Here is a 56,279-nt window from a genome sequence, read left to right as displayed (position 1 = left end):
TGAAAACGATCAGGAACAGCAATGTCGTCATCGCCGGCGCCCACACCGTCTGCAGCTGGACCTTGAAGAACCGGCGCACCTCCTTGATATAGAGGGTACGAAGCCCCTCCCAGTTCACGTTGCGAATGACGGGAACGCCGGGGGCGGATTGCACCGCCGACTGGATTTCACCGATTGGGGGCTGGCTGCTCATGGGGGTTGCGGGTAATCGCTGCCGCTGTCGCCCGCAACCCGGTTGACGAAGACTATACCGGCCGACCCGAAGACTGAGGAACGAACATGTCCTGGACCGACGAGCGTATCGAGACGCTCAAGACGATGTGGGAAGCCGGCCAGACCGCCAGCCAGATCGCCGAAGCGCTGGGTGGCGTCAGCCGCAACGCCGTGATCGGCAAGGCGCACCGCCTTGAGCTTCAGGCGCGCCCGTCGCCGGTGAAGCCGAACGATCCCGACGCGAAGAACGCAGAAGCGAAGGTCTCGGAGGCGAAGGCGGCCGAGGCCAGGCCGGCCGAGTCGCCCGTCGTCGACACGCCGCCCGCAGCCGCTGCCGAACCCGTCGCCGCAGCGCCGGCTCCCGCGCCTGAACCCGCACCGGTCGCCGCTACACCCGAGCCCGCACCGCGTGCCGCGCCCGTCGCTGCCGAGGCGGATGAGGACACTGACGAGGACGAGGATGAGGACGATGACGCGGTCGAACCCGCCGCCGCACCGGTCCGCGCACCGCAGCCGATCCTGCGCTCGATCGGACCCGGCGGCTTTCTCCGCCAGGCGCCCGGCGAACAGCAGCCGCCAAGCACGCCTGCTCCGCCGCGGCGTCTCGTCCCCGCCAAGCCTTCGCCTGAAATGGCGGGCAAGACGAGCCTGCTGGAGCTCAACGACCGCATCTGCAAATGGCCGCTCGGCCATCCCGGCGAGCCCGATTTTCACTTTTGTGGTGACAAGGTGAACCCGGGCTTCCCGTACTGCGTCGCGCATTGCGGTCACGCCTATCAGGCACAGCTGCCCCGCCGCGATCGCCGCCCGACGCCGCCACTCCCCTTCGGCGGCCCGCGCGCGCGCTGAGATTGGGGGGGGCGGTCTCGCCTCTCTCGCGCTCGGATATTATGGGAGCCGTGGAGCCAATCCCCAGCACCACCCCGGCGGAGGCCGGGGCCCAGTCGGGAAGGCTGTAGTAAAGGCGGGCAACACGTAGTTACCTCCGTCCCCCAACTGGGCCCCGGCCTTCGCCGGGGTGGATTTTGGGGTATCCACTGACCAGAACGTTGGGCCGCTTCTTGCTGAGAGGCGGCCTTTTTCTTGGATTTGCCAGGCGCTGGACTCAAGATCTGCGCGTCCCGCCGTCCAGCACCCCAGCACCACCCCGGCGAAGGCCGGGGCCCAGTTGGGAAGGCCGTAGTAACGGCGGGCAACGCGTGGTTGCCTCCGCCCCCCAACTGGGACGCGGCCTTCGCCGGGGTGGTGCCTTGGGGAAACCACATCAACGAAAAAGGGCCGCCTCCCGTGTGGGGAAGCGGCCCTTTATTCTCACCCGCGCCGCGGCGAAGCCGCGTCGTCGGACGTCGCTGGTGCGACGCCGGCCGAGCTTGGGGGTATGACGCCGTCTGGCGTCATACCCCCTGCGCTTAGAACCGGAACGCCGCCGTCGCGCGTAGGCTGTGCCAGCGGAACTTGTCGTCGCTGCGACGGAAGTCCGTGCCGGTCGTGTTCGGCGCCAGCACGAACGGGTTCGTCGCCGGCTGCGTGCCCTGCGTCACGCGTACGCGGAAGTCGTCGTCCTGATACTGGTGGAACATATATTCCATGCCGACCGAGATGTTCGGCGTGACCTTCTGCTCGATACCGCCGCCGCCGAGGATGCCGAACTGCTGGCGCTTGCCGCTCTGCTGATAGGCGTTGCCGGTGTTGGTGCTGTAGAAATCCCGGTCGATCTTGGCATAGCCCGCACCGAACGTGCCGTAGAACAGCGTGGTGTTGACGGCATAGCCTGCACGGCCGCGGATCGAGGCTTCCCAGTCGACGCTGCGCGTCATCACGTAGCTGGCGGGCGTCGTCGAGAAGGCGGTGACGCTGTCGGTGATCTCGCTCTTGCCGAATTCGCCGACCACACCGACGACGATGTTGCCGCGCTGCGTGTCCATGCCGACGCGGCCATAATAAGCGGCGCCGTCCTTGTCCTTGCGGCAGCCGCGGCCACCGGTCAGCGTCGTCGCGGTCGTCGCGCCGTTGCAGAACCCGCTGCTGAACGCGTTGGCGCCGGCTGCCGTCGTCACCGCATCCCCGAACCGCCCGTCAAGGTTGCGGTCGAACAGGATCGACGATCCTGCATCGTTTGGCTGCACGTCATAACCGCCCGCTGCGCCGACATAGAGACCGTTGAACGGTGTGTCCTCGGTGGTCTCCTGCGCGAATGCCGGCGATGCCGTGAGACCTAGAATGACCGCGCCAGCGAGGCCGGCATAGAGGGATGTGCGCATGTAAGCTCCGGATATGATTGATCTAAGACAGCCAAGAAACGGGGCGTCCCGCCAATATATCCGCGAACATGACAGAAAGTTCATGTTGTGGCTTTTCCGCAACAGCGGTTGCGCGCTTGCAAGGATGGGTGGCTAAGCCATATACCACGTCATGCCAGAAGACCTGCCCGAAGGCCTGTTCACAACCCCGTCAAAGACCGCCCCCACCTATGATGCCTCCTCGATCGAGGTGCTCGAGGGGCTCGAACCCGTCCGCCGCCGCCCGGGCATGTATGTCGGCGGTACCGACGAGCGTGCGCTGCACCACCTTGCCGCCGAAGTGCTCGACAATGCGATGGACGAGGCGGTCGCGGGTCACGCGACGCGGATCGAGGTCACGCTCGAGCCCGGCAACCGCCTGACGATCGTCGACAATGGCCGCGGCATCCCCGTCGATCCGCATCCCAAATTCCCCGACAAGTCTGCGCTCGAGGTGATCCTTTCGACGCTGCATTCGGGCGGCAAGTTCGCGGGCAAGGCCTATGCGACCTCGGGCGGTCTGCACGGCGTCGGCATCAGCGTCGTCAACGCGCTGTCGTCCGACACCGTCGTCGAGGTCGCGCGCGACCGCCAGCTCTATCGCCAGCGCTTCGCCAAGGGGCAGACGCTCGGCCCGATCGAGCGGCTCGGGACCACCCCCAACCGCCGCGGCACCAGCGTCGCCTTCACGCCCGACACCGAGATCTTCGGCAACGAGCTGCACTTCAAGCCGCAGCGGCTGCACAAGCTCGTCCGGTCCAAGGCCTATCTGTTCGCGGGCGTCGAGATTCGCTGGCACTGCGCGCCCGAACTGATCAGCGACGATACGCCCGCGCAGGCGGTGTTCCAGTTCCCCGGCGGGCTCGCCGACCATCTGCGCGACCAGGTCGCGGGCCGCGAATGCGCGACCGCCGACTTCTTCTCCGGCTCGCAGGATTTTCCGAGCGCGCAGGGCGAGACGCAGGGGCGCGTCGAATGGGCGATCGCCTGGCCGCTGTGGAGCGACGGCTCGTACAGCTGGTATTGCAACACCATCCCGACCCCCGATGGCGGCACGCACGAACAGGGCCTGCGGCAGGCGCTGGTCCGCGGCCTGCGCGCGTTCGGCGATCTGGTCGGCAACAAGAAGACCAAGGATATCAGCGCGGACGACGTGATGATCGGCAGCGAGCTGATGTTGTCGGTGTTCATCCGCGAACCGCAATTCCAGAGCCAGACCAAGGATCGCCTGACCAGCCCCGAGGCCGCGGGCCTCGTCGAGAAGGCGGTGCGCGACCATTTCGACCATTTCCTCAGCCACAATATGGACCGCGGCAAGGCGCTGCTGAACTATGTGCTCGAGCGGATGGACGAGCGCCTGCGCCGCAAGCAGGAACGCGACGTCAAGCGCAAGACCGCGACGTCCGCCCGCAAATTGCGGCTGCCCGGCAAGCTGACCGACTGTTCCGCCAACTCGCCCGAAGGCACCGAGCTGTTCATCGTCGAGGGCGATTCCGCTGGCGGCTCGGCCAAGCAGGCGCGCGATCGCAAGACGCAGGCGATCCTGCCGATCCGCGGCAAGATCCTGAACGTCGCGTCCGCGACCAGTGCGAAGATCTTCGCGAACCAGGAGATCGCCGACCTGACGCTGGCGCTCGGCTGCGGCACGCGGAAGGACTGCGTGGCAGACAATCTGCGCTACGAACGGGTCGTCATCATGACCGACGCCGACGTCGACGGCGCGCATATCGCGACGCTGCTGATGACGTTCTTCTTTCAGGAGATGCCCGACATCGTCCGCCGCGGGCACCTCTATCTCGCGCAGCCGCCGCTCTACCGCCTGACCGTCGGTACCAAGAGCGTCTATGCGCGCGACGACGCACACCGCGCCGAACTCGAACGCACGGTGTTCAAGGGCAAGAAGGTCGATGTCGGCCGCTTCAAGGGCCTTGGCGAGATGAACCCGGGCCAGCTCCGCGAGACGACGATGGACCCCGCGACGCGCGGCATGCTGCGCATCACCCTGCCGCAGGAATATGAGGACCGGGCAGGGGTGAAGGACCTGGTCGACCGCCTGATGGGCAACAACCCCGCGCACCGCTTTGCCTTCATTCAGGAAAATGCCGGCCGGCTTGACGAGGAAGCGATCGACGCTTGACCATTGGGGCAAGCGGGGGCCGTTCGATAGCCGCCCCCGCTTGCTTCCGGAATTACTGCCTGTGCGCGACCATCGTCGAGGTCTTCCCGTGTTTCAGGTCGTTGACCGCGGTGGTCATCGTCGTGCCGTCGGGCGAGAGCGACATGCTATACGTACCGATCGGCGTATCGCCCTCGTAATCGGTTTCGAACAAAGTCGTCGGTCCGGTTTGTTTCAAAGCGACCTTCGTCCAGCCCGGATCCCCGGTCACCGTTGCCGGCGGACCGTCGATCGTCGCGGCATAGGATATGCCGGTCGGCGTCGAGAAGGCCATGGTCTTCCCGTCCTGTGCGAAGGTGAAGACGAGACCCGTGTCGGATACCTGCGTTTCCGTGGTTTCGCGCCACGCACCCGATAACGCATGGGCACCCGCCGGGGCGGGTGCGACGCGCACATTGACCGTCGTTCCCGTCACCTCCACGCCACTCGGTGCGGTCCGGTCGACAAAGGCGGAGGACGAACTCTGCCCGTCCGCGGCCAGCGTCACCGTCGCCTCGGCGACTGTCTTTCCGCTCTTCCGGAACGCCCGCTTGACCGTCGTCGCATCCACCACCGCGACCGATGCCTCGTCATAATAGGGATTGCCGACGATCGGGTGAAACGCGCCATCGGCGGGGAATTTCAGCGCGGGATTGCACGTCGTGCAGCTGAAGGTGCCCGCCTGCAGGAGGATGATCGAGGGCTTCTCTGCAGGCTTGCTTGCCTTCACGTCTCCTTTCCAGGTGCCGTCGAACACGCCCTTGGCAAGCGCGGGGGTGGTGGCAAGAGCCATGGCCAGCATCACTGCCAGGCCGGTCGCATAGCGTTTCATACGTCAACCTCCTCTCGATGGGGACGCGACTGGGCTTGCGCCGGCGCGTTTGCGACGTCGGATGGAGCCGAGGGGAAGATTGCGCGTGCTGCCGGGGCGCCGCAAGCGGAGTCCGCGCCTTGGTACGGATCAGACAGGGCTGCGTCGGACGTCCGCGGTGTTGACGCCCATCCCCCGTCACCGGTATTAGGCGCCTCCGGGGCGGTCCATCACGGGCCGCCCTTCTCGTTTCGAAGAGGAAGCGCCTGTGACCATCACCCCGCTCATGCCCGTCTACCCGCGGTGTGGCGTGCGTCCGGTCCGAGGCGAGGGCGCCTATCTGTTCGGTGAGGACGGCCAGCAATATCTCGACTTCGCCAGCGGTATCGCGGTCAACGCGCTTGGCCATGGCCACCCCCATCTGACCAAGGCGATCGCCGATCAGGCCGCGACGCTGATGCACGTGTCGAACCTGTACGGGTCACCACAGGGCGAGCATCTCGCGCAGCGGCTCGTCGACAATACGTTCGCCGACACCGTGTTCTTCACCAATTCGGGTGCAGAAGCGGTCGAGTGCGCGATCAAGACCGTGCGCCGCTATCATTTCGCGAACGGCAATCCCGAGCGTCACACGCTGATCACGTTCGACACCGCGTTCCACGGCCGCACGCTCGGGACGATCTCGGCGACCAATCAGGCCAAGATGCGCGACGGGTTTGAGCCGCTGTTGCCCGGATTCGCCTATGCCAAGTTCAACGATCTCGAGGGTGCGCTCGCGCTGATCGACGACAACACCGCAGGGTTCCTGGTCGAGCCGATCCAGGGCGAGGGCGGTATCCGCCAGGCGAGCCCCGAATTCCTCCAGGGCCTGCGCAAGGCGTGCGACGAGCACGGCCTGCTGCTGGTGCTCGACGAGGTCCAGTGCGGCTATGGTCGGACCGGCAAGCTGTTCGCGCACGAGCTTTACGGCATCACCCCCGACATCATGTCGGTCGCCAAGGGGATCGGCGGCGGCTTCCCGCTCGGCGCGTGCCTTGCGACCGAGGAGGCGGCCAAGGGCATGGTCGCGGGCACGCACGGCTCGACCTATGGCGGCAACCCGCTCGGGATGGCGGCGGGCGAGGCGGTGCTCGACGTAATCCTCGAGGACGGGTTCCTCGAGCATGTCGCCACGATGGGCGATCGGTTGCGGCAGGGCCTCGAACAGATGATCCCCAACCATGATCACCTGTTCGACAGCGTGCGTGGCACCGGGCTGATGCTCGGGCTGAAGCTGAAAAGCGACAGCCGTGCGTTCGTCGCGTTCGCGCGCGATCATCACAACCTGCTGCTGGTGGCCGCGGGGGAGAACGTCATCCGCATCCTGCCGCCGCTGGTGATCGACGAGAGCCATATCGCCGAATGCATCGACAAGCTGTCGACCGCCGCGCGCGTTTATGTGCCGGCCGCCGACGATTGAGCGCCTTTGCGCGGTCACTAAACCCCGTTCGTCCTGAGTAGCCACTGAGCGAAGTCGAAGTGGCGTATCGAAGGACTGGCCCGCTTGGGGCACTGTCCTTCGATATGGGTCTTCGGCTTCGCTCAGCCCCTACTCAGGACGAACGGAACTTCTTACGGGGTCGTTACCATGAACAACCGCCATTTCCTGAATCTCACCGACGCCGGCCCCGACGGCGTCGCCGCGATGCTTGCCGACGCGCTCGATCGCAAGGCCGCGCGCGCCGGCTTCCCCAAGGGCCGCACGGATGATGACGCCCCGCTTGCCGGCCACACGCTGGCGATGGTGTTCGAAAAAAACTCGACGCGTACACGGTTCAGCTTCGACATGGCGATCCGCCAGCTCGGCGGGACATCGATCGTCGCCGATGCCGGCAGCATGCAGCTCGGGCGCGGCGAATCGATCGCCGACACCGCGCGCGTGCTGTCGGGCTATGTCGACGCGATCATGATCCGCACCGACGATCATGCCAAGGTCGAGGAGATGGCGCATCATGCCAGCGTCCCCGTCATCAACGGGCTGACCGACGCGTCGCATCCGTGCCAGATCATGGCCGACCTGCTGACGATCATCGAGAGCGGCAAGGCGCTGCCCGGGCTCAAGGTCGCGTGGCTGGGCGATGGCAACAACGTGCTTGCCTCGATCGTCGAGGCCGCCGGGCTGATGCAATTCGACGTCGTCGCCGCCTGCCCGCAGGGGTTCCAGCCCGAGGAGGAGGCGATCGTCCGCGCCTCTGGCCGCGCGCGCGTCGTCGCCGATCCGCGCGAGGCGGTCGACGGTGCGGACATCATCGTCACCGACACCTGGATCTCGATGGGGCAGGCCAATGCCGAGAGCAAGCTGAAGGCCCTTGCCCCCTATCAGGTCGACGCCGCGCTGATGGCGCTCGCGCGGCCCGATGCGAAGTTCCTCCACTGCCTCCCTGCGCATCGCGGCGAGGAGGTCACGCCCGAGGTGATCGACGGCCCGCAGTCGCTGATCTGGCAGGAGGCCGAAAACCGCCTCCACGCGCAGAAATCGGTGCTGCGCTGGTGCTTCGGGCAGATCGGCTGAAGCGCCCGGTTGGTTGATCGGGCGCAGGTCAGCCCCCATTTCCGTCATTCCCGCGGAGGCGGGAATCCATAAACTCCGAGCTGGTGATCAGACCACCAGCGTATGTCGCTCTGCATCCCCGCCTGCGCGGGGATGACGCCGCGACGGGGGATGCCGAAGGAACGATGGTGAACGACCCCAACATGACCGATCTCGACCGCGCGCTGGCGTTTGCGATCCCCGCGCGCAGCGCTCGTGGCCGAATCGTCCGGCTCGGCACCGCGCTCGACGAGGTGCTCGCCGCGCACGCCTATCCGCCTGCGATCGAGAAGCTGCTCGCCGAGGCGCTGACGCTCGCCGCGCTCATCGGCTCGACGCTGAAGGACGCGAGCGGCCAGCTGACGATGCAGACCCGGACCGACAATGGCGTCGTCCAGTTGCTGGTCTGTGATTATCGCGGCGGCGAGGTGCGCGGCTATATCGAATATGACGCGGACAAGCTTGCCCAGGCGCCCGCCGAGCCGACGCTGTTCGCCCTGTTCGGCCAAGGCTATCTCGCGATCACCTTCGACATGGCGAGCAGCAACGAGCGGTATCAGGGCATCGTCCCGCTCGACGGCGATACGCTGTCTGAGGCCGCGCAGAGCTATTTCACCCAGTCCGAGCAGATCCCGACGATGGTCCGCACCGGCATGGCGAAGGGCCCCGACGGGCGCTGCGTCGCGGGCGGCCTGTTCCTCCAGCATCTGCCCGAGGGCGAGGACGGACGCGAGCGGCTGCATACCAAGCTCGACCATCCCGAATGGGAGCATGTCGCGACGCTCGGCAACACGATGGGCGCGGACGAGCTGACCGATGCGGCGCTCCCGCTCGAGACTTTGGTGTGGCGGTTGTTCAACGAGGACAGCGACGTCCGCATCCTCGCCGATATTCCCATCACGCGTGGCTGCCGGTGCGATCCCGACTATATCCGGGGCGTGATCGCGAAATTCCCGATCGACGAACGCCGCGACATGGCGGACGAGAGTGGCTTCATCCAGGTCGACTGCGCATTCTGTGCAAAGAAATTCCCGGTTCCGGTCGAGGAATGACGCGTTTCTCAGGCGCGTGACGGCGGGAAATTGCGCGGCGTTAATGCGCTGTTTACCGCGCCGGGCTATACCTCCCACGTGCTTTAGAGATTTCAGCACGTTTCTCCCTTGAGGCTGCTTTAAGCGCCAACCTTTCAGGGCCGCCTTCGGGCGGCCCTTTCTTTTTGCCGCGGTCTGGCCTAGCGCGTCGCGCATCATGACATCATCAGCTCCCTTAGCGGTCGCCCTCGTCTCGGGCGGCCTCGACTCGATGGTTTCCGCCGCCATGCTGCGGGAATCCGGCCGGCGCCTGCTCGCGCTGTCATTCGACTATAACCAGCGTCACCGCGTCGAGCTCGACGCCGCGCGCCGCGTCGCCACCGCGCTTGGCGCCGAACGCCACATCGTCCTGCCGATGGACCTGTCCGCGTTCGGCGGCTCGGCGCTCACCGCGGATATCGACGTGCCCAAGGACGGTGTCGGCACCGATGATGCGGGTGGCATCCCCGTCACCTATGTCCCCGCGCGGAACACGATCTTCCTCAGCCTCGCGCTCGGCTGGGCCGAGGCGGCGGGCGCACGCGACATCTATATCGGCGTCAACGCGCTCGATTATTCGGGCTATCCCGATTGCCGCCCCGAATTCATCGCCGCGTTCGAGGGGCTGGCCGAACTCGCGACCAAGGCGGGGGTCGAGGGCGATCCGTTCCGCATCCAGGCGCCGCTCCAGCACATGACCAAGGCGGATATCGTCCGTGAGGGCACGCGGCTCGGGCTCGACCTCGGGCTCAGCTGGTCGTGCTACGATCCGACGCCCGACGGCAAGCATTGCGGCGAGTGTGATAGCTGCCGGCTCCGGTCGCGCGGCTTCGACGAGGCGGGGATCGCGGATCCCACCGTCTATGCGGTCAAGCCGGTCTGACATGAGTTACGCGGTCAAGGAAATGTTCCTGACGCTGCAGGGCGAGGGCGTGAATGCCGGCCGCCGGGCGGTGTTCGTGCGCTTTGCCGGGTGCAATCTGTGGTCGGGACGCGAACAGGACCGCGCGACCGCGGTCTGCCGGTTCTGCGACACCGATTTCGTCGGCACCGACGGGCTGGGCGGCGGCAAGTTCGCCGATGCGCGAGCGCTGGCGGATGCGGTGGCGGGGTTTTGGGGCACGGGCACGCAGGACCGGTTCGTCGTGCTGACCGGGGGCGAGCCGATGCTCCAGACCGACGATGAGATCGTCGATGCGCTTCACGCGGCAGGCTTCCGGATCGCGATCGAGAGCAACGGCACGCTGCCGGTCCATCCCGGCATCGATTGGGTGTGCATCAGTCCCAAGGCGGGCAGTGTCGTCGTCCAGCGTCACGGCGACGAGCTGAAGCTGGTCTGGCCGCAGCCTGGTACCGACATCGCCGATATCGAGACATGGGATTTCGCGAACCTGCTGCTCCAGCCGCTCGACGACCCGCAGGCGGATGCCAATCGCGATGCCTGTGTCGCGCTGGTGATGGAGCGTCCGCAATGGCGTCTGTCGCTGCAGACGCACAAGATGCTGGGGCTGCGCTAGGCCGCCTTCCCGCTCCGGCAGGTAAAGCCCCCGGCTCAAGGGCCGGGGGGTAATCGTTCAGCGGTTGGCGATGCCGACGCCCGCCGCGGGGGGCCAGTCGAGCGCGCCGCACTTCTTCGCGACCCATTCGGCCTTCTTGTTCCAGCAGATCGGGTCAAGCCGCGGCATCTTCACCCGGTCGCGGCCGATATAGCGCGGGAAACGCTGTTCGCCCCAGGGGATCAGGCTTCTGCGCAGCTCGCGCGTGCGCTGCAGCGTCAGATCGCCGAACTGGCCGCGCGGCGTGAACAGCGCGTCACGGCCGATCGACGCGGTCGTCTGGCAAAAGCCGTATTGCGCGGCGACGGTCGCGAAGTTCGAATAGGTGCGCGTGCCGAACTGGTCGAGCGCAGCCTGGCCGGCCTTGGCGCCCTTGGCCTTGTTGACGCGGAGGAAGTATTTGCCGAGCGTGTCGAAGGCGCCCTGCAGTTCGGTGCCGTGATCCGCGAGAATCGCGTTGTAGTTCGACACCGTCAGCAGCGTCGGTTCGAACTGGCACTGGAGCGCCGCGACGTTCAGCGCCGCGCGCATGTGCCAGACCATCGCCGCGCGCTTCTCCGCGCTGGTGGCGTCGGGCATCGCCTGGCCGAGATCGGCCTCGTCCCCGGTCACCGCCGGCGCGGAGAAATCGCGTGATTGCAGAAAAAACTGGGCCGAGGCGGGCTGAGCCAACGCCATCGAGCCGCTCGCCGCGCAGAGCGCCAGCGCAGTACGCACCATCTTCATTCCCAACTCCCCGGGCATTCCATCCCGAGATTTCTAAAGCGTTTCTTGCCAACTCCCAACTGTTTTGAGGGGCCCAGCAGCCGATCGCGGCTTCGGGTACGGTCCGGGCCGCAGATTTCCGTCGCAGCCGAAACGAGATCGCGCACTGCGGGCAATAAACACGGCTAGCGGTGGCATCGCATATCCCGCCGCCCCGTCATCGACAGGGCCCCAACGACAAGGGGCCGCCCGGTTTCCCGGACGGCCCCCCGCATCACGCAATTTTCCGAAACCGGAAAATTACATCATGTTGTTGGTCATCATGGTGTCGTTCGACATCATCGTGTCGTTCGCCATCATGCCGTCGTTCATCGCGCCGTCAACGGCGGTCATGTTGTCGGTCATCGTGTCCATGCCTTCGGTGGCATTCATGTCGGTGACCATCGTGTTGTCGGTCGTGGTCTCGGTCTTCGGACCGCATGCCGAAACGGCAAGCGCTGCGCTGGCGATCAGCGAACCGGTCAGAACCTTGGAGATGAGTGAACGCATTTGGAAGCTCCCTAGATAGAGGATTTGGTAGGCCTGGAGGCCAGGTATATACCCAAATCGTAGTGGACATTAATCTGTAAAGGCCTGGCCCTCAAGCCTCGTTTTCTTGAGCCAAAGAAAGTGTTTCAAGGAACACGCCGCTCGTCAACGTCAGGGCAGCGTCAAAAGTTGCCATGTCGACCTTCGTGCCGAGCGATTTCAGGCTGGTAACAGGGTATTCGGCAAGGCCGCACGGCACGATTCCGCCGAAATGCGTCAGGTCCGGATCGATATTGACCGCAAAACCGTGCAGCGTCACCCAGCGCTTCACGCGCACGCCGATCGCACCGATCTTCGCCTCGCGGCCGCCGAGATTGGGATCGCGCGTCCAGATGCCGACACGGCCCTCGACCGAAAACGCGGCGACGCCAACCTCGCCGAGCGCCGCGATCACCCAGTCCTCGACCGCGTGGACGAACCGCCGGACGTCGCGCCCGCGCCGTCCGAGGTCGAGCACCAGATAGCCGATCCGCTGCCCCGGCCCGTGATAGGTGTATTTGCCGCCCCGTCCGGTATCGAACACGGGAAAGCGCGGATCGACCAGGTCAACCGGATCCGCGCTCGTCCCCGCGGTGTAGACCGGCGGGTGCTCGAGCAGCCAGATCAGCTCGCGCGCATCGCCGGTGGTCACCGCGGCGGCGCGCGCCTCCATCTCGGCGAGCGCGGTGGCATAGGGGGTCAGGCCGGTATCGGTCCGCCATTCGAGCCCGTCGAGGCGCGACGGCGGATCGGCGGGCGCGTGGCGGCCGGAGGTCGGGAAGGGGGAAGCGGTCACGCGACCCATCTGCGCACTCGCCGCCGGTGATGCAAGCGGGCGGGGGCTTGTCACGCCGGCTGGTCCAACCGTCGCGGGAGTGGTCAAGGCCTGGGGCTTGGGCTACGTCGCGGCGGTATCGGGCATGCGTGCCAGGCGGCGAACGGGGAACAGGCGGATGGGAAGAGGCGTAAAAATCGGCACGGTCTGGGATCGTACCACCGAGGTACTGTCCGGGCGTAGCGGCCAGATCGCGGCGGTGGCGTTGCCGACCCTGGTCCTCCCGCCGGTCGTCAACAATGCGCTCGTCCTGCTCGTTCCGCCGCAGCCGGCGGTGCAGCTCGTCGCCGGCATCGTCGCCGTGGCGTCCGCGTTGCTCGCGATCCTGGGGTCGCTCGCGATCCTCGCGCTGGCGACGCAACCCTCGACCGACCGCACCGAGGCCTATCGTCAGGCGCGGGCGCGGCTGCTGCCCGCGCTCGGCGTGTCGCTCGTCGTCGGGCTGATTGCGCTCGTCCTGATGGCGCCGGTGTTCATCGCGCTGATCGCGTCGCATTTCGACTTTGCCGCCGCGTCCGCTGCCGCCAGCGCGCCCGCGCGAATGCCGCAGCTGCCGCGCGCGACGGCGATGTTCGTCGTGCTCTACAGTCTTGCGCTGGGCGTGATCGCCATTTGGGCCAGTGCGCGGCTGATGCTGGTTACCGCGGTCGTGCTCAACGAGCGGCTCGGGCTCGGCGCGATCCGCCGGTCGATCGCGCTGACCCGCGGGCTGACCTTGAAGCTGATCGGCGTGCTTCTGCTGTTCGCGATCGTGTTCACGATCGCCACCTTCGCCGCTCAGGCCGTTGTCGGGCTCGTCTTTCGCCTGATCCTCGGCGGAGACCAGATCCCGACCGCGATGTTCCTTGCCGGGATCGCCGGCGCGCTTGCCAGTGCGGCGCTGATGGCGCTCGCCTATGTCTTCACGGCACAGCTCTATGTTGCCACCCGAGAGAAACCGATCACCGAATGAAAATCGACTTTACGGGCGTGTTGAAAGACGCCTGGGCCCTGTTCAAGCGCGACCGCGATCTGCTGCTCCGGATCGCCGGGCCCTTCCTGTTCCTGCCCGCCTTCGCGCTCGCGCTCGTCGTGCCCGACCCGCCGCTGCCCGATGCGGCGACGCGGGGCGACGAGGCGCAGGCGCTGGTCTGGGCGCAGGCGGTGACCGACTGGGCGGGAGCGAATGGCGGCTGGTACTGCCTGGCCTATGCACTCAGCTTCTTCGGCATGGCGGCGGTCTATACGCTGTATCTCGATCGTGACCGGGTCGATATCGGTACAGCGCTGCGGCGCAGCGCGACGCTCCTGCCGCGCTATCTGCTCGCGATGATCCTGGTGTCGCTGCCAGCGGGGGCGGGGCTGCTGCTCTATGCGATCCCCGGTCTCTACATTCTCGGTCGGACGATGATGACCGGGCCGGTGCTCGTCGCCGAAGGACCGATCGGCGCGTTCGCCGCGATCCGGCGCAGCCTGTCGCTGACGCGCGGCGCCGGCCTGCCGCTCATGTCGCTCGCCGCGTTCGGCTATATGAGCGGCTGGCTGCTCGGCATGCCCTTCATGGCGCTCGATGGCGCGATGCGCGACGGTGGACAAGGCAATCCGGTGGCGATCGCGCTCGTCGATGCCGGCGCGGCGGCGGCTGCCACCGCCTCGGGGGTCGCGATGGCGCTGATCGCGGTGTCGGTCTATCGGCGGCTGGCGCGCTAGGCGGGCGCGGACCGGCGTGATCCGCCCGCGGGTCTAGCGGCGTCCGCCCAGAAACGGGATCTGCGGCGCGACATCGGCGGGCAGCATCCCGGTCGCGCGCGGATCGGGAAAGGTCTCGATCGTCCGCCGCGTCGCGACGAACCCCTGCGCGCGGTAGAAGCCGAGCGCGTGTGGATGGTCGAGCGTACAGGTGTGCAGCCAGACCCGCTCGACACCCCTGATCCAGGCCCGGGCAAGCGTCTCCGCCATCAGCCACCGACCATGTCCCTGGCCGGCGAGTTCGGGGATCAGCCCGAAATAGGAGATCTCGCAAGCGCCCGCCCGGCGCAGGTCAAGTTCGAGCATCCCCACCTCGATCCCCGCCGGGTCGATCACCGCATGCACGGCAATGCCCGGATCGCCAAGGATCGCGGTGAGCGCGGCATCGTCCATCGCCAGCCTTGAGAACCACAGCCAGTGCGATCCGACCCGGGCGAACAGCGCGCGATAAGACTCCAGTGTCGGCCGCTCCCAGCGCAGCAACCGCAACCGCGAGGTCGGCATCGGCCTGAGCGGCGGCTTGCGCGGCATTTCGAGTGTGGTCACGATCGTGGCGAGCACGTCGTCCGCGACGGGGATCAGCGCCACCGGGCCCCGCTCACGACCAGGTCGCGCGGGGCGGCAGGCTCATCAGGATCGCCTCGATATTCCCCCCGGTCTTCAGCCCGAACAGCGTGCCGCGGTCATAGACGAGGTTGAACTCGGCATAACGACCTCGCCATTCGAGCATCGCGGCCTCGTCCTGCGGTGTGAACGGCGTGTCCATCCGCCGCCGGACGATCCGTGGATAGGCGTCGAGGAACGCCTCGCCGACATCGCGCGTGAACGCGAAATTGGCGTCGAAATCGCCGTCGAGATGATCGAAGAAGATCCCGCCGACGCCGCGGTTCACCTTGCGGTGGGGGATCTGGAAATACGTCTCTGCCCAGTCCCGGAAGCGCGGGTAGTAAGCCGGGTCGTGCGCGTCGCAGGCGGCCTTCATCGTCGCATGGAAATCGGCGGTGTCCTCGGCGATTGGCAGCGGCGGGTTGAGATCGCCGCCGCCGCCGAACCAGCGCTTGGTCGTGTTGAGGAAGCGGCAGTTCATGTGCACCGCGGGGACGTGCGGGTTGGCCATGTGCGCGACCAGGCTGATCCCGGTCGCGAAGAACCGTGGATCCTCGCCCGCACCATGGATCGACTTGGCGAACTCGCCCTCGAAAATGCCGCCGACGGTCGAGACGTTGACGCCGACCTTTTCGAACACCTTGCCCTTCATGACGCCGCGCACGCCGCCACCGCCGGGTTCACCCGACGGATCGATCCGGTCCCAGGGGGTATAGTCGAACACGGCATCCGACCCGGCTTCGCGCTCGATCGTCTCGAACTCCGCGCAGATCCGGTCGCGCAGCGATTCGAACCAAATGCGGGCGGCGGCTTGCTGGGGGTCGAGCTCGGTCATGGCACCGTCCTACAAATCCTGGTCGGGGCGGGGAAGGGGCGCGTTCGCCTGATGCTCACCCCGGTAGGTCAGGCGGGCCAGCCGTCCGTCTGCCGCAACGCCTCTGCCGCGACGATCGCGGTCGCGACCGAGATGTTCATCGACCGCAGGCCGGGCCGCATCGGGATCAGCACGCGCAGGTCGGCGCGGGCATGGACGCCGTCGGGCACGCCCGCGCCTTCGCTGCCCATCAGCAGCACGTCGTCGGACTGGAACGTCGCCGCGTCGAGCCGCACCGCGCCCTTCGTCGTCAGCAGGACAATGCGCCCGCGGACCTGGTCGCGAAACGCCGCCCAGTCGACATGCCGGACGATCTCGACCGCGCCGACATAGTCCATCCCGGAGCGCGCGACCGCCTTTTCGTTCCAGGTGAACCCCATCGGCTCGATCAGATCGACCGCGAGTCCGAGACAGGCGGCGGTCCGCAAAATGGCGCCGACATTGCCGGCGATATCAGGTTGGTAGAGGGCGATACGCATACCGCTGCCTCTAATCCGGAACGCGCTGCAGTCAAAATGCTGTTGGCAAAGCGGGCTTGCGCCGTCTATCACCTATGGGCCTCCGTGGGGACGGTCGGGCAGGATGGGCGTGCGGTGCGGCGAACCGGCATGCGCATCGGGCCACGAGAATAAAGATAAACTGCAAGGGCGAGATGAATGGCGATAGTCGACGACATGGTTCCACCCGGCGAGTCGCCTGAACCGTTTCACGAAGAGGCGCACGATCCGCGCCGCCGCGATTTCATCAATATCGCCGCCGTATCCTTCGCCGGGGTCGGCGCCGTCGCGATCGTCCTGCCGCTGATCAACCAGATGAACCCGTCGGCCGACGTGCTGGCGCAGTCGACCACCGAGATCGACCTGTCGAAGATCCTGCCGGGCCAGGCCATCAAGACGAGCTTCCGCAAGCAGCCGCTGTTCGTGCGCAACCTGACGCCGAAGGAAATCAGCGAGGCCGACGCGGTCGACGTATCGACGCTGCGCGACCCGCAGACGCTCGCGGAGCGGACCAAGGCGGGCAAGAAGAACTGGCTGATCACACTGGGCGTCTGCACGCATCTCGGTTGCGTCCCGCTCGGCGCGGGCGAGGGTGAGAACAAGGGCCCGTTCGGCGGCTATTTCTGCCCGTGCCACGGTTCGGCCTACGACACCGCCGCGCGCATCCGCAAGGGCCCCGCACCGACCAACCTTCAGGTGCCGGACTATGCCTTCAACTCCGACACCGTCGTAACGGTAGGCTGAGGAAACAACCATGAGCTTTCCCTGGGCCAAGCAATACGAACCGAAGCTGCCGCTGACGCGGTGGCTGGATGAACGGCTTCCCGTTCCCCGGCTCGTCTACAACGCGGTCGGCGCCGGTTACCCGGTCCCGCGCAACCTCAATTATTTCTGGAACTTCGGCGTCCTCGCCGGCGCCGCGCTGGCGATCCAGATCATCACCGGCATCACGCTGGCGATGCATTACGCCGCGAACGGCGCGGTGGCGTTCGACTCGGTCGAACACATCATGCGCGACGTCAATGCGGGCTGGTTCCTGCGCTATGCGCACGCCAACGGCGCGTCGATGTTCTTCATCGTTGTCTACACGCACATCTTCCGCGGGCTCTATTACGGCTCGTACAAGGCGCCGCGCGAGATGGTCTGGCTGCTCGGCGTGACGATCTTCCTGCTGATGATGGCGACCGCATTCATGGGCTATGTCCTCCCCTGGGGGCAGATGAGCTTCTGGGGCGCGCAGGTCATCACCGGGTTCTTCTCGGCGATCCCGCTCGTCGGCGACACCATCCGCATCTGGCTGCTCGGCGGATTCGCGCCGGACAACGCCGCGCTCAACCGCTTCTTTTCGCTGCACTATCTGCTGCCGTTCGTGATCGCGGGCGTCATCATCCTGCACATCTGGGCGCTGCACATCCCGGGGTCGAACAACCCGACCGGCGTCGACGTGAAGGGCAAGCAGGATACCGTGCCGTTCCACCCCTATTACACCGCGAAGGACGGCTTCGGGCTCGGCATCTTCCTGCTGGTGTTCGCCGGCCTGCTGTTCTTCTTCCCGAACTATCTCGGCCATCCGGACAATTACATCCCGGCAAACCCGCTCTCGACGCCCGCGCACATCGTCCCCGAATGGTATTTCTGGCCGTTCTACGCGATCCTGCGCGCCTTCACCGCGGACTTCATCCTGCCCGCGAAGCTCTGGGGCGTGCTGGCGATGTTCGGCTCGATCCTGCTGCTGTTCTTCCTGCCGTGGCTCGACAATTCGCCGGTCCGCTCGATGAACTACCGCCCCAAGGCGCGGATCGCGTTCTGGGTGCTGGTCGCCGACATCCTGATCCTGGGCTATTGCGGCGGTGCACCGGCGACGGCGACCTATGTGATCCTCAGCCAGATCTGCGCTGCCTATTATTTCGCGCATTTCCTGATCATCCTGCCGCTGATCTCGCGGTCTGAACGGCCCCGGCCGCTGCCCAATTCGATCACCGAGGCGGTGCTGGCCAAGCGTGGCGGGACGAGCCCGGCGCACACCGCGCTCTCCCCCAAGCCCGCGCACTGATACGGACTAGAGGATACATATATGGTTCGTCTCATCGCATCCCTGGTCGGCGCCGCCTTTGTGCTGGTGCTCGGCATCGCGCTCTTCGGCAGCGTGTCGGGCGTCATCACCGACCCCGTCGCGCCGTCCGCCGAGAGCGTCGCGCACAAGCATCCCAAGGAGCTCGAGCTTGCCTCGAACGGCGTCTTCGGCAAGTTCGACCGCCGTCAGCTCCAGCGCGGGTTCCAGGTCTACAAGGAAGTATGCTCGGCCTGCCACTCGCTGCGGCTGGTGTCGTTCCGCGATCTCCAGAAGATCGGCTATTCGGAACCCGAGGTTAAGGCAATCGCCAACCAGTGGGTGATCGAACAGCCGACGATCAACCCCGAAACTGGCGAAGCCGCGACCCGCAAGAACATCCCGTCGGATCGCTTCCCATCGCCGTTCGCCAACGAGGTCGCCGCCCGCGCCGCCAACAACAATGCGCTGCCGCCCGATCTCTCGCTGATCACCAAGGCGCGCGAAGAGGGCACGGCCTATGTCCACTCGCTGCTGACGGGCTACACCGATCAGCCCGCGGCGTTGCTCAAGCAGTTCCCGGACATCAAGACGCCCGAAGGTCTCTACTACAACCCGTATTTCGCGAACCTCAACATCGCGATGCCGCCGCCGATCACCGCGGACGATCAGGTGGCCTATGCGGACGGGACCAGGGCGACGAAGGAACAGATGTCGGCCGACGTCTCGGCCTTCCTGACCTGGACGGCAGAGCCGAACCTGGAGTCGCGGCACGCCGTCGGCGTCGCGTCGATCCTCTTCATCCTCGTCTTCTGCGGCCTTGCCTGGGGCGCCTATCAGAACGTCTGGCGTGACGTGAAGCATTGATCCCGCGCCGCGGCCACCGCGGCATCAGGGCGTGAACGACGGCGGATCGGGGCAACCCGGTCCGCCGTTTCGCGTTTGGCGATCCGCTGGCCGCCCGTGTCCGTACCCGTGTCCCGGCGCCACGCGCCCATGGCCCACCGGCGGTCCCGGCGCGCGTCAGCCGTCGTTCATGGAACCTGCGGTAGGTGGGTATTGTTGTGCGACCAATGGCGGCGCGTTGGGTCCGCTCTCCAGGTACGGGAGATTTTCGATGTTTTTCAAACGACTAGGACTGGTCAGTCTCGCCATTGGTGTCGGCCTCGGTGTGGCCGGTTGCACCGACGGGTATGGCTATGGCGGCGGCGGGATCGGCTATGCGAGCGATCCCTATTATGGCGGCGGCTACGGCAACGGCTATTATGACGGCTATGGCGGCGGATACGGCGCCGGTTATGCAGGCGTCGGGCTCGGCTCCTATTATGGCTGGTATGGCGACTATTATTATCCGGGTACCGGCGGATACGTCTATGATCGCAACCGCCGTCCGCACCGCTGGAACGGCGCGCAACAGCGCTACTGGCAGGGGCGTCGCGGCAATTATCGCGGTGCCGGCAACTGGGGCAATTTCGCCCGCGGCAACAGCCCCGCCGCGCGCGACTATCGCCAGGACCGGCGTGGCGCGAACCGTGACTTCCGTCAGGGTCGGCGCGAGGACCGTAACCAGCTGCGCGACGGTCAGATCACGCGCGAGCAATATCGCGGCGAACGACGTGAAGCGCGGCAGAGCTATCGTGGCGAGGCACGTCAGGACCGGCGTGAATATCGTCAGCAGCGCGGCAATGGCGGCGGGTTCCGCGGTCGTGGCGGCGGCGGCGGCGGCCGGGGCGGCGCCTATATGAACGTCCCCGTCCCGAAGTGACGGATCAGGATGCAGGCGCGCCCGTCGGGCGCGTCTGCATCAGCGCGTTCGACACGAACGTCATCACCATGACATCGTCCTGATTGAACACCTGCATCCGGCTTTTCACGATCCCCATTTCGGGGCGGCTGGCGGAAACCCGTTTGTCGAGCACCTCGGTCACGCAGCGCAGCGTGTCCCCCGGATAGACGGGCTTCAGCCACTTCAGTTCATCGATCCCGGGCGATCCGAGACTCGCCTGGCGATGCTCGCCGATATGCTCGACCAGCATCGCCATCGTCATCGCGCAGCTATGCCAGCCGCTTGCGGACAGCCGGCCGAAGTGCGTCTTCGCCGCGGCTTCGTCGGACAGATGAAAGGGCTGCGGGTCGTATTTCTCGGCAAAGGCGATCACCTCGTCGCGCGTCACCGGATAGTGGCCGAACGCCGCGGTCGCCCCGACTGCGATATCTTCGAAATACTGCACGCCCGCTGCTCCTCCTATCGTCGCAGCACCTTTTGGAAGGGCGCGTCGTTGCCGTCCAGCCCCGGTTCCGCGGGCAGCCCGATCAGGTCGCGCAACAGCGGCTCGACCGCGACATTGTCGAAGCTCGCGATGGTCTTGCCACCGATGAACGCAGGACCGTTCGCGATGAACAGCGCGCGCATTTCCGGGGCGGCATTGTCATAGCCGTGCGAGCCGCCGGCCGAGACCTTGGTGGGCGTCGTCCGATCGACGCGCCAGCCGACGTCGGCGAGGCACAGATAGCTCGGGACGCGCGGATTGCGGCCATAATGGAAGCGCGCCGGGATCTCCGCCTTGCGCCAGCATTGCAGGTGGTCGCGCTTGCGCAGCAGTCTGGCCTCAAGCGCGGCCTCATGCCCGGGCACCGCAAACAATGTCGCATAGGCGCCCGTCTCGACGAGGCGATAGTCGGCCGGTGCCGCAATCCGGTCCATCGCGACGACGCGTGTGCTGCTGGTCGCCGCCATGCCGTGGTCCGACACGATGACCAGATTGGCCGGCTGGCCGAGCGTCGCGAGCCCGTCGACGAGGCTGCCGATGCTGCCATCTACCTCGGCGGCTGCCTGCGTCGTCAGGGGGGAGTCGGGGCCGTTGTCGTGCGCGGCCATGTCGACGGTATCGAAATACAGCGTCACCAGCTTTGGTCGGATCGCGGCGGGTCGCCGCATCCAGTCGAGGACGGCATTGACGCGCTGCGTGGCGCTGATCTGCTGGTTGAACTGCTGCCAGTCCTGCGGCCGGGTGCCGCCGTCGATCGCGCCGTGGCTGTTGGGTTTCGGCGTGCCGCCGACCGCGACATTGGCGCCCGGCCAGAACATCGTCGCGGTCCGGATCCCCGCCTTTTCGGCATCGACCCAGATCGGCGAGCTTTGGCTCCACCAGAAGGGATCGTCGCTCGCCATGGTGAATTTCTCACCGGGCCGCGCGGGATCCTCCATCGTGTTGCCGACGATGCCGCTGCGATCGGGTCTGAGCCCGGTCACCAGGGTCCAGTGATTGGGGAAGGTGACGCTCGGGAAGGAGGGTCGCATCGCCGCAAAGACGCCGCCGGCGCGCAATCGGTTCAGGTTCGGCGTGACGCCCCGGTCGAGATAATCGGGGCGGAAGCCATCGATCGACACGAGGATCGTCACCGGTGCCCGGACCGCCAGCGGCTGCGCGCCCTGGGGAGCGGCGGTGGCGGTATCGGGGGCAGCCTCGGTCACCGGCGCCAGGGCAGGGGGCGTGGCCGGATAGGCACAGCCCCCGAGCGCGAGTGCCAGAGCTGAAAACGTCGCGTGTCTCATGCCGTCTGTTCTGCTCGCTACGCCCGCCCCCGGCGCGTGACTACACACGCGGGGGCCGCGACATTGTTGGGATCAGCTGTGCAGGAAGTGCATCACGTCGCCGTCATGGACGACATAGGCCTTGCCCTCGGCGCGCAGCTTGCCCGCCTCGCGTGCCTTGGACTCGCCGCCCAGCGCGATGAAGTCGTCGAACGCGATCGTCTCGGCGCGGATGAAGCCCTTCTCGAAATCGCCGTGGATCTCGCCCGCGGCCTGCGGTGCGGTTGCGCCCGCATGGACGGTCCAGGCGCGTGCCTCCTTCGGGCCGACCGTGAAGAAGGTCAGCAGGTGGAGCAGCTTGTAGCCTGCGGTGATGACGCGGGCGAGGCCGGTTTCTTCCAGCCCCAGCTCGCCCAGGAACTCGCCACGATCCTCGACGGGCATCGTCGCGATCTCGGCCTCGATCGCTGCCGACACGACGACCGCCTCGGCACCCTCGGCCGCGGCCTTCTCGAACACCCGCGCCGACAGCGCATTGCCGTTCGCTGCGTCGCCCTCGTCGACGTTGCAGACGTACAGGACGGGCTTGGCGGTCAGCAGCTGCGCCTGCGCGAACACGCGCGCCTCGTCCTCGTCCTTGGGCACCGTCAGCCGCGCGGGCTTGCCTTCGCGGAGCAGCTCGAGCGCCTGGCCGAGCACGGCGGCGCCGATCTTGGCCTCCTTGTCGCCCTGCATGCCCTTCTTGGCGAGGTTGGGGACGCGCTTCTCCAGGCTTTCGAGATCGCTCAGCATCAGCTCGGTCTCGACCGTCTCGGCATCGGCGATCGGATCGACCTTGTTGTCGACATGCGTCACGTCGCCATTCTCGAAACAGCGCAGCACATGGACGATCGCGTCGACCTCACGGATGTTGCCGAGGAACTGGTTGCCGAGCCCTTCGCCCTTCGACGCGCCGCGCACGAGGCCGGCGATGTCGACGAAGCCGAGTTGGGTCTCGATGATCTTCTGCGAGCCGGCGATCTTCGCCAGCGCGTCGAGCCGCTTGTCGGGCACGCCGACATTGCCGACGTTCGGCTCGATCGTGCAGAACGGATAGTTCGCCGCCTGCGCCGCGGCCGTCTCGGTCAGCGCGTTGAAGAGGGTGGACTTGCCGACGTTCGGCAGCCCCACGATGCCGCAGCGAAAACCCATGATATGCCCTTGGTATAAGATTGTGCGGGCGCTTTAGGGCAGGGCGAGGAGGAACGCCAGCAAGGACGCCTACGCACACGACCGGGCGCGACTTCCCTTATCTCTCCCACCCCGGCGAAGGCCGGGGCCCAGGTGGGGGACGTTGCTCATGAAGGTCGGCACGCCGTTACTGCGACCTTTCCAACTGGGCCCCGGCCTTCGCCGGGGTGGTCGCTGATTTCAACATTCTACTGATCGACCCAAGCGATTGCCGCAATGCAGCAAAATTATCGTACCGCTCGGTAGATATTGCGAGTCCCGTGCGTATATCGCGCTCTGCCAGTCAGATTTAGGAATAGCATGACCACCACCGCCAAGGGCTACGCCGCCCAGTCGCCCGAGACGCCGCTCGCACCGTTCAGCTTTGAACGCCGCGCGCCGGGCAAGACCGACGTCGCGATCGACATCGCGTTCTGCGGCGTCTGCCATTCGGATCTCCACACCGCCAAGGGCGAGTGGGAAGGCACGCTGTATCCGTGCGTCCCGGGCCATGAGATCGTCGGCCGCGTCACTGCGGTCGGTGACGACGTCACCAAGTTCAAGGTCGGCGACATCGCCGGCGTCGGCTGCATGGTCGACAGCTGCGGCCAGTGCCCGTCGTGCACCGATGGCGAGGAGCAATATTGCGAGACGACCGGGTTCGTCGGCACGTATAACGGCCCCGATCCCGTGCTCGGCGGTCACACGTTCGGCGGCTATTCGGACCATATCGTCGTCGACGAGGGCTTCGTGCTGAAGGTTTCGCATCCCGAGGCCGATCTCGCCGCGGTCGCGCCGCTGCTGTGCGCGGGCATCACCACCTATTCGCCGCTCAAGCACTGGAAGGTCGGCCCCGGGCAGAAGGTCGGCATCGTCGGTCTCGGCGGTCTCGGCCACATGGGCGTCAAGATCGCCAACGCGATGGGCGCCGAGGTCTATGTCTTCTCGACCTCGCCGAACAAGCGCGAGGATGCCAAGCGTCTCGGCGCGAAGGACCTGATCGTGTCGAAGGATGCCGATGCGATGGCGGAGCATGCGAACAGCTTCGACTTCATCCTCAACACCGTTGCTGCGCCGCACAATCTCGACCCCTTCCTCGAGCTGCTCAAGCGCGACGGCACGATGACTCTGGTCGGCGTGCCTGCCGAGCCGCATCCGTCGCCCTCGGTCGGCAATCTGATCTTCCGCCGTCGCCAGCTGGCAGGCTCGCTGATCGGCGGGATCGCGGAGACTCAGGAAATGCTAGATTTCTGCAACGAGCACGGGCTGGTCTCGGACATCGAGATGATCAAGATGGACGAGATCGAGCCGGCCTATGACCGCATGGTCAAGAGCGACGTGAAGTATCGCTTCGTCATCGACATGGCGTCGATGAAGACGGCGGCCTGATCGGGCAGGGGGCGGCGCTCGCCGCGAGTGCCGCTTCCCCCAATTACCTCCCCGGCGAAGGCCGGGGTCCAGGTGGGAAGGCCAATGTGATGCAGGCCAGCCCTTCGTTAGCGACCTTTCCCAACTGGGCCCCGGCCTTCGCCGGGGAACGGTCGTTTCAAACGATCACCCGGCCCCTAAATTACCACCGGTAATTGAAACTGATGCTGATCCGCTCGCCCTTCGCAGCATTCGGCACGACCTCATGCCTGAGCCAGCTCTCCCAAAGAAACACGCTCCCCGGCTTCGGCACCGCATAGACGAACGTCCGCAGATCCTCCGGCGCGTCGTCGAGCCGGGTCGGCGCGGCCATCATCATCGGCAGCCGCGGATCCTCCAGCTTCAGTGCGCCCGCGCCTTCGGGGATCGTCACGTACATCGTCCCCGACACGACGCTGTGCGGATGGATATGCCCCGAATGCGCGCCGCCTGGCTTCAGGACGTTCACCCACAGGCTGTCGAGCTTCAGCTTCCGCCCGCCCAGATCGAACGCGCAGTCCTTGGCGAACGCTGCGACATGCTTGTTGAGCAGCCGCACCAGATCGCCGAACCGCGGATCGCGCAGCGGCAGGTCGTTGAGCGAGGCGTAGGACGTATACCCGCGATAGCCATGCGCCTTGGACCAGCCGATGCCGGCGCGGTCCGCCTTGGCCAGTTCGCGCGAGGCGTCCTCGAGCTCGTCGACCAGATGATCGTCGCCGAGATCGGCCTCGTAGAAGCGCGTGGCGAACAGCGAGCGGGTGGTCATGGTTGCATCCTCACAGCGACATCATTCATGAAGCGGACGTCGTCGCCCGCCGCCAGCCACGCGGCCTCCGCGGCGATCGCGCCGAGCATGTCGGACAGCGGCTCGATCTCCGTCTTGGCGTAATTGCCGAGCACATAGCCGGTGACCCGGTCCTTGTGACCCGGATGTCCGATGCCGAGCCGCACGCGGCGGAAATCGGGGCCGAGATGCTGATCGGTCGAGCGCAGCCCGTTATGCCCCGCGGTCCCGCCGCCGGTCTTCACCTTCACGCGGAAAGGGGCGATGTCGAGCTCGTCGTGGAACACCGTCAGCGCGTCGACGTCCAGCTTGTAGAAGCGCAGCGCCTCGCCGATTGCGCGGCCGCTCTCGTTCATGAAGGTCGCGGGCTTCAGCAGCAGGATCTTTTCCGATCCGATCCGGCCTTCCTGCGTCCAGCCCTGGAACTGCTTCTTGACCGCGCCGAAGCCGTGCACCGCGGCGATCGCGTCGGCGACCATGAACCCGACATTGTGCCGGTGCATCGCATATTGCGCCCCCGGATTGCCGAGTCCCGCCCAGATCTGCACGTGTGATTCTCCAAAAACGATCGTTGCCCGCGCCCCAAACCGTCATTCCCGCGGAGGCGGGAACCCATAGTGGCAAACCTCTCGATTCCATAGGAAGGTCCGAGGGTCTGGGTCCCCGCCTGCGCAGGGAGGACGGCTTTTTTGGGGGGGCGGAATGGCTTACAAAACGAAACGGGCGGGAAAGCCCTAGCTTTCCCGCCCGCCAGATCATCCGAAGACGAAGGAGATTAGTCCTTCTTCTGCGGCGTGATCTTGTCGTCGTCGTTGTGATCGTCGTTAGGCTCGACCACGGGCTCTTCGTCCGAAGCAGCCTCGGCAGCCTGCGCCTCGGCGACTTCAGCCTCGAGCTCTTCGTCCTCGACGGTCGGGACGGTCGGCGGCACGATCGTGGCGATCGCGAAGTCGCGGTCGTCGATCGCGGGCGTCGCGCCCTTGGGCAGCGTCACGTCGCTGATGTGGATCGAATCACCGATTTCCATGCCGGCTAGCGAAATCGAGATCTCGCTCGGGATGTCCGATGCGTCGACGACCAGCTCGACCTCATGGCGCGTAATGTTGAGGACGCCCTTGCCCTTCTTGATGCCCGGTGCGTCGTCCTCGTCGGTGAACACGATCGGCACGGCGACCGTGACGGTCGAATGCTCGCCGATGCGCAGAAAATCGACATGGATCGGGCGATCCGTGACCGGGTGGAACGCAACGTCCTTGGGCAGCGTGCGCACGCCGTTGACCATCACGACCGAATTCATGAAGTGGCCGGTCATCAGCGCCTTCATCAGCGCCTTTTCCTCGAGGTGAACCGAGGTGGGTTCCTTGTTCAGGCCGTAGATCACGGCAGGCACGCGGCCATCACGACGCAGCGCCCGGGAGGCTCCCTTGCCAACCCGGTCACGCGTCTCGGCTGCGAGCGTCAACTGGTCGCTCATCAATATTCTCCGAAACTCGTTTGTTGTTCTTCCCGCCCACGCCTCCAGGGATGACCATGGACCGGAAGCGCGGGCGCATAGCGGAAGCGACGGCGAAAAGCAATATTCCCCCTCTCCCCCGCGGGGGAGAGGGAGGGGCCCGCACGCACTTGCGTGTGGGAGGGTGAGGGCACGGTCTGCCCCAACTGCGTGCCCTCACCCTTCCGTCGCCTACGGCTCCTCCCTCCCTCTCCCCCGAGGGGAGAGGGATTCGGTCGCTCAATACTTGACCCGCTCCGCCGTCACGCCGAGCTTCGCCAGTTGCGCCTGAACGCTATCGGCACCCGCAAGATGTCCGGCGCCGACCGCGACGAACACCGTCCCCGGGCTCTTCATCCGGTTCGCGACCCACTCCGCCCATCGGGCATTGCGATCGACCAGCAGGATCTTTGCCACCTCGGGCGAATCCTTCAGGCTCTCGTTCATCTCCTTGGCGAGCGCCTCGGGATCGCCCTTCGCCCATTCGTCGACCATCGTCGCCATCGTCGTCTCGAGCTTGGGGAGTTCGTCGATCGTGCTGCCGAGGAACTGCAGCTGTGCCTGTTGCGACAGCCCGCCGAAATAGCCCAGCTGCTGTTCCGCCGTCTCCAGCCCCGTCACCGGCTTCCCCGCCGCCTTGGCCGCGGCAGTGATCACCTGCTCGGGCCCGTTCGCGGCGTCATAGCCAAGCTTCGACAGCGGCGCGATCGACAGGTTGGTCGCCGCGAGCCACGGGCGGAACCGGTCGAACGCGTTCGCCGGCAGCCCCAGATCGGTCACTGCCTTGGCATAGGCGGCGCGCTTGTCCGCCGGGATCTGTTCGGTCAGCGTCGGCCCGTCCCTCGTCACGCCGGTCGCCATGACCAGGGTCTGCATCTTGGCGGGATCGGGCATCACCAGCTCGAGCACGACCTGCTGCGAGCGGTCGAACGCGGTCTTCACCGCCTCGTCGAACCAAGTCATGCCGGGTTTCAGCACATGGATCGTCCCGAACAGGTAGATCGTCGTGTCCTTGTCCTTCACCACCCACAGGGCGGGATCGGCATCGTTGGCGGCCTGCGCGGGCTTGGGCGCGACCTGCGCGCAGGCGGGGAGGGCGAACGCCATCGCGATGGCGGACAGCGTCGAGCGCAGCGGGGCGGAGCGAAGCGACGCGAGTCGGGAAAACAGCTTCAAGGGGAGGGCATCCTCATCGTTGGTCGGCCCCATGTAGGATGCGCGATCGCAACGCACCACTTGCCTCGCGCACCCCCATCCGCCAAAGCCCGCGCGTGACCCAGCCCCTGAAAAAGCCTCTTAGCTTCCAGCGCATGATCCTCACGCTCCATGACTATTGGAGTGATCACGGGTGCCTGATCCTGCAGCCCTACGACATGGAAATGGGTGCGGGCACGTTCCACACCGCGACGACGCTCCGCGCGCTCGGTCCGAAACCGTGGAACGCCGCGTTCGTCCAGCCCTGTCGCCGTCCCACGGACGGCCGCTACGGCGAGAACCCCAACCGGCTCCAGCATTATTACCAGTATCAGGTGATCCTGAAGCCATCGCCGGCGAACCTCCAGGAACTCTATCTGGGCTCGCTCGCTGCGATCGGCATCGACATGCTGAAGCACGACATCCGCTTCGTCGAGGACGATTGGGAAAGCCCGACGCTCGGTGCCTGGGGGCTTGGCTGGGAGGTCTGGTGCGACGGCATGGAGGTGACGCAGTTCACCTATTTCCAGCAGATGGGCGGCTTCGACATGAAGCCCGTTGCGGGCGAGCTGACCTACGGGCTCGAGCGGCTGGCGATGTATATCCAGGACAAGGACAGCGTCTACGACCTCGCGTTCAACGACGCCGGGGTGACCTATGGCGAGGTGTTCCTGGAAAACGAGCAAGAGATGTCGAAGTGGAACTTCGAGGTCGCCGACACGGACTCGCTGTTCGACCAGTTCCGCAAGCACGTCGCCGAATGCGAGAACAGCTTGAGCCACAAGCTGCCGATCCCGGCCTATGAGCAGGCGATCAAGGCCAGCCACGTCTTCAACCTGCTCCAGGCCCGCGGCGTCATCTCGGTCGCCGAACGCCAGGCTTATATGGGCCGCGTCCGCGACCTCGCCAAAGGCGCCTGCGCCGCCTGGATGGACAAACACGGATGGGCCGCATGACGCGCCTCCGCAGCGCCGCAGGCCCCGATCAATCCTTCTTATCTCTTCGCGCCTTTGCGCCTTCGCGTGAGAAAATCATGTTCACGCAAAGGCGCGATGGCGCGAAGATGGAGCGCCCCGCGTGACCGACTTCCTTCTTGAACTCCGCTCCGAAGAAATCCCCGCCCGCATGCAAGCGCGCGCGCGTGAAGATCTCGCCAAGCTGTTCAGCGCCGAGCTCGCCAAGGCCGGGATCGCCACCAGCGATATCGTCACTTACGCGACGCCGCGCCGCCTGGCGCTGATCGCACGCGACCTGCCGATCGAGACCGCCGCCGTCTCCGAAGAGGTGAAGGGCCCCAAGACGTCGGCGCCCCCGCAGGCGCTCGAAGGGTTCCTCCGCAAGACCGGCCTCATGCGCGAGCAGCTGGTCGATCGTGTCGGCACGTTCTTCGCGGTCACCGAAAAGCCCGGCCGCGCCACCGCGGACGTGCTTGCCGAGGCGATCCCTGCGATCGTCCGCGCGTTTCCCTGGCCCAAGTCGATGCGCTGGGGCGATGCCTCCGCCAGCACCGAATCGCTGCGATGGGTCCGCCCGCTGCAGGGCATCGTCGCGCTGCTCGGCGAGACGATCGTGCCGTTCGAGATTGCCGGCATCGCGAGCGGCGCCGCGACACTCGGCCACCGCTTCCACCATCCGTACCAGATCACGATCGGCGGTGCGCACGACTATGTCGAGAAGCTGCGCGCCTGCCATGTCATCGTTGACCAGGACGAGCGCGCGATCCTGATCCGCGATCACGCACGCGAGGCTGCGATTCAGGCCGGGCTCGAACTGATCGAGGACGAGGGCCTCGTCGCCGAGAATGCCGGGCTCACCGAATGGCCGATCCCGCTGCTCGGCCGGTTCGATCCGGCGTTTCTAGACGTGCCGCCCGAGGTGATCCAGCTCACCGCGCGTGTGAACCAGAAATATTTCGTCTGCCGCAGCGCCGACGGGACGCTGGCGAACGCGTTCGTCTGTACCGCTAACATCGCTGCGCACGACGGCGGCGCGAAGATCGTCGAGGGCAACCGCAAGGTCCTCGCCGCGCGTCTGTCGGATGCGAAATTCTTCTACGACACCGACCTGAAGGTGCCGCTCGAAGAGCAGGCGGAGAAGCTCGAAAAGATCGTCTTCCACGAAAAGCTCGGCACGGTGGCGGACAAGGTCGACCGCGTCGCCAAGCTCGCACGCTGGCTGGTAGAAGAGGGTATTGTAACTTCTGCCCCCCTCCCCTTCAGGGGAGGGGCCGGGGGTGGGGAGTCTCCGCAAATGCCCAAGTCCGTGTCCGCGGACAGCCCCCACCCCAACCCCTCCCCTGAAGGGGAGGGGCTTGCAGACCTCGCCGATCGCGCAGCGCGTCTCGCCAAGGCGGATCTCGTCACCGGCATGGTCGGCGAGTTTCCCGAATTGCAGGGCCTGATGGGCGGCTACTACGCCGCAGCCCAAGGCGAGCACCCCGCCGTCGCTGCCGCGATCCGCGACCATTACAAGCCGGTCGGGCAGGGCGATGATGTCCCGACTGACCCGGTGACGGTAGCGGTGTCGCTGGCGGACAAGCTGGATACGCTATTCTCGTTCTTTGCCGTGAAGCTATTTCCAACTGGCTCAAAAGACCCGTTCGCTTTGCGAAGGGCCGCTCTGGGTGTCTTGCGGACCATTCAAAAGGCCAATCTCAAATTCAAGATCGACGCGGCAGCTCGCGCCTGGTCTGGGGAAGAGAACGCTGCGCTCGGTATAGTACTCTCCGACTTTCTGCATGATCGCCTCGGCGTTCAGCTGCGCGAAGCCGGCATCCGCTATGATTACGTCCAAGCTTCCACCGGTTGGAGCACTGGAAGCGACGACCGCATTGATCGGGTCGAAGCGCGGGCCAAAGCGCTCGCGAATTTTATATCGACCGAGGATGGGAAGAACCTGCTCGCCGGCTACAAGCGCGCGGCCAATATTCTGAAGAAGGAAGCCCCTTCTACTTCCCCTCTCCGCGTAGGGGAGAGGGAGCAGTATGCGCCCGAACCCGCAGAGGCCGCGCTCCAGTCCGCGCTCGACTCCTCGGAACCTCGCGCAACTGCAGCAATCGCGGCCGAAGATTTCGCCGCGGCGATGGCCGCGCTCGCGTCGCTGCGGGCGCCGATCGATGCATTCTTTGATAGCGTTATCGTCAACGACCCTGATCCCGCCAAGCGCTCCGCCCGTCTCGCGCTACTTGAGCGTGTTCGCGCCGCAGTGCACAACGTCGCGGACTTTTCAAAGATCGAGGGCTGACCCGCCCCGCTTGCAAAGACAATCTCTGCCGCCTTGCGCGCAACAACACCTAGAGGACCTGCGATGACCCAATATGTGTACCGTTTCGGCGGCGGTGTTTCGGACGGCGGCAAGGGCGACAAGAACCTGCTCGGCGGCAAAGGCGCGAACCTCGCCGAGATGGCGTCGATCGGCCTGCCGGTGCCGCCGGGCTTCACGATCTCGACCGATTTCTGCGCGGTCTATTATGACGAGGGCGGCCAGTTCCCGCAGGGCCTGCGCGACGAGGTCGCCACCGGCCTCGCGCATATCGAGGGCGTGACCGGCAAGGTGTTCGGCGACGCCGCCGACCCGCTGCTCGTTTCGGTCCGCTCGGGTGCCCGCGCCTCGATGCCGGGGATGATGGACACCGTCCTCAACCTCGGGCTCAACGACGAGACGGTCGAGGGCCTCGCTGCCAAGTCCGAGGACGCGCGCTTCGCGTGGGACAGCTATCGCCGCTTCATCCAGATGTATGCCGACGTCGTCCTCGAGCTCGATCACGGCGCGTTCGAGGAAGCGCTCGAGATCGCCAAGGAAGACCAGGGCTTCACGCTCGACACCGAGCTGAGCGCGGACGACCTGCGCGCGCTGGTAACCGAATATAAGGGCCTCGTCGAAAAGCTCTGGGGCAAGCCCTTCCCGCAGGACGTCCACGACCAGCTCTGGGGCGCGGTCGGTGCGGTGTTCGGCTCGTGGCAGTCGGAGCGCGCGAAGGTCTATCGCCGGCTCAACGACATCCCCGCCAGCTGGGGCACCGCGGTCAACATCCAGGCGATGGTGTTCGGCAATATGGGCGACACCTCGGCGACCGGCGTCGCGTTCACGCGCGATCCGTCGAAGGGCGACCGCGCCTATTACGGCGAGTTCCTGATCAATGCGCAGGGCGAGGACGTCGTCGCCGGCATCCGCACCCCGCAATATCTCACCAAGGTCGCGCGCGAGGACGCCGGCGCCAAGGCCGCCTCGATGGAAGAGGCGATGCCCGAGGTGTACGGCCAGCTCGCGGGCGTTTTCGACACGCTCGAAAACCATTACCGCGACATGCAGGACATCGAGTTCACGGTCGAGAAGACCAAGCTCTGGATGCTCCAGACGCGCGCGGGCAAGCGGACCGCCAAGGCCGCGCTCAAGATCGCGGTCGACATGGCGAATGAGGGGCTGATCACGCGCGAGGAGGCGATCCTGCGCGTCGAGCCGATGGCGCTCGACCAGCTGCTCCACCCGACGCTCGATCCCAATGCCAAGCGCGACGTGCTGACCAAGGGGCTTCCCGCCTCGCCGGGCGCAGCCTCGGGCGCGGTGGTGTTCGATGCGGATGCGGCGGAGAAGAAGGCCGCCGACGGCGTCGCGGTGATCCTCGTCCGGACCGAAACCTCGCCCGACGACATTCATGGAATGCACGCGGCGCGCGGCATCCTGACCGCACGCGGCGGGATGACCAGCCATGCGGCGGTCGTTGCGCGCGGCATGGGGCGCCCGTGCGTCTCGGGCGCGGGTACGTTGTCGATCGACACCAAGGCGAAGATCATGCGCTGCGGCGGCCGCGAGGTGAAGGAGGGCGACCTGCTCACGATCGACGGGAGCACCGGCGAAGTAATGATCGGCGCGGTCGCGACCGTGCAGCCCGAGCTGTCGGGTGATTTCGGCACGCTGATGACCTGGGCGGACGAGGTTCGTCGCCTCAAGGTCCGTGCCAATGCCGAGACGCCCGAGGATTGCCGGGTCGCGCGCGAGTTCGGCGCGGAGGGCGTCGGGCTGTGCCGCACCGAGCACATGTTCTTCGAGAGCAGCCGCATCACCAACGTCCGCCAGATGATCCTGGCGAGCGACGAGAAGGGCCGCCGCGCCGCGCTCGAGAAGCTGCTCCCCGAACAGCGCAAGGACTTCACCGAGATCCTCGAAGTGATGGCCGGGCTGCCGGTGACGATCCGTCTGCTCGATCCGCCGCTCCACGAATTTCTGCCGCACGAGGAGTCCGAATTCGCCGAAGTCGCGACCGCGGCCGGGATCGACGTCGACACGCTCAAGCGTCGCGCGGCGGAACTGCACGAGTTCAACCCGATGCTCGGCCATCGCGGCTGCCGTCTCGGCGTGACCTATCCCGAGATCTACGAGATGCAGGCGCGTGCGATCTTTGAGGCGGCGGTCGACGTCGCGGAGAAGTCTGGCGCGGCCCCGATCCCCGAGGTCATGATCCCGCTGGTGGCGACCCGCCGTGAGCTGGAGCTGATGAAGGTGGTCGTCGACAAGGCCGCGCAGGCGGTCTTCGCCGACAAGGGCCGGACGATCGAATATCTGGTCGGCACGATGATCGAGCTGCCCCGCGCCGCGCTGCGGGCTGGCGAGATCGCGGAAGTCGGCGAATTCTTCTCGTTCGGCACCAACGACCTGACGCAGACGACGCTGGGCGTCAGCCGCGACGACGCGGCGCGGTTCCTCGGCGCCTATGTCGAACAGGGCATCTATGCGAAGGACCCGTTCGTCAGCATCGACGTTGAGGGTGTCGGCGAACTGATCGAGATCGCCGCAGAACGTGGCCGCAAGACGCGCTCGGGCATCAAGCTCGGCATCTGCGGCGAGCATGGCGGTGACCCGGCGAGTATCGCATTCTGCGAGAAGGTCGGCCTCGATTACGTCTCGGCCAGCCCGTACCGCGTGCCGATCGCGCGGCTTGCGGCGGCGCAGGCGGCGCTGAACAAGCAGTAACCAACCACCCCGGCGGAGGCCGGGGCCCAGGTGGAATGTCCAGAGTAACTAGGGACCCTCCACAGCTACCAAACATTCCCAACTGGGCCCCGGCCTCCGCCGGGGTAGTGCAAAAGAGTGTTTCCCCGCGAAGGCGGAGATCCAGACTGGGCTCCCGCCTTCGCGGGAGAACAAAGTTTTGGGGGACGGCGCCCCCGAACCCTCACCGACGCTGGTTGAAGTCGAACCAGCCGCGCTTGGACCCGTCGGTCGCATAGCCCGGCCGGCCCGTTGCATAGCCGTCCGAATAGGCCACATCCCGGTCCCGCGAGACGGGCGCCGCCGTCGTCCGGGCGACCGGTGCAGCCACCGGTGCCGCCACCGGCGCTGCCGCTGCCGCCTTCACCAATCGCGCATTCTCATGCTCCGCCTCGACCGCACGCTGTTCGGCGGCACTCGCACGCAGGTCGGTCTCCTTGCGGGTCGCGCCATGGGCATCGCGCTCGGCGAGGTAGCGCGCCTTCCACTTCTTGCCGCCGGGATGGCTGGCGAGGCCCAGCAGCCAGCCCGCGATCAGGACCAGCCCCAGTGCGGCGAACTGCGTCGGTGTGGAAAACAACGGCATCGTGAAAACCCTCCTGTTACGGGGGCTCAACGAACCGCTGCGGCTGCGGTTGCCTCAGCTCTTGAGCAACGCATCCGAGATCGAACAGGCCGCCGGCCCGAGGATGACGACGAACAGCACGGGCAGGATGAACAGGATCAGCGGCACGGTCATGATCGCCGGCAGCCGCGCGGCCTTTTCCTCGGCGCGCATCATCCGTTCGTTGCGAAATTCGTTCGACAGCACGCGCAGCGCCGAGGCGAGGGGGGTGCCATATTTCTCGGTCTGGACCATCGTCGTGACGACGCCCTTCACCGCGTCGAGCTTTACACGGCCGGCGAGATTCTCGAACGCGCTGCGCCGGTCGGTCAGGAAGCCCAGTTCGATCGCGGTCAGCGTGAACTCCTCGCCCAGTTCGGGATAGGCGCGGCCGAGTTCGCGCGCGACGCGGTGGAACGCCGCATCGATCGTCAGCCCCGCCTCCGCGCAGATCACCAGCAGGTCGAGCGCGTCGGGCAGGCCCTTGCGGATCGCATCGGTGCGCTTGGTGATCTTGTTGTCGAGATACAGGTCGGGGGCCTTGTAGCTGAGGATGAAGCTGACCGCGACGAGACCGTATTTCTTGAGCGGGCTCCACGTCGCGAAGCCGTCCGTGCCATAGACCCAGATGACCATCGCGCCGCCGATCACGATCGGCAGGACGAGCCGGCCGAAGATCACCGCGGGCGCCCATTCCTTCGACCGGATTCCCGCCTGCGCCAGCTTGACCTGGACCGCCTTGACCTGGCTGTCCTGCAGGACCTTCATCGACGACAGCCAGCCGCGCATACGGTCCGCGGCATCGTGGCGCTGGACGAGCTTGGCACGGCGCTTGGTCGAGGCGGTGATGCCCGCTTTCAGCTGTTCACGACGATCGTTGAGCGCCTTGACCCGCTTGGCCATCGGATCGCTGACCGTGGTGGCGGCATAGATCGCCACCATCACCGCGAAGGCGGCGATTCCCGACAGGATCGTCGCGACCCACAGGACGTCGAATCCGAGCAGCATAGGTCCGGCGGTCTCACCCATCATCCTGCTCCTAAATCTCGAAGCTGATCATCTTGGACATGATGAACGACCCGATCGCCATCCAGCACAGCCCGCCCATGCCGATCACCATCAGCCGCTCGTCGATGAAGAACTTCTGCATGTACGTCCCGTTGATGAACCAGATCAGCCCGAACACGATGAACGGCAGCGCGCCGATGATATAGGCCGACGCCTTGGACTCGGACGACATCGCCTTGATCTTCAGCTTCATCTGCGCGCGCATCCGCAATACGTGGGCGAGATTGGCGAGCGTCTCGGCCAGATTGCCGCCGGTCTCGCGCTGGATCGCGATGGTGATGACGAAGAACTGGAATTCGGGCGTGCCGAGCCGGTCCGCGGTTTCCTGGAGCGCGACGTCCATCGTCCGGCCAATCTTCATCTTGTCGCTGACCGATCGGAATTCCTCGCCGACCGGACCATCGACCTCGGCGCCGACGACGCCGATCGTCTCGCTGATCGGCAGACCGGAGCGCAAGCCGCGTACCAGCAGCTCGATCGCGTCGGGAAACTTCTGCGTGAACTTGGCCACCCGGCGCTTGAGGACCTTGCCGACCACCAGATGCGGGATGCCGATGCCGACGAACAGGCCGACGAACAGCGCGAGGAAGATCGGCATGCCACGCACCAGCATCAGGAACGCGACGACCAGCGTCAGCCCCGCGGTCGCCATGCCATATTGTCCGACGGTCCAGTCCTTGCCGGTCATCGCCAGCCGCTTGGCAAGCTCGGCACGGTTGGGCAGGAACCGCCCGACCGCCAGATCCATCCGCGTGTCGCCCGCCATCGCGATCCGGCGCATCTGCGCCTCGGGCATGGCAACGCCGTCCCCGTGGCGCAGACGCAGCGACGCGACCCGGCGTGTCTGGGCGCGCCCGGTGGAGGGACCGGCAAAGGCGAACACCAGCAGGCCGAGCACGGTGCAGCCGCCCAGCGCGACCATGATGACGGGAAGGATGTCCATCGCCACCTTAGGCCCTCTGCGCCCGATCGGCGCGCATCCGCGACCCGTGCGGCGTCACGACTTGGTCGCCCGCTTGGCCATCAGCCCCTTCAGGTCGCTGAACTTGCCGAGCAGCGAGACGCCGCCCGACCGGCGGGGCGTCTTGGTGCTCGCAGCCTCCGTACCGGTGGCATCGACCGCGACCATCAGTTCGGTGACGAGCGCGACGATCGGCACGATCGTCTTCGACGTCTTGCCGGCCTCGACGATCGGCTTGCCGAGCTTGGCGGCCTGCGCCGCGAGCTTCTGGTCGAACACCACGACATGATCGATCCGCCGCTCGATCGAGCCCTCGAAATCCTTGCGGCTGATCTCCAGCTGGCCGCCGGCATGCATCCGGTTGGCAAGCACGAGCACCCGGGTCTTCGGCGCGTTGGACTTCATCCATGACAGCAGGCGGATCGTGTCGCGCGCCGCCGCCAGCGTCAGGTCGGTGACGAGCACCGCGAGGTGGACCTCGCTGATCAGATGCGGATGCTGGACCAGCATGCCACGCGGCAGGTCGACGATCGTGCAGTCGAACGCCGCACACATCTCCTCCTGCAGCTGGTAGAAAGCGGCGCCGTCGGTCATCAGCGGCGCGTTGATCGGCGCCTCCGCGCTCAGCACCGACAGCTTCTCCGACGCCTTGACCATCGCGCGCTCGATGAACAGCCCGTCGATCCGGCTCGGATTCTCGATCGCATCGGTCAGCCCGCGGCCCGGCTCGAGATCGAGCGACAGCGCGCCGGTGCCGAAATGCACGTCGAGATCGAGCAGCGCGGTCGCGCGCTGTTCCTTCTCCGCGATCAGCCAGGCGACCGACGTCGCGATCGTCGATGCGCCAACGCCGCCGCGCGTGCCGATGATCGCGATCGAGCATTGCGGTCGCGCGGGGGCATGTTCGACATGCTTGGGCGCGCTGAGCATCGCCTGCGCATGGCCGAACGCCTCGCGCAGCATGTCGGGATGCAGCGGCTTGAGCAGATAGTCCTGGATCCCGCTGGCGACGAGATCGCGGTAGAGCCGGACATCGTTCACCTGGCCTGCCGCGATCACCACCGTGCCGGGCTCGCACACTTCGGCCAGCGCGTTGATGTCGTTGAGCGGATCGCCCGATTCGGCGAGGTCGACGAACAGGATCTGCGGGCTGGCGGACACTGACAGCGACTGGATCGCGTTGCGCAGACCGCCCTTGCTGACCTTGTCGACCGACCAGCCGAGTTCGGCCGCGATCGGGCGCAGCGCCTCGGCGGTCGCCTCGTCGCAGACATAGGCGGCGAAGGGTTCGCGGTGCGCGATGCCTGCGGGCTTCCAGGGTGCGTTCATCACTTGCCCCCTGTGGTTTCGGAACGCAGCGCGTTGTTTGCGCCAGTCGGCACCGCGCGGCGATACACATCGATCGCCTTGAACGAGGAGGCCGGGTCATAGGTCTCGGCGTCGCCGGAGCCGCGCACCAGATCCTCGGGCCGCGCGACCATCGCCGCAAGGTTGCGGTTCATCGCGCACCCATAGTTGGACGAGGTATGGCTGGCGATGTCGATGCTCGCGTCGCGCGACCAGTCGGGGCAGCCGGGGACATCGGCGCGCATCCGCGTGACGACGATCCGGATCGCACCGGGGCTGACCGGCGCCTGCGTGACCGGGGTGTCGGGGGACAGCAACAGGCCATAGCCCGCGACGACGTCGGCGATCTCGGCGCGCGCCATCGGTGCTTCGCCCGCGGGATCGTCGATTGCGACGCGGTCGCCATAGCCGACCCGCATCGTCGTCATCCATCCCGCCAGCCGCCGCGCCTCCCCCTGCGCCAGCGTGCCGCCGGCGGTGCCGAGGTCGAGCGCATAGTTGGCGCGGCTCACGATCGGCTGGTGAACCGATTCGAGACCGCGATTCTCGGTTCCCATACAGCCGCCGAGCAGCAGCGCGGATCCGAGCGATAGCAGCAGGATCGGGTGTTTCGTCATCGTGCGAAGTCCTTGAAACATGGCGCGGCGCGGGATCAGTTGGAGAAGCCGGGCATCGGCGTGGCGCCCTTGCTCGTCTTCGTGCTCGGCTTGGTGCCCGTCGTGAGAGCCGGCTGCTGCGGGTCGCGGGTCGGGATGGGGCCGACCGGGGCGGCAGCGCCGATTGCGGGGTTCGCATAGCCCATCGGCGCGACGCTCGGCACCGGCCGGCGCCCGCCCGTCGTTCCGCCGCCGAGATCGCCGAGCAGGACCCGGCCGGCATCGGTCGGTGCCTTGTAGCCGTCGGTGGGCAGCGCGATGTCCGCCGGGTTGTTGACCGGCTTGACCAGATAGGGGGTGATGATCACCACCAGCTCGGTCTCGTTGCGCTGGAAGCTGTTGGAGCGGAACAGCGCGCCGATGATCGGCAGGCTCGCGAGCCCCGGCGTCTTGTCATAGGTGTTGTTGTGGTTGTTCGACAGCAGCCCGCTGATCATCATGCTCTGGCCCGAGCCGAGCTCGACCGTCGTCTCGGTCCGCCGCGTCGTCAGCCCCGGCACGCGGGTGCCGTTCAGCGTGACCGCGTTAGAATAATCGAGCTGCGACACTTCGGGGCGGACGCGCAACGAGATGCGACCGTCCGAGAGCACGGTCGGCGTGTAGGCGAGGCTGACGCCATATTGCTTATACTCGACCGACACCGTGCCCAGCGCCTGCGCGATCGGAATCGGCACTTCGCCGCCTGCGAGAAACGTCCCCGTCTCCCCCGACAGCGCGGTGAGGTTCGGGTTGGCGAGCGTGGAGACCTGTCCGGTCTGTTCGCCAAGGTCGATCGCCGCGAGCAGGTCGAGCCCCAGCAGGCGCCCGGCCATCCCGATCGTGGAGCCGGTGGTGGATTTGGCGGGGAAGCCGAACAGCGTGTTGCCGGGCACCGCGCCGTTCGCGTCGATCGCCGCGCCGGGAACCCCGACGACGCCGGGGACCGTGGTGATGGTGCCTTGCCGCCCCTGCGCGATGTTGAAGAGGAAATTGCCCGACCCGCGGCTGGTCAGGTTGACGCCGATCGTCTTGACGAAGCTGCGCGAAACCTCGGCGACGCGGACCTGCAGATTGACCTGGAGCGGCGTCGCGGTCTTGAGCCGCGACAGGACCTTGGTCGCATCGCCGACGAACGCCTGCACCAGGCGTTCGGCCTCCGCCGCATCCTCGGGCGCGGCGACCGTGCCGGTGAGCAGGACCAGCCCGTTCATCGGCGTCGCGACAACCTGCGCCTCGGGCATCGCCAGCCCGAGCATCTGCTGGATCGAATCAAGATTGTTGCCGACCCGGACGGTCGAGCTGTAGACGATTGCGCCGCCCTTGGCCGTCGCCGAGATCGTCGTCTCGCCGGTCTTCTTGCCGAAGATGTAGAGCTGCGTTGGCGAGCGGACCTGGACGTCGGCGATCGTGTCGTCGGCGACAAACAGGTCGCTCATCGGCCGCGACAGCGTCACCAGCCGGCCACGCCCGGTGTTGACCTGAACCAGCCCGGCGGGAGCGGCCGAGACCTGCGCCTGGGCGATGGCCGGCGCGGAGGGCGCGGTGCCTGCCGCGGCGAGCACCGCGGCGAACGACCAGCCGAGCGACGCCCGCATCCCTGTCATGCTCGTACGCATCTTACTTCCCCCCCACCGGAACGATGGTCATGCTGTTGCCGCGGGCGACCCGGACGACCGGGCCCGACGCGATCGCGCCCGAAGGGGCTCCCGCCGGCGCGCCGCCGGGTACGCCAGCCGGCATCATCATCTGTGCCGAGCCCCCCGGACCGCCTGACGCGACCGCCTTGCCCGGCACGGTGCTGCGCTGGTAGCGCGACACGTCCGCGCCGGTGACGTAGCTGCTCGCACCCGACGACGGCTGGCTCGCGAGACGCAGCAGCATCGCGCGCTCCGCCTTGGGATCCGACCCCGCGGGCACGCTCACGCTGCCCGACGCGATCGCGTCCTCGAGTTCGCCCGCATTGTCCGCGATCGAGCGGAGCGACAGCGACAGCGTGCCCACCGTCTGCGCGACCGCGATCTCCTCGGCCATCTTGGGCGTCGTCTCGACCGTGACCGTCGAGAAGGTGCTGACGACGGTCTTGCCGTCGTCGCCGACCTTGTTGTCGGTGCGCTGGTCGGTCGCGAGCACGCGCACATTGCGCATGATCGTCTCCGACACCTTCAGCGGATCGCCGTCGCCGCCCCCCGCCACCGCCTGGGTCAGCACCAGATCGATCCGATCGCCCGGGAACACGAACCCCGCGACCGACGCCTGTTCCGAGACGGGGACCGTCACCGCGCGCATGCCGGGCCCGAGCGCGGCCGCGAGGAAGCCGCGGTCGCCGGGCTTGACCAGCGCGCCCTGCGTTACCGGCTGGCCCGCGGTGATCATGTTGCGCACCACGGTGCCCTGCAGCGCCTTCAGGTCGGTCTTGTCCTTCAGGTAATAGGCGTTGTCGACCAGCTCCTTGGGCCAGGGCTGGAACTTCAATGCGGTCGCGTCGAGGATCGTGCCGACCGGCAGCGCGCGGGTCGCGACCAGCACTTCCGGGCCGTCGATCACGGCGGGCTGCATCGCCACCGCGGTCGCCTGCGGGGCTGCGCTGCCCGCGATCAGCGTGCGGGCGAAGAAGGCCGTGACCGCCGCCACGATCAACGCACCGACCAGCAATATGAGCTTGCGACTATCCATGACTCATCGTGCCTTTCGGGCGCCGTGTGATTGATCGAACATTAAGTATCTACCGCAGGGAGTTAAGGAGTGGTTCGTGGACCGCGACGAGCCCTGCAAAGGCGATCGCGATGCCGTAGGGCACCTCGATCGCGGCGTTTTCGACGCCCGAATCGGCGCGGCGCATGGCCAGCTTCCTTGCGATCAGCATCCCCGCGGTCAGCACGCCGCCCGCGATCGACATCACCATCAGCATCGCCATGAACGCGCCGAACGGCAGCCATAGCGATAGCGCGACGATCAGCTTGACGTCGCCGCCGCCCATCAGCCCGAAATGAAAAGCGATGCAGAACAGCGCGAAGACCGCCGCGGCTATCCCGATCTGAATCGCCATGTCGGGCCAGGGCGACAGGCCGTTGGCCCACCACCACAAGGGCGCGAGCAGCACGATCGCGGCGGTCTTCGCATTGGCGATCTCCCGCGTCCGTGCGTCCTCGATCGCAGCGAGGACAAGCAGCCCGGCGAGCAGAAAAAGTAGAATTGGAAGAGTAAACGTCGACCCCATGCACTACATTTAGCGGGTATGGCTTTCGAAAAAGTAACTGTGTCGCCGATGTTCGATTCTGATCCGACCTCCGGGCCCGCCTCCGGTCCGGTCCGTCCGCATGCCCGCACCACCGTCGCACCGATCGTGCCAGCCGCGAGTCGGCGCGCGATTCCCGACGATGCCCGCGTCAGTCGCTGGGTCGCGCCTGACGGCTGGAGCCTGAGGCGGTTCGACTGGCCGGCACCCAACCCACGCGGACGCTTTCTCTTCCAGGCCGGTCGCGGCGACAGTTTCGAGAAGTATCTCGAGACGATCGCGCATCTGCGCAGCGTCGGCTGGTCGGTGACCTCGCTCGACTGGCGTGGGCAGGGCGGGTCGGGGCGGCTGTCCCCCGACCCCTATGTCGGCCATGTCGACGACTTCGCGACCTACGACGCCGATCTCGCCGGCTTCTGGCGGCAGTGGCGCGGCGAAGGCGATGGCGGCATCCCGACGGCGATCCTTGGCCATTCGATGGGTGGGCTGATGGTGATGCGCGCGCTGACGGCGGGGACGATCGACCCGGCGGCGGCGATCCTCGTCGCACCGATGCTGGGACTGCGCTCACCGCTCGGCGCGCGGCTGAGCGGCCGGATCGCGCGCTACATGGCGCGGCGTGCCCCGATCCGCGCGGCCTGGCGCCAGAACGAACGGCCCGGGCCCGTCGCCTCGCGTCAGCGTCTGCTCACCCACGACGCCGACCGCTATCACGACGAACGCTGGTGGCACGAGGCGCAGCCCGACCTACAACTCGGTCCGCCGAGCTGGACCTGGCTGTCCGAAGCATTTGCCGGGTCCGCCGCGCTCGCCTGCGATCCGCGCGTCGAGACGATCGCGACGCCGGTGCTGATGCTGCTCGCGGATGCCGACAAGCTGGTCGATCCGCATGCGGCGGTCCGTATCGTCGAGCGGCTGCGCGACGCGCGGCTGGTGCGGTTCGGACCTGAATCGGCGCATGAGATCCTGCGCGAATCGGATGCCGTACGTGACCGTGCGCTGGCCGCGCTCGACGCGTTTCTCGACGACACGGTGCCGCGCCGATGAGCGTCTACGACGTCGCGATCGTCGGCGCGGGAATGGCGGGGGTCAGCCTCGCCGCAATGCTCGCGCCGCATGCGCGCGTGCTGCTGCTCGAGGCGGAGGACATGCCGGGCTACCACGCGACGGGGCGGTCCGCGGCCTTCTGGTCGGAAACCTATGGTGGCCCCGACATCCAGCCGCTGACGACCGCGTCAGGCCCGGTGCTCAGGGCCGGCGGGCATCTCCAGCCGCTGGGTTCGCTCCATATCGGCCGCGCGCAGGACGCGCCCGCGATCGACCGGTTCCTCGCCGAGTTCGCCGACAGCGACGTGCAGCTCGACCGGGTCGATCCGGCGACGTTCCTCCCCGGCCTTCGCCCCGACTGGACGCTCGGCGTGCACGAGCCGAGCTGCGCCTATATCGACGTCGCCGGGCTGCACGCGCACGACCTGGCGACCGCGCGGCGGGGCGGCGCCGATCTCGTCACCGGGGCCGCGCTGAAGGCGGCGCGCCGCGACTCGGGGCACTGGAGCATCGAGACTGCGGCGGGGACGTTTCAGGCCGCCGTGCTGGTCAATGCGGCGGGGGCCTGGGCCGATAGCGTCGCGCGGCGTGCGGGCGTGGCACCGATCGGACTTCAGCCCTACCGGCGGACGATGGTCCAGCTGCGGACCGATCCCGCAGCCGCGGCGGGCATGCCGCATGTCGCCGACATTTCAGGCGGCTTCTATTTCAAGCCCGAACTCGGCGGGCGGCTGTGGCTCAGTCCGCACGATGAGACGCCGACCGACCCCTGTGATGCCGCGCCAGAGGAGATCGACGTCGCGATCGCGATCGACCGGCTCGAACAGGCGGTCGACTGGCAGGTCACGCAGGCCGAACGCCGCTGGGCGGGCCTGCGGACCTTCGCGCCCGACCGGCTGCCGGTTTATGGTTTCGACCCGAGCGAACCCGGCTTCTTCTGGTGCGCGGGGCAGGGCGGCTTCGGCATCCAGACCGCACCGGCGGCGGCGCGTCTTGCGGCCGCGTTGCTGCTCGGGACGTCGCCTGATCCTGCGGTGGCGGGGATCGATCCGCACCGCTATTCGCCCCGCCGCTTCGTGTCAGCCTAGCGGCGGCCGGGCGTCATCGCCGCGATCGCGGCGTTGCTGGCCAGCGTGTCGGCGCGTTCGTTCTCGGGGTGGCCGGCATGGCCCTTGACCCATTGCCACTCGATCTTGTGCCGCGCGACCGCGGCGAGCAGCGCGTGCCACAGCTCGGCATTCTTCACCGGCTTCTTGTCCGCAGTCCTCCAGCCGTTGCGCTGCCAGCCCTTCACCCATTTGGTCAGGCCATCCATCACATATTTGCTGTCGGTGTACAGCGTCACCGCGCAGGGCCGGGTGAGGATGTTGAGCGCCTCGATCGCCGCGGTCATCTCCATCCGGTTGTTGGTCGTCTGCGGCTCGCCGCCCGACAATTCCTTCTCGTGCGCGCCCATCCGGATCACCGCGCCCCAGCCGCCCGGTCCCGGATTGCCCTTGCAGGCGCCATCGGTATAGATCTCGACCTTGGTCATCGTTGTCGCGGCAGCGTCGTCGGTCATGCGAACAGGTCGTCCTTGAGATAGGCTTCGAGCCGCCGCCAATAGGCGAGCGGATCCTTGCGCGTCACCAGCGCATCGGCCGGCGTGTTGACCCAGTCCCAGGCGCGCGTCAGCAGGAAGCGCAGGCAGGCGCCCTGCGCGAGGATCGGCAGTGCGGCGCGCTCCGCCTTGGACAGCGCGAACCGGCTTTCATAGCCCAAGATCAGCGCCGCGCCGATCGCAGGATCGTAACGCTCGCCGGTCGCGTCGAACGCCCAGGCGCTGTGCATCACCGCCAGGTCATAGGCGCGGATGTCGGTGCAGGCGAAGTAGAAGTCGATCACCCCGGTCACGCGGTCGCCGAGCATCAGGACATTGTCCGGGAACAGGTCCGTATGGATCGCCGCCACCGGCAGGTCGCGCGGCCACTGCGCCAGCACCCGCGCCAGCGCTGCCTCGATCCGCGCGAACAGCCCGGGGGCGATCGTGTCGATCCCCGCACCGCACCGCTCGAGCAGCGGGCGCCAGGTGTCGGCGCCCAGCGGGTTGGCGCGGGTCGGTGCGAAGTCCGCCAGCCCGGCATGGAGCTCGCCCATCGCCGCGCCGGCCGCCCGTGCCTGTGCGGGGGTGGGGTGCGACACCGACACGCCGGTCAGAAACTCGATCAGACAGGCCGAGCGCCCGGCGAGTTGCTGGATCGCGAGACCGTCGCGATCGGGCAGCGCGCGCGGCACCGGATTGCCCGCCGCGGCCAGATGATCGAGCATCGCAAGGAAGAAGGGCAGGTCGTCGGTCGACGTCCATTCCTCGTACAGCGTCAGGATGAACCGGTCCGCGGTGGTCTCGACGAGGTAGTTGCTGTTCTGCACCCCCTCGGCGATTCCCTTAGCGGAGACCAGCGCACCCTGATCGTACCGCGCGAGGAACGTTCCGAGCGCCTCGGCCGAGACCTGCGTATAGACCGCCATGCTAGGCGGCGGCTTCGAGCCCGCGGGGCAGCTTGAAGGCGATCGTCTCGCGCGTCGTCTCGACCTCGCGCTCGGACACCTCGAACCGCTCGGCAAGGCGCGTGACGAGTTCGCGGACCAGCAGCTCGGGCGCGGACGCGCCTGCGGTGATGCCGAGCGTGCCGACTCCGGCGAGGAAATTCCAGTCGAGGTCGCTGGCACGCTGGATCAGCATCGCGGGCGTGCCCTCGCGCTGCGCCACCTCGACCAGCCGCACTGAATTGGACGAATTGGGCGCGCCGATCACCAGCATCGCGTCGCACCCATGCGCGATCGCCTTGACCGCAGCCTGGCGGTTCGAGGTCGCGTAGCAGATGTCCTCGCCGCGCGGCGGCAGCATCTCGGGGAAGCGTCGCTGCAGCGTCGCGACGACCGCCGCGGTGTCGTCGACCGACAGCGTGGTCTGCGTCAGGAAGGCGAGATTGGCGGGGTCGACCGGCGCGAAGACTTCCGCATCTTCGACCGTTTCGATCAGCGACATCGCGCCCTCGGGCACCTGGCCGAAGGTGCCGATAACCTCGGGATGGCCGGCATGGCCGATGAACACGATGTGCCGCCCCTGCGCGACCAGCCGCTCGGCCTGGCGATGGACCTTCGAGACCAGCGGGCAGGTCGCATCGAGATATTCGAGCCCGCGTGCCTGTGCGTCGAGCGGCACCGACTTGGGGACGCCGTGCGCGGAGAACACCACCGGTGCATCGTCGGGCACCTCGCTCAGATCCTCGACGAACACCGCGCCCTGCGCCTTCAGCGTGTCGACGACGAACTTGTTGTGGACGATCTCGTGGCGGACATAGACCGGCGCGCCGTGCTTCTCGATCGCCAGTTCGACGATGCGGATCGCGCGGTCGACGCCGGCGCAGAAGCCGCGCGGCGCCGCGATCAGCAGTTCGAGCGCGGGTTTGTCGCCGCGCACGGCCGGCTCTGCGACCGTGGTTGCGGGGGTTGCGATGGGCTCTGGGGGGATGCTCATAGTCGTCGGGCTCTACGCGATTGCTTGCCTGGACGAAAGCCGGTTCCTATGGTGCGCGGTGACAGGGGCCGGTGCGGTTGCGCAGGCCCTTTCGCTCGTTCGAGAAGGTACGCGTCCCCGTGAAAGCCCCCATCCTTGCCGTTTCGATCCTCGCGCTCGCCTTGGGCGGTTGCGCTTCCAAGGGAGAGATCGACGCGACCGGCGGCATCTCCGCGATCCGCACCGCGTGCCCGACCGTGGCGGTGCCCGCCGCGACCGGGGACATCACCGTGTTCGACCCCGTCACCAGCCGCGACCAGTCGGCGATCGACGTCACCGCGCTGATGACCAATGTCCGTTCGACCTGCGTCGACGCGAACGACCCGATCCTCACGAATGTGACGTTCACCGTCCAGGCGCGGCGTGCGCGGGCCGATGCGGCGCGCGACGTCGTGCTGCCCTATTTCGTGACCGTGGTGCGCGGCGGCAGCGCGGTCGTCGCCAAGCGCGTCGGCCGTGTGACGCTGCACTTCGACGCCGGCCAGTTGCGGGCGGAGGCGAATGCCCAGGGCACCGCGACGATCACGCGCGCGGCGGCAACGCTGTCGGCGGACGTGCGCGAGAAGCTGACGCGCAAGCGCAAGGCCGGTGACGAGGATGCGGCGGTCGACCCGCTGAGCACGCCCGAGGTGCGGCAGGCGGTACTGCGCGCCAGCTTCGAGACGCTGGTCGGGTTCCAGCTGACCGCCGACCAGCTGAAGTACAACGCCACCCGCTGAGTCCCCACCATCCCGTCATCCTGACGAAAGTCAGGATCCAGAGCCAAGCTGCGGCCCGTGCGTGATCCTGGATCCTGACTTTCGTCAGGATGACGGGGCATGAGGCCGCCGCGATCGCAGCAAAAGAACGATCACGCCAAACCGCCGATTGACTAAGATTGTGCGGCGCGGCACAGCTTGACGCGTCGATGCCGGGCAACCGGCATGGCACCGCGCGGGAGAGCGTTTCCTGGTCCTTTTAGGATCGGCCCTGAAAGGGGCAGGGGGCCGCCGAAGGAGCAACCACCCCGGAATCTCTCAGGCACCAGAGACCGCGCAGGGCTGATCGACACTCTGGAAAGCGTCCTGGCGTCCGCGCCGAGGGCCACCGAAGGGGTAAGCCGCCAATCAGGCGGTGAAAGCTCTCAGGTTCCGTGACAGAGGGGGTCGGATCGCAGCACCACAGGGTGCCGCGCGCCCCTTCGACGGAGACCGACATGAGCGACGCCGACATTCGAGACTATGCCAGCATCATCGACGAGGCCGACGATTACGTCGAGCCCGAGGTGCTGCCATTGCCGCTCGACGCGTGGCACCGTGCGAACGGCGCACGGATGGTCGAATTCGCCGGCTATCAGATGCCGATCCAGTATGACGGCATCATGGCCGAACACGCCTGGACGCGCGAATCGGCCGGCCTGTTCGACGTCAGCCACATGGGGCAGCTCGTCTTCTCGGGCGAAGGCGTCGCGAGCGCGCTCGAAACCGTGCTGCCGGGCGACATCGCCGGGCTTGGCGAGGGCAAGATGCGCTATTCGCTGCTGCTCGCGCAGGATGGCGGCATCCTCGACGACCTGATGGCGACGCGGCTGCCCGACGATCAGCCCTCGCCCTTCTCGGTGCAGGACGTCGAGCCCGAGGCGTACGACCCGCTCCACCCGTCGCCGACCGCGAGCGGCAGCTTCTATGTCGTCGTCAACGGCGCGACCAAATATGACGATGTCAGCTATCTGATCGAGCATCTGCCCGACGACGTCACGATCAACATCCTCGAGGATCAGGCGCTGCTCGCAGTGCAGGGCCCCAAGGCGGTCGCGGCGGTTGCTCAGATTGTCCCCGGCATCGACGGCCTCGTGTTCATGACCGCGGGCGCGTTCCACTGGAACGACGTGCCGCTCTGGATCAGCCGATCGGGCTATACCGGCGAGGACGGCGTCGAGATCTCGATCCCCGCCGAGCATGCCGTCGCGTTCGCCGACGCGCTGCTCGCACTGCCCGAGATCAAGCCGATCGGCCTTGGTGCACGCGATTCGCTGCGTCTCGAAGCCGGTTTGCCGCTCTACGGCCACGACCTCGATCCCGAGACCACGCCGGTGATGGCCGATCTCGGCTTTGCGCTGTCCAAGCGTCGCCGTGAGGCCGCCGACTTCCCCGGCGCCCAGCGTATCCTCTCCCAGCGCGAGAATGGCCCCGCCACCAAGCGCGTCGGCCTGATCGTCGAGGGCCGCCAGCCCGCACGCGAGGGGTCCGAGGTGATCGACGACACCGGCGCTACGATCGGCCGCCTCACCAGCGGCGGGTTCGCACCGACGCTCGGGAAGCCGATCGCGATGGCCTATGTGCCGCTCGCGCTGGCGACGCCTGGCACCCGCATCGAGATCGCACAGCGCGGCAAGGTCCATAGTGCGACCGTCACCGCGATGCCCTTCATTCCCCACCGCTACGTCCGCGCAGGAGCCAAGTGATATGAGCCGTTATTTTACGCAGGATCATGAGTGGGTCGATGTTGACGGTGACGTCGGCACGGTCGGCATCAGCGAATATGCGCAGAGCCAGCTTGGCGACGTCGTGTTCGTCGAGGTTCCCGAGGCCGGCAAGCAGCTGACCAAGGGCGCCGATGCCGCGGTCGTCGAATCGGTCAAGGCCGCGTCGGACGTCTATTCGCCGGTGTCGGGCACCGTCATCGAGGGCAACGCCGCGCTCGCAGACGATTCGAGCCTGGTGAATTCGGACGCCGAAGCCGCCGGCTGGTTCTTCAAGCTGACGCTCAGCGATCCGAGCGAACTCGACAGCCTGATGGACGAAGCTGCCTACGCGGCGTTCGTCGAAGGGCTTTAATTCGTCAAAGCCCCTCCCCTTCAGGGGAGGGGTTGGGGTGGGGCAGTGCGACCGACGCGCCGCCTGTGGAAACGCCCCACCCCCAACCCCTCCCCTGAAGGGGAGGGGCAAGGAGAGTTCCATGCGCTACCTTCCCCTGACCCAGCCCGACCGCGAGGCGATGCTCGCCGTCATCGGCGCCGCGACGATCGACGACCTGTTCGTCGACGTGCCCGAAGCCGCCCGCCTCGACGGCCCCGTCCGCGACCTGCCGATGCATGCCTCCGAAATGGCGGTCGAACGCCACATGTCGGCGCTCGCCAAGAAGAACCTCACCGCGGGCGAAGCCCCGTTCTTTCTCGGCTGCGGCGCGTACAAGCATCACGTCCCCGCCAGCGTCGATCACCTGATCCAGCGCGGCGAGTTCCTGACCGCCTACACGCCCTACCAGCCCGAGATCGCGCAGGGCACGCTGCAGATGCTGTTCGAGTTCCAGACGCAGGTCGCGCGGCTGCTCGGCACCGACGTCGCCAATGCGTCGATGTACGACGGCTCGACCGCGTGCTGGGAAGCGATCGTGATGGCACGTCGCATCACAAAGCGCGGCAAGGCGATCCTGTCGGCGGGGCTGCACCCGCATTACGTGTCGGTGTCGAACACGATGGCCAGGTTCACCGGTGACGTGCTCGACACGACCGACCCGCGGCTGGTGCCCGAGATGGACCTCGACCGGCTGATCGCGAAGATCGACGACGACACGTCGTGCGTGGTCGTCCAATATCCCGACATCCTCGGCCGCATCGCCGATCTGCGTCCGCTGGCGGATGCTTGTCACGCGAAGAAGGCACTCCTGATCGCCGTCGTCACGGAGCCCGTCGCGCTCGGCGCGATCACCTCGCCCGGCGAGATGGACGCGGACATCGTCGTCGGCGAGGGGCAGTCGCTCGGCGTCGGCCTCCAGTTCGGCGGGCCCTATGTCGGCCTGTTCGGGTGCAAGGACAAATATGTCCGCCAGATGCCCGGCCGGCTCTGTGGCGAAACCGTCGACGCCGATGGCCGACGCGGCTTCGTGCTGACTCTGTCGACGCGCGAGCAGCATATCCGCCGGGAAAAGGCGACGTCGAACATCTGCACCAACTCGGGGCTCTGCGCGCTGGCCTTCTCGATCCACATGACGCTGCTCGGCGAAGCGGGCCTGCGCCAGCTGGCCGAGGTGAACCATGCGGGTGCCGTGGCCGCCGCCGAGCGACTGTCGCAGATCCCCGGCGTCGAACTGATCAACGACAGCTTCTTCAACGAATTCACGTTGAAGCTGCCCGTCGAGGCGCGCCCCGTCGTCCGCACGCTCGCCGATCGCGGCATCCTTGCGGGCGTCTCGCTCGGGCGACTCTATCCGGGCAAGGGCGATCTTGCGAACGGCCTCGTCGTCGCGGTGACCGAAACGACCACCGCGGAGGACGTCGAAACGCTTGCGTCCGCACTATCCACCGTACTTGGGGAGATACTGGCATGAGCATCAACCAGAGCGGCTGGCGCCCGACCGCGCCCGAGCAGGGCAAGGGCAATGTCCCCGCCAGCGTCACCGGCAACAAGGCGCTGATGCTGGAGGAAGCGCTGATCTTCGAGATCGGCGACAGCCACACCACCGGCGTCGACTTCGCGGACATGCCCGCCCGCGCGACGACCAGCAAGCTCGGCGCGCTGGCACGCAAGGCCCCGATCGGCCTTCCCGGTCTGTCGGAACCCGAGACCGTCCGCCATTACACGCGCCTGTCGCGCCAGAATTACGGCATCGACCTCGGCTTCTTCCCGCTTGGCAGTTGCACGATGAAGCACAATCCGCGCCTCAACGAGAAGATGGCGCGGCTGCCCGGCTTCTCCGACGTCCACCCGCTCCAGCCGGTCGATACCGTGCAGGGCGCGCTCGAGGTCATCCACCAGCTCGCCCACTGGCTCGTCACGCTCACCGGCATGACCTCGGTCGCGATGAGCCCCAAGGCGGGCGCGCATGGCGAGCTCTGCGGGATCCTCGCGATCCGCGCTGCGCTTGAGGCCAAGGGTGAGGGGCACCGCAAGGTCATCCTCGTCCCCGAGAGCGCGCACGGCACCAACCCCGCCACCGCGGCATTCGCGGGCTATGGCGTCGAGGATATCCCCGCCACCGCCGAGGGCCGCGTCGACACCGCCGCGCTGAAGGCCCGGCTCGGCCCCGACGTCGCGGGCGTGATGATTACCAACCCCAACACCTGCGGGCTGTTCGAGCGCGACATGCGCGAGATTTCGGACGCGGTGCATGCGGCCGGCGGCTTCGTCTATTGCGACGGCGCGAACTTCAACGCGATCGTTGGCCGCGTCCGCCCGGGCGATCTCGGCATCGACGCGATGCACATCAACCTGCACAAGACCTTCTCGACCCCGCATGGCGGCGGCGGCCCGGGCTCGGGTCCGGTGGTGTTCTCGGCGGCGCTCACGCCCTACGCTCCGCTCCCGTTCGTCGAAAATCAGGATGGGCAGTTCGTCCTCGTCGAGGAAGAAACCGCGGGCGAGCATCATGCCGGCAGCTTCGGCCGGATGGTCGCGTTCCACGGCCAGATGGGCATGTTCACGCGCGCGCTGACCTACATCCTCAGCCACGGCGCGGACGGCCTGCGCCAGGTGTCGGAGGATGCGGTGCTCAACGCGAACTACATCCTGCGCAGCCTCGACGACACGCTCGACGCGCCGTTCGGCCCGTCGGGTCCGTGCATGCACGAGGCGCTGTTCTCCGACTCGGGGCTCGCCGAGGGCTTCTCGACGATCGACGTCGCCAAGGGGCTGATCGACGAGGGCTTCCACCCGATGACGATGTACTTCCCGCTCGTCGTCCACGGCGCGATGCTGGTCGAGCCGACCGAGACCGAGTCGAAGGCGGCGCTCGACCAGTTCATCGCCGCGCTGCGCTCGGTCGCCGAACGCGCCAAGGCCGGCGACCCCAGCCTCAAGACCGCCCCGCACTTCGCCCCCCGCGCGCGGCTCGACGAGACGCTCGCGGCGCGCAAACCCGTACTGGTCTGGAAGGATCCGGCCCCGCTCGCGCAGGCGGCGGAGTAGGCCCGAGTTAGCGACACCCCGGTTATCCGAAGCATGGCAGAGACGGAGCGCGCCCTACGCGCTCCGTCATCCTGACTTTCGTCAGGATGACGGGCGGGGTCGTCCCTGAGACTGTCAGGCGATCGCGCGGTCGGTTTCGTCCTGCCGGCGGACATGTTCGCGCCAGACGATGTAGAGGCCGCTCGCGACGATGACGGGGGCGCCGAACCACGTCGCCTCGGCGGGCAGCGTGTCGAACACCAGCCAGCCGAGCAATGTCGCCCATAACAGGCTCGAATAATCCATCGGCACCACCACCGACACCGGCCCGAGCCGCAACGAGGTCGTCATCGCGATCTGCGCGAGGCCCCCGAAGATCCCGACGCTCGCAAGGCAGGCCCAGGTCACGAGATCATGCGACTCCGCCGCCCGCGCGTAGATCACCGACAGCGGCACCAGCGACAGCGCGGAGAACCAGAACACCGTCGTCAACGCGCTTTCGGTCTTGCCGATCTGCCGGAGCAGGATCGACACGCTCGCCGTCCCGAACGCGCCCGCCAGCGCACAGCCTGCGCCCCATAAGGGAAAATGATCGCCGCTGCCGGGCTGCGCGACGATCAGTACGCCCGCAAACCCCGCCGCCACCGCCGCCCAGCGATGCCAGCCGGTCGGCTCGCGCAGCACCAGCGCCCCGAGGATCGTCGCGAAGATCGGCACGGTGAAGCCGATCGTCGTCGCTTCCGCCAGCGGCAGCGCGACGATCCCGTTGAAGGTGAACGCCATCGCCGACAGCCCGACGACCGCGCGGATGACGTGCGCGGGCAGGCGCTTGGTTGCGATCGAGGGCATGCCGGGTCCAGCAGCAATGACGGCCGACACCAGCAGGCATGCGCCGAACTGGCGGAAGAACAGGATCTCCGACACGCTCGCGCCGTGGCGTTCGGCCAGTTTGATCGCGGTGTTCATCAGCGCGAAGATCACGACCGACAGCAACCGCATACCGATGGCGGGAAGGATGCGGTCTGAAGGCATTGCCTGCACCTACGCAAACAGCGCCCGCGATCCCACCTGAAACATCCGTCATCCTGACGAAAGTCAGGATCCAGGGTACCACGCGCGCCCTCCTTGGCTCTGGGTCCTGACTTTCGTCAGGATGACGGGGGTAGGGACGGTGGGATGGGGTGACGAAGCGCCATGTTCGCGATAAGCGCGACGCCATGATAAAGCGCGCACTCCCCGTCACCCGCGAGGCGGATTTCTCCGCCTGGTACCAGGCCGTCATCACCGAGGCCGACCTCGCCGAGGAATCCGGCGTCCGCGGCTGCATGGTCATCCGCCCCTGGGGCTATGGCATCTGGGAGCGGATCCAGCGTCTGCTCGACGACCGGATCAAGGCGACGGGGCATGAGAATTGCTATTTCCCGCTCTTCATCCCGCTTTCCTATTTCGAGAAGGAGGCCGAGCATGTCGACGGATTCGCCAAGGAAATGGCGGTCGTCACGCATCACCGGTTGAAGGCGGATGGCTATGGCCGACTCGTGCCCGATCCCGACGCCAAGCTCGAGGAGCCGCTGGTCGTGCGCCCCACGTCCGAGATGGTCATCGGCGCCGCATTCGCGCGCTGGGTCCAGTCGTGGCGCGACTTGCCCGTGCTGATCAACCAATGGGCGAACGTCGTCCGCTGGGAAATGCGCACGCGCATGTTCCTGCGCACCAGCGAGTTCCTCTGGCAGGAGGGGCACACCGCGCACGCGACCGTCGACGAGGCGCGCGACGAGACGCTCAAGATGCTCGAAGTCTACCGCGACTTCGCCGAAGAGTGCCTCGGCCTCCACGTGATCGCGGGCGAGAAGCCCGAGAATGAGCGCTTCCCGGGCGCGGTCGCGACCTATTCGATCGAGGCGATGATGCAGGACGGCAAGGCGCTCCAGGCGGGCACTTCGCATTTCCTCGGCACTAACTTCGCCTCGGCACAGAATATCCGCTTCCAGAACGCAACCGGCGAGTTTGAGCTCGCCAACACCACCAGCTGGGGCGTGTCGACGCGGATGATCGGCGGCGTCATCATGGTTCACGGCGACGACGACGGCCTGCGCGTGCCGCCGATGATCGCGCCGTGGCAGGTGGTGATCGTGCCGATGCTCCGCGACAATCCCGACGACGCGGCGATCGTCGATTATTGCAAGTCGCTTCAGGCCGAACTCGCCAAGCAGTCCGCGCTCGGCGAGCCGGTCCGCGCGCTGCTCGATCTGAAACCCGCCAAGGCGGCGACGAAGCGCTGGGGCTGGGTCAAGAAGGGCGCACCGATCGTGATCGAGGTCGGCGGCCGCGACATGGCGGGCGGCAACGTCTCGGTCATCCGCCGCGACCGTCTCTACCGCGAGGACGGCAAGCTCGACAGCGTCGCGACCCCGCGCGATGCCTTTGTCGAAGCGGTGTCAGGCATGCTGGCGGACGTGCAGGGGACGTTGCACGTCGAGTCGGTGGAGCGGCTGCGCGCCAACATCGTGCCGATCGACGACTTTGCGGCGCTCGAGACGCATTTTGCCGATGGAGTGAAGAACCCGGGCTGGGTCGATGTGCGCTGGTCGAAGCCGACGGGCGCGGCGCTCGATTCGGTGGTCGAGCGGTTGAAGGCGCTGAAGCTGACGATCCGCAACGCGCCGATCGGCCAGACCGGATGCGACGATGGCGCCTGCATCTTCACCGGTCAACCTGCGGTCGAGCGGATCCTGATCGCCCGCGCCTATTGATCCTCCGGGACGCCCTCGTGAACCACGACGGCGTTCTCGCGCTTTTCGGGACGGATATAGATCGAGGCGAGCATGGGCACCGCAGCGCGGAGCTCGCCTTCCATCGCCTCGATCATCGTCTCGCCTTCGCCCATCGTCAGCGTGTCGACGAAGTCCGCGCTGATCGCGGCGAAGATACTGTCGGGTGCGGTATGGATCGTCCGGACATGGTTCACCGCGGCGATTCCAGGGTGCGCCGCGACGATGCCGCGAATCGTCGCGATCACGGCGGAGTCCGCACGTTCGCCGATCAGAAGCCCCTTCGATTCGCGGGCCAGGATCACCGCGACGAGCGCGAGGATCAGGCCAATCAGGATCGACGCCACGCCGTCTATCCGGGGGTCGGCAAAGGCGTGACTGGCCCAGATGCCGAGCCCGGCGATCAGCAGCCCCGCCAGCGCCGCCGAATCCTCGAACAGGACAATGAAGCCTGCCGGGTCCTTCGAGCGGTGGATCGCGGTCCACCAGCCCGAATCCCCCTTTGACTTGGCGAATTCCCGGACCGCGATCGTCCAACTGGTACCCTCGAGCAGCACCGCGACACCCAGAACGATATAGGCGATGAGAGGGTCGGACAGCGGCTCAGGCCGCAGTACGTGCCGATACCCTTCATAGATCGACACGCCCGCGCCCACCGCGAAGATCAGGATCGCGACGACGAACGCCCAGAAATAGAGCTCGCGGCCATAGCCGAACGGGTGGGCCGCATCCGCCGCCTGCTTCGCCCGCGATTGCCCGTACAGCAGCAGGACCTGATTGCCGCTGTCGACCAGCGAATGGACACCCTCGGTCAGCATCGACGACGACCCGGTCAGCCCCGCGGCGACGAACTTTGCGACGGCAATGCCGAGATTGGCGGCAAGCGCCCCGTAAAGGACGATATCGTCCTTGATCTTGTTGAGAATTCCATCGGCCATACCGCCTCCTAGGCGAGGACGGCGGCGTCGGCCAGACGCGGAAAAGCCCATCGATGCCTGTGCACCAATGGGCCCTTTTCCTCCCCAGGAAATCGATCGATCCGACGCGCGCGCTTCTCAGCG

At 66.8% G+C, this 56,279-nt stretch carries 54 protein-coding genes and 2 riboswitches (1 of these 56 only partly in view); of the genes, 25 read left to right on the top strand and 29 right to left on the bottom strand.

Annotation, left to right across the window (positions count from 1 at the left end):
• On the bottom strand, positions 1–193 hold the beginning of the coding sequence (locus IFT54_RS11235; protein ID WP_031441650.1) for an ABC transporter permease. The gene continues 662 nt to the left of window position 1, outside the view; 193 of the gene's 855 nt are visible here — the first part of the coding sequence; the start codon lies at positions 191–193; the stop codon falls past the left edge of the window.
• Positions 194–279: 86 nt separating this feature from the next.
• Here IFT54_RS11235 and IFT54_RS11230 point away from each other — a divergent pair, with 86 nt between their 5' ends.
• Positions 280–1,062 (top strand): GcrA family cell cycle regulator, encoded by a 783-nt coding sequence (locus tag IFT54_RS11230; RefSeq protein ID WP_192070686.1) that lies wholly within the window; start codon positions 280–282, stop codon positions 1,060–1,062.
• Between the two features lie 560 nt (positions 1,063–1,622).
• On the opposite strand, the gene IFT54_RS11225 is transcribed toward IFT54_RS11230, so the two are convergent.
• Positions 1,623–2,474 carry an outer membrane protein gene (locus IFT54_RS11225; RefSeq protein ID WP_192070685.1) on the bottom strand — a complete coding sequence of 284 codons (852 nt, stop codon included), beginning with the start codon at positions 2,472–2,474 and terminating at the stop codon, positions 1,623–1,625.
• 151 nt (positions 2,475–2,625) lie between these two features.
• On the opposite strand from IFT54_RS11225, the gene parE reads away from it, so the two are divergent.
• Positions 2,626–4,629, top strand: a complete 2,004-nt coding sequence (gene parE / locus IFT54_RS11220) for a DNA topoisomerase IV subunit B (protein ID WP_192070684.1) — start codon at positions 2,626–2,628, stop codon at positions 4,627–4,629.
• A 52-nt stretch (positions 4,630–4,681) separates the two neighbouring features.
• Here parE and IFT54_RS11215 read toward each other — a convergent pair whose 3' ends face one another.
• The gene (locus IFT54_RS11215) at positions 4,682–5,479 is read right to left on the bottom strand and encodes a hypothetical protein (RefSeq protein WP_192070683.1); all 798 of its coding nucleotides are present in this window, start codon (positions 5,477–5,479) and stop codon (positions 4,682–4,684) included.
• 247 nt (positions 5,480–5,726) lie between these two features.
• Here IFT54_RS11215 and IFT54_RS11210 point away from each other — a divergent pair, with 247 nt between their 5' ends.
• The 5 genes from IFT54_RS11210 to queE all read left to right on the top strand — a co-directional run bounded on the left by IFT54_RS11210 (position 5,727) and on the right by queE (position 10,614).
• Positions 5,727–6,917: an acetylornithine transaminase gene (locus tag IFT54_RS11210; RefSeq protein ID WP_192070682.1), complete on the top strand. Its 1,191-nt coding sequence runs from the start codon at positions 5,727–5,729 to the stop codon at positions 6,915–6,917.
• A gap of 168 nt (positions 6,918–7,085) precedes the next feature.
• Positions 7,086–8,009, top strand: a complete 924-nt coding sequence (gene argF / locus IFT54_RS11205) for an ornithine carbamoyltransferase (RefSeq protein ID WP_192070681.1) — start codon at positions 7,086–7,088, stop codon at positions 8,007–8,009.
• Positions 8,010–8,173: 164 nt separating this feature from the next.
• A complete protein-coding gene (hslO, locus tag IFT54_RS11200) occupies positions 8,174–9,079 on the top strand; it encodes an Hsp33 family molecular chaperone HslO (RefSeq protein ID WP_031396003.1) in 906 nt (301 codons plus the stop codon).
• Positions 9,080–9,275: 196 nt separating this feature from the next.
• Positions 9,276–9,980 (top strand): 7-cyano-7-deazaguanine synthase QueC, encoded by a 705-nt coding sequence (gene queC / locus IFT54_RS11195; RefSeq protein WP_056406059.1) that lies wholly within the window; start codon positions 9,276–9,278, stop codon positions 9,978–9,980.
• Between the two features lies 1 nt (position 9,981).
• The gene (queE, locus tag IFT54_RS11190; RefSeq protein ID WP_192070680.1) at positions 9,982–10,614 is read left to right on the top strand and encodes a 7-carboxy-7-deazaguanine synthase; all 633 of its coding nucleotides are present in this window, start codon (positions 9,982–9,984) and stop codon (positions 10,612–10,614) included.
• Positions 10,615–10,671: 57 nt separating this feature from the next.
• Here the strand turns inward: queE and IFT54_RS11185 are convergent, their stop codons facing one another.
• The 3 genes from IFT54_RS11185 to lipB form a co-directional block, all read right to left on the bottom strand.
• Positions 10,672–11,379, bottom strand: coding sequence for a hypothetical protein (locus IFT54_RS11185; protein ID WP_192070679.1), 708 nt, complete (start codon positions 11,377–11,379; stop codon positions 10,672–10,674).
• Positions 11,380–11,658: 279 nt separating this feature from the next.
• On the bottom strand, positions 11,659–11,907 hold the full coding sequence (locus IFT54_RS11180; RefSeq protein WP_031396007.1) for a hypothetical protein: 249 nt from the start codon (positions 11,905–11,907) through the stop codon (positions 11,659–11,661).
• Between the two features lie 91 nt (positions 11,908–11,998).
• Positions 11,999–12,721 carry a lipoyl(octanoyl) transferase LipB gene (gene lipB / locus IFT54_RS11175; RefSeq protein ID WP_333951985.1) on the bottom strand — a complete coding sequence of 241 codons (723 nt, stop codon included), beginning with the start codon at positions 12,719–12,721 and terminating at the stop codon, positions 11,999–12,001.
• Positions 12,722–12,878: 157 nt separating this feature from the next.
• Between lipB and IFT54_RS11170 the strand changes: the two genes are divergently transcribed.
• Both IFT54_RS11170 and IFT54_RS11165 read left to right on the top strand, forming a co-directional pair.
• The gene (locus IFT54_RS11170) at positions 12,879–13,712 is read left to right on the top strand and encodes a hypothetical protein (RefSeq protein ID WP_192070678.1); all 834 of its coding nucleotides are present in this window, start codon (positions 12,879–12,881) and stop codon (positions 13,710–13,712) included.
• Complete coding sequence (locus IFT54_RS11165) at positions 13,709–14,449, top strand: hypothetical protein (protein ID WP_037529614.1); 741 nt, start codon at positions 13,709–13,711, stop codon at positions 14,447–14,449. The genes IFT54_RS11170 and IFT54_RS11165 overlap by 4 nt, the downstream gene beginning before the upstream one ends.
• A gap of 33 nt (positions 14,450–14,482) precedes the next feature.
• Here IFT54_RS11165 and IFT54_RS11160 read toward each other — a convergent pair whose 3' ends face one another.
• The 3 genes from IFT54_RS11160 to IFT54_RS11150 all read right to left on the bottom strand — a co-directional run bounded on the left by IFT54_RS11160 (position 14,483) and on the right by IFT54_RS11150 (position 16,447).
• The gene (locus IFT54_RS11160) at positions 14,483–15,076 is read right to left on the bottom strand and encodes a GNAT family N-acetyltransferase (RefSeq protein ID WP_192070677.1); all 594 of its coding nucleotides are present in this window, start codon (positions 15,074–15,076) and stop codon (positions 14,483–14,485) included.
• Positions 15,077–15,086: 10 nt separating this feature from the next.
• Positions 15,087–15,929 carry an oxygen-dependent coproporphyrinogen oxidase gene (hemF, locus tag IFT54_RS11155; protein WP_107930071.1) on the bottom strand — a complete coding sequence of 281 codons (843 nt, stop codon included), beginning with the start codon at positions 15,927–15,929 and terminating at the stop codon, positions 15,087–15,089.
• 68 nt (positions 15,930–15,997) lie between these two features.
• On the bottom strand, positions 15,998–16,447 hold the full coding sequence (locus IFT54_RS11150; protein WP_192070676.1) for a tRNA (cytidine(34)-2'-O)-methyltransferase: 450 nt from the start codon (positions 16,445–16,447) through the stop codon (positions 15,998–16,000).
• A 195-nt stretch (positions 16,448–16,642) separates the two neighbouring features.
• Between IFT54_RS11150 and petA the strand changes: the two genes are divergently transcribed.
• The 4 genes from petA (at position 16,643) to IFT54_RS11130 (ending at position 20,280) form a co-directional block, all read left to right on the top strand.
• On the top strand, positions 16,643–17,209 hold the full coding sequence (gene petA / locus IFT54_RS11145; protein WP_042467607.1) for a ubiquinol-cytochrome c reductase iron-sulfur subunit: 567 nt from the start codon (positions 16,643–16,645) through the stop codon (positions 17,207–17,209).
• Between the two features lie 10 nt (positions 17,210–17,219).
• Positions 17,220–18,518 carry a cytochrome b gene (locus IFT54_RS11140; protein ID WP_031393565.1) on the top strand — a complete coding sequence of 433 codons (1,299 nt, stop codon included), beginning with the start codon at positions 17,220–17,222 and terminating at the stop codon, positions 18,516–18,518.
• Positions 18,519–18,539: 21 nt separating this feature from the next.
• Complete coding sequence (locus tag IFT54_RS11135) at positions 18,540–19,382, top strand: cytochrome c1 (protein WP_192070675.1); 843 nt, start codon at positions 18,540–18,542, stop codon at positions 19,380–19,382.
• A gap of 250 nt (positions 19,383–19,632) precedes the next feature.
• Positions 19,633–20,280 carry a hypothetical protein gene (locus IFT54_RS11130; protein ID WP_107045333.1) on the top strand — a complete coding sequence of 216 codons (648 nt, stop codon included), beginning with the start codon at positions 19,633–19,635 and terminating at the stop codon, positions 20,278–20,280.
• A 4-nt stretch (positions 20,281–20,284) separates the two neighbouring features.
• Here IFT54_RS11130 and IFT54_RS11125 read toward each other — a convergent pair whose 3' ends face one another.
• The 3 genes from IFT54_RS11125 to ychF form a co-directional block, all read right to left on the bottom strand.
• Positions 20,285–20,746: a MaoC family dehydratase gene (locus tag IFT54_RS11125; protein ID WP_037529609.1), complete on the bottom strand. Its 462-nt coding sequence runs from the start codon at positions 20,744–20,746 to the stop codon at positions 20,285–20,287.
• 14 nt (positions 20,747–20,760) lie between these two features.
• On the bottom strand, positions 20,761–22,071 hold the full coding sequence (locus tag IFT54_RS11120) for an alkaline phosphatase family protein (protein WP_192070674.1): 1,311 nt from the start codon (positions 22,069–22,071) through the stop codon (positions 20,761–20,763).
• 72 nt (positions 22,072–22,143) lie between these two features.
• The gene (ychF, locus tag IFT54_RS11115) at positions 22,144–23,241 is read right to left on the bottom strand and encodes a redox-regulated ATPase YchF (protein WP_056406069.1); all 1,098 of its coding nucleotides are present in this window, start codon (positions 23,239–23,241) and stop codon (positions 22,144–22,146) included.
• A 339-nt stretch (positions 23,242–23,580) separates the two neighbouring features.
• On the opposite strand from ychF, the gene IFT54_RS11110 reads away from it, so the two are divergent.
• Complete coding sequence (locus IFT54_RS11110; RefSeq protein ID WP_192070673.1) at positions 23,581–24,648, top strand: NAD(P)-dependent alcohol dehydrogenase; 1,068 nt, start codon at positions 23,581–23,583, stop codon at positions 24,646–24,648.
• Positions 24,649–24,829: 181 nt separating this feature from the next.
• Here IFT54_RS11110 and IFT54_RS11105 read toward each other — a convergent pair whose 3' ends face one another.
• From IFT54_RS11105 to IFT54_RS11090, 4 genes are all read right to left on the bottom strand, one after another.
• Positions 24,830–25,435 (bottom strand): TIGR02466 family protein, encoded by a 606-nt coding sequence (locus IFT54_RS11105; protein WP_192070672.1) that lies wholly within the window; start codon positions 25,433–25,435, stop codon positions 24,830–24,832.
• Complete coding sequence (pth, locus tag IFT54_RS11100; protein WP_031441582.1) at positions 25,432–26,001, bottom strand: aminoacyl-tRNA hydrolase; 570 nt, start codon at positions 25,999–26,001, stop codon at positions 25,432–25,434. Before pth ends, IFT54_RS11105 begins: the two co-directional genes overlap by 4 nt.
• A gap of 227 nt (positions 26,002–26,228) precedes the next feature.
• Positions 26,229–26,927, bottom strand: a complete 699-nt coding sequence (locus IFT54_RS11095) for a 50S ribosomal protein L25/general stress protein Ctc (protein WP_043156676.1) — start codon at positions 26,925–26,927, stop codon at positions 26,229–26,231.
• 258 nt (positions 26,928–27,185) lie between these two features.
• Positions 27,186–28,052: a TraB/GumN family protein gene (locus IFT54_RS11090; RefSeq protein WP_192070806.1), complete on the bottom strand. Its 867-nt coding sequence runs from the start codon at positions 28,050–28,052 to the stop codon at positions 27,186–27,188.
• Between the two features lie 203 nt (positions 28,053–28,255).
• Here IFT54_RS11090 and IFT54_RS11085 point away from each other — a divergent pair, with 203 nt between their 5' ends.
• The 3 genes from IFT54_RS11085 (at position 28,256) to ppdK (ending at position 34,109) form a co-directional block, all read left to right on the top strand.
• Positions 28,256–29,095, top strand: a complete 840-nt coding sequence (locus IFT54_RS11085) for a glycine--tRNA ligase subunit alpha (RefSeq protein ID WP_192070805.1) — start codon at positions 28,256–28,258, stop codon at positions 29,093–29,095.
• A gap of 121 nt (positions 29,096–29,216) precedes the next feature.
• Positions 29,217–31,382: a glycine--tRNA ligase subunit beta gene (glyS, locus tag IFT54_RS11080; protein WP_192070671.1), complete on the top strand. Its 2,166-nt coding sequence runs from the start codon at positions 29,217–29,219 to the stop codon at positions 31,380–31,382.
• Between the two features lie 63 nt (positions 31,383–31,445).
• Entirely contained in the window at positions 31,446–34,109 is a 2,664-nt protein-coding gene (ppdK, locus tag IFT54_RS11075) for a pyruvate, phosphate dikinase (RefSeq protein WP_192070670.1), read from the top strand.
• 202 nt (positions 34,110–34,311) lie between these two features.
• Here the strand turns inward: ppdK and IFT54_RS11070 are convergent, their stop codons facing one another.
• The 8 genes from IFT54_RS11070 to IFT54_RS11035 are packed head-to-tail and all read right to left on the bottom strand — an operon-like array spanning position 34,312 to position 41,959.
• Positions 34,312–34,713 carry a hypothetical protein gene (locus IFT54_RS11070; protein WP_192070669.1) on the bottom strand — a complete coding sequence of 134 codons (402 nt, stop codon included), beginning with the start codon at positions 34,711–34,713 and terminating at the stop codon, positions 34,312–34,314.
• A 54-nt stretch (positions 34,714–34,767) separates the two neighbouring features.
• Entirely contained in the window at positions 34,768–35,763 is a 996-nt protein-coding gene (locus IFT54_RS11065) for a type II secretion system F family protein (RefSeq protein WP_192070668.1), read from the bottom strand.
• Between the two features lie 7 nt (positions 35,764–35,770).
• Positions 35,771–36,742 (bottom strand): type II secretion system F family protein, encoded by a 972-nt coding sequence (locus tag IFT54_RS11060; protein WP_192070667.1) that lies wholly within the window; start codon positions 36,740–36,742, stop codon positions 35,771–35,773.
• 54 nt (positions 36,743–36,796) lie between these two features.
• A complete protein-coding gene (locus IFT54_RS11055) occupies positions 36,797–38,089 on the bottom strand; it encodes an AAA family ATPase (protein WP_192070666.1) in 1,293 nt (430 codons plus the stop codon).
• On the bottom strand, positions 38,089–38,724 hold the full coding sequence (locus tag IFT54_RS11050; RefSeq protein WP_244648850.1) for a CpaD family pilus assembly protein: 636 nt from the start codon (positions 38,722–38,724) through the stop codon (positions 38,089–38,091). The genes IFT54_RS11055 and IFT54_RS11050 overlap by 1 nt, the downstream gene beginning before the upstream one ends.
• A 35-nt stretch (positions 38,725–38,759) precedes the next feature.
• Positions 38,760–40,346, bottom strand: coding sequence for a type II and III secretion system protein family protein (locus tag IFT54_RS11045; protein WP_192070664.1), 1,587 nt, complete (start codon positions 40,344–40,346; stop codon positions 38,760–38,762).
• A gap of 13 nt (positions 40,347–40,359) precedes the next feature.
• Positions 40,360–41,415, bottom strand: a complete 1,056-nt coding sequence (cpaB, locus tag IFT54_RS11040) for a Flp pilus assembly protein CpaB (RefSeq protein ID WP_031441592.1) — start codon at positions 41,413–41,415, stop codon at positions 40,360–40,362.
• A gap of 49 nt (positions 41,416–41,464) precedes the next feature.
• On the bottom strand, positions 41,465–41,959 hold the full coding sequence (locus tag IFT54_RS11035) for an A24 family peptidase (RefSeq protein WP_031395063.1): 495 nt from the start codon (positions 41,957–41,959) through the stop codon (positions 41,465–41,467).
• Positions 41,960–42,007: 48 nt separating this feature from the next.
• Between IFT54_RS11035 and IFT54_RS11030 the strand changes: the two genes are divergently transcribed.
• Entirely contained in the window at positions 42,008–43,024 is a 1,017-nt protein-coding gene (locus IFT54_RS11030; protein ID WP_192070663.1) for an alpha/beta fold hydrolase, read from the top strand.
• Positions 43,021–44,112, top strand: coding sequence for an NAD(P)/FAD-dependent oxidoreductase (locus tag IFT54_RS11025; RefSeq protein ID WP_192070662.1), 1,092 nt, complete (start codon positions 43,021–43,023; stop codon positions 44,110–44,112). Before IFT54_RS11030 ends, IFT54_RS11025 begins: the two co-directional genes overlap by 4 nt.
• Here IFT54_RS11025 and rnhA read toward each other — a convergent pair.
• Genes rnhA through ispH form a run of 3 tightly spaced genes read right to left on the bottom strand, consistent with a single transcriptional unit; the run spans position 44,109 to position 46,487 of the window.
• Positions 44,109–44,585: a ribonuclease HI gene (gene rnhA, locus IFT54_RS11020; protein ID WP_166746142.1), complete on the bottom strand. Its 477-nt coding sequence runs from the start codon at positions 44,583–44,585 to the stop codon at positions 44,109–44,111. The two genes, IFT54_RS11025 and rnhA, sit on opposite strands and share 4 nt — an antisense overlap.
• Positions 44,582–45,532 (bottom strand): homoserine kinase, encoded by a 951-nt coding sequence (gene thrB, locus IFT54_RS11015; protein WP_192070661.1) that lies wholly within the window; start codon positions 45,530–45,532, stop codon positions 44,582–44,584. The genes rnhA and thrB overlap by 4 nt, the downstream gene beginning before the upstream one ends.
• Before the next feature lies 1 nt (position 45,533).
• Positions 45,534–46,487, bottom strand: a complete 954-nt coding sequence (gene ispH / locus IFT54_RS11010; RefSeq protein WP_342354809.1) for a 4-hydroxy-3-methylbut-2-enyl diphosphate reductase — start codon at positions 46,485–46,487, stop codon at positions 45,534–45,536.
• A 176-nt stretch (positions 46,488–46,663) separates the two neighbouring features.
• Between ispH and IFT54_RS11005 the strand changes: the two genes are divergently transcribed.
• The 5 genes from IFT54_RS11005 (at position 46,664) to gcvPB (ending at position 52,468) form a co-directional block, all read left to right on the top strand.
• A complete protein-coding gene (locus tag IFT54_RS11005; protein ID WP_244180356.1) occupies positions 46,664–47,302 on the top strand; it encodes a hypothetical protein in 639 nt (212 codons plus the stop codon).
• Positions 47,303–47,507: 205 nt separating this feature from the next.
• A riboswitch (glycine riboswitch) is annotated at positions 47,508–47,626 on the top strand.
• Positions 47,627–47,732: riboswitch (glycine riboswitch) on the top strand.
• A gap of 46 nt (positions 47,733–47,778) precedes the next feature.
• The gene (gcvT, locus tag IFT54_RS11000) at positions 47,779–49,026 is read left to right on the top strand and encodes a glycine cleavage system aminomethyltransferase GcvT (RefSeq protein ID WP_183937102.1); all 1,248 of its coding nucleotides are present in this window, start codon (positions 47,779–47,781) and stop codon (positions 49,024–49,026) included.
• 1 nt (position 49,027) lies between these two features.
• Positions 49,028–49,399 carry a glycine cleavage system protein GcvH gene (gene gcvH / locus IFT54_RS10995; protein WP_031395016.1) on the top strand — a complete coding sequence of 124 codons (372 nt, stop codon included), beginning with the start codon at positions 49,028–49,030 and terminating at the stop codon, positions 49,397–49,399.
• Between the two features lie 121 nt (positions 49,400–49,520).
• Entirely contained in the window at positions 49,521–50,891 is a 1,371-nt protein-coding gene (gene gcvPA / locus IFT54_RS10990; RefSeq protein WP_192070659.1) for an aminomethyl-transferring glycine dehydrogenase subunit GcvPA, read from the top strand.
• On the top strand, positions 50,888–52,468 hold the full coding sequence (gene gcvPB / locus IFT54_RS10985; RefSeq protein ID WP_192070658.1) for an aminomethyl-transferring glycine dehydrogenase subunit GcvPB: 1,581 nt from the start codon (positions 50,888–50,890) through the stop codon (positions 52,466–52,468). Before gcvPA ends, gcvPB begins: the two co-directional genes overlap by 4 nt.
• A gap of 114 nt (positions 52,469–52,582) precedes the next feature.
• Here the strand turns inward: gcvPB and IFT54_RS10980 are convergent, their stop codons facing one another.
• Positions 52,583–53,479: a DMT family transporter gene (locus IFT54_RS10980; RefSeq protein ID WP_192070657.1), complete on the bottom strand. Its 897-nt coding sequence runs from the start codon at positions 53,477–53,479 to the stop codon at positions 52,583–52,585.
• A gap of 185 nt (positions 53,480–53,664) precedes the next feature.
• Between IFT54_RS10980 and IFT54_RS10975 the strand changes: the two genes are divergently transcribed.
• Positions 53,665–55,200, top strand: coding sequence for an aminoacyl--tRNA ligase-related protein (locus IFT54_RS10975; protein ID WP_192070656.1), 1,536 nt, complete (start codon positions 53,665–53,667; stop codon positions 55,198–55,200).
• Here IFT54_RS10975 and IFT54_RS10970 read toward each other — a convergent pair.
• Entirely contained in the window at positions 55,194–56,156 is a 963-nt protein-coding gene (locus tag IFT54_RS10970) for a cation diffusion facilitator family transporter (RefSeq protein ID WP_192070655.1), read from the bottom strand. The genes IFT54_RS10975 and IFT54_RS10970 overlap by 7 nt on opposite strands.
• Between the last annotated feature and the right edge of the window lie 123 nt (positions 56,157–56,279).

This window comes from Sphingomonas sp. CFBP 13714, from assembly GCF_014842205.1.
GTDB classification, from domain to species: domain Bacteria; phylum Pseudomonadota; class Alphaproteobacteria; order Sphingomonadales; family Sphingomonadaceae; genus Sphingomonas; species Sphingomonas aerolata.
This window is presented reverse-complemented; position numbering and strand designations above follow the sequence as displayed.

Bases quoted from the DNA above. Each gene is read 5' to 3' on its own strand.
- IFT54_RS11230 (WP_192070686.1), top strand. From the start codon at position 280: ATGTCCTGGACCGACGAGCGTATCGAGACGCTCAAGACGATGTGGGAA.
- IFT54_RS11225 (WP_192070685.1), bottom strand. From the start codon at position 2,474: ATGCGCACATCCCTCTATGCCGGCCTCGCTGGCGCGGTCATTCTAGGT.
- parE (WP_192070684.1), top strand. From the start codon at position 2,626: ATGCCAGAAGACCTGCCCGAAGGCCTGTTCACAACCCCGTCAAAGACC.
- IFT54_RS11215 (WP_192070683.1), bottom strand. From the start codon at position 5,479: ATGAAACGCTATGCGACCGGCCTGGCAGTGATGCTGGCCATGGCTCTT.
- argF (WP_192070681.1), top strand. From the start codon at position 7,086: ATGAACAACCGCCATTTCCTGAATCTCACCGACGCCGGCCCCGACGGC.
- hslO (WP_031396003.1), top strand. From the start codon at position 8,174: ATGGTGAACGACCCCAACATGACCGATCTCGACCGCGCGCTGGCGTTT.
- queC (WP_056406059.1), top strand. From the start codon at position 9,276: ATGACATCATCAGCTCCCTTAGCGGTCGCCCTCGTCTCGGGCGGCCTC.
- queE (WP_192070680.1), top strand. From the start codon at position 9,982: ATGAGTTACGCGGTCAAGGAAATGTTCCTGACGCTGCAGGGCGAGGGC.
- IFT54_RS11185 (WP_192070679.1), bottom strand. From the start codon at position 11,379: ATGAAGATGGTGCGTACTGCGCTGGCGCTCTGCGCGGCGAGCGGCTCG.
- IFT54_RS11180 (WP_031396007.1), bottom strand. From the start codon at position 11,907: ATGCGTTCACTCATCTCCAAGGTTCTGACCGGTTCGCTGATCGCCAGC.
- IFT54_RS11170 (WP_192070678.1), top strand. From the start codon at position 12,879: ATGGGAAGAGGCGTAAAAATCGGCACGGTCTGGGATCGTACCACCGAG.
- IFT54_RS11165 (WP_037529614.1), top strand. From the start codon at position 13,709: ATGAAAATCGACTTTACGGGCGTGTTGAAAGACGCCTGGGCCCTGTTC.
- hemF (WP_107930071.1), bottom strand. From the start codon at position 15,929: ATGACCGAGCTCGACCCCCAGCAAGCCGCCGCCCGCATTTGGTTCGAA.
- IFT54_RS11150 (WP_192070676.1), bottom strand. From the start codon at position 16,447: ATGCGTATCGCCCTCTACCAACCTGATATCGCCGGCAATGTCGGCGCC.
- petA (WP_042467607.1), top strand. From the start codon at position 16,643: ATGGTTCCACCCGGCGAGTCGCCTGAACCGTTTCACGAAGAGGCGCAC.
- IFT54_RS11140 (WP_031393565.1), top strand. From the start codon at position 17,220: ATGAGCTTTCCCTGGGCCAAGCAATACGAACCGAAGCTGCCGCTGACG.
- IFT54_RS11135 (WP_192070675.1), top strand. From the start codon at position 18,540: ATGGTTCGTCTCATCGCATCCCTGGTCGGCGCCGCCTTTGTGCTGGTG.
- IFT54_RS11130 (WP_107045333.1), top strand. From the start codon at position 19,633: ATGTTTTTCAAACGACTAGGACTGGTCAGTCTCGCCATTGGTGTCGGC.
- IFT54_RS11120 (WP_192070674.1), bottom strand. From the start codon at position 22,071: ATGAGACACGCGACGTTTTCAGCTCTGGCACTCGCGCTCGGGGGCTGT.
- ychF (WP_056406069.1), bottom strand. From the start codon at position 23,241: ATGGGTTTTCGCTGCGGCATCGTGGGGCTGCCGAACGTCGGCAAGTCC.
- IFT54_RS11110 (WP_192070673.1), top strand. From the start codon at position 23,581: ATGACCACCACCGCCAAGGGCTACGCCGCCCAGTCGCCCGAGACGCCG.
- IFT54_RS11105 (WP_192070672.1), bottom strand. From the start codon at position 25,435: ATGACCACCCGCTCGCTGTTCGCCACGCGCTTCTACGAGGCCGATCTC.
- IFT54_RS11095 (WP_043156676.1), bottom strand. From the start codon at position 26,927: ATGAGCGACCAGTTGACGCTCGCAGCCGAGACGCGTGACCGGGTTGGC.
- IFT54_RS11090 (WP_192070806.1), bottom strand. From the start codon at position 28,052: ATGGCGTTCGCCCTCCCCGCCTGCGCGCAGGTCGCGCCCAAGCCCGCG.
- IFT54_RS11085 (WP_192070805.1), top strand. From the start codon at position 28,256: ATGATCCTCACGCTCCATGACTATTGGAGTGATCACGGGTGCCTGATC.
- ppdK (WP_192070670.1), top strand. From the start codon at position 31,446: ATGACCCAATATGTGTACCGTTTCGGCGGCGGTGTTTCGGACGGCGGC.
- IFT54_RS11070 (WP_192070669.1), bottom strand. From the start codon at position 34,713: ATGCCGTTGTTTTCCACACCGACGCAGTTCGCCGCACTGGGGCTGGTC.
- IFT54_RS11065 (WP_192070668.1), bottom strand. From the start codon at position 35,763: ATGATGGGTGAGACCGCCGGACCTATGCTGCTCGGATTCGACGTCCTG.
- IFT54_RS11060 (WP_192070667.1), bottom strand. From the start codon at position 36,742: ATGGACATCCTTCCCGTCATCATGGTCGCGCTGGGCGGCTGCACCGTG.
- IFT54_RS11055 (WP_192070666.1), bottom strand. From the start codon at position 38,089: ATGAACGCACCCTGGAAGCCCGCAGGCATCGCGCACCGCGAACCCTTC.
- IFT54_RS11050 (WP_244648850.1), bottom strand. From the start codon at position 38,724: ATGACGAAACACCCGATCCTGCTGCTATCGCTCGGATCCGCGCTGCTG.
- IFT54_RS11045 (WP_192070664.1), bottom strand. From the start codon at position 40,346: ATGACAGGGATGCGGGCGTCGCTCGGCTGGTCGTTCGCCGCGGTGCTC.
- cpaB (WP_031441592.1), bottom strand. From the start codon at position 41,415: ATGGATAGTCGCAAGCTCATATTGCTGGTCGGTGCGTTGATCGTGGCG.
- IFT54_RS11035 (WP_031395063.1), bottom strand. From the start codon at position 41,959: ATGGGGTCGACGTTTACTCTTCCAATTCTACTTTTTCTGCTCGCCGGG.
- IFT54_RS11030 (WP_192070663.1), top strand. From the start codon at position 42,008: ATGTTCGATTCTGATCCGACCTCCGGGCCCGCCTCCGGTCCGGTCCGT.
- IFT54_RS11025 (WP_192070662.1), top strand. From the start codon at position 43,021: ATGAGCGTCTACGACGTCGCGATCGTCGGCGCGGGAATGGCGGGGGTC.
- rnhA (WP_166746142.1), bottom strand. From the start codon at position 44,585: ATGACCGACGACGCTGCCGCGACAACGATGACCAAGGTCGAGATCTAT.
- thrB (WP_192070661.1), bottom strand. From the start codon at position 45,532: ATGGCGGTCTATACGCAGGTCTCGGCCGAGGCGCTCGGAACGTTCCTC.
- gcvT (WP_183937102.1), top strand. From the start codon at position 47,779: ATGAGCGACGCCGACATTCGAGACTATGCCAGCATCATCGACGAGGCC.
- gcvH (WP_031395016.1), top strand. From the start codon at position 49,028: ATGAGCCGTTATTTTACGCAGGATCATGAGTGGGTCGATGTTGACGGT.
- gcvPA (WP_192070659.1), top strand. From the start codon at position 49,521: ATGCGCTACCTTCCCCTGACCCAGCCCGACCGCGAGGCGATGCTCGCC.
- gcvPB (WP_192070658.1), top strand. From the start codon at position 50,888: ATGAGCATCAACCAGAGCGGCTGGCGCCCGACCGCGCCCGAGCAGGGC.
- IFT54_RS10980 (WP_192070657.1), bottom strand. From the start codon at position 53,479: ATGCCTTCAGACCGCATCCTTCCCGCCATCGGTATGCGGTTGCTGTCG.
- IFT54_RS10975 (WP_192070656.1), top strand. From the start codon at position 53,665: ATGATAAAGCGCGCACTCCCCGTCACCCGCGAGGCGGATTTCTCCGCC.
- IFT54_RS10970 (WP_192070655.1), bottom strand. From the start codon at position 56,156: ATGGCCGATGGAATTCTCAACAAGATCAAGGACGATATCGTCCTTTAC.